We start from the raw sequence: 56,775 nt of genomic DNA, 5'->3' as shown, positions 1-56,775 counted from the left end.
TCTTGCAGAATATATGTATACTCTTCTTTCGTTGGCTTATATAAATCTAGCCAATACCATACAATATGGTCTTTCTTTGTTTCTTCTAGAGAAACATCATATAATACTTCATCTGTTTTTGTTACTGCACAAATTCTAATCATAATTTCACCCATTATTATTATAAACAAAAAATAGTAAAAAAAGCCAAGGAGAAATCTCCTCAGCTTTTTTTATTACTTCGTTACGATACCGTGTACTAAAGTTGGTGCATCTACGTGTTCTTTAGAGATCTTCATGTTCTCATAAATTTTCGCTTTTACATCTTCAACATTTTCGCGGTTTGCGTAAATTGTAACGAGAGATTCACCTTGCTTCACGCTATCGCCTACTTTTTTGCGCAGCATTAGACCAACTGCTAAATCAATTTCAGACTCTTTCGTTACACGTCCTGCTCCTAAAAGCATTGCTGCTGTTCCGATTTCGTCTGCAACGATTTCTGATACATATCCGTCTTCTTTCGCTTCCACTTCAATTTTAAATTGTGCTTGTGGCAATTTAGAAGGGTCATCAACAACAGATGCGTCGCCGCCTTGCGCTGATAAGAATGTTTTAAATGATTCTAGCGCTTTTCCGTTGTTCATTACTTCAATTAGCTTTTCACGTGCATCTTCTAAAGATGAAGCTTGTCCAGCAAGGTACACCATTTGACTTCCAAGTGTTAAACATAGCTCTTCTAAATCTTTCGGCCCTTTACCTTGTAATGTATCAATTGCTTCTTGTACTTCTAATGCGTTACCGATAGCTTCACCGAGTGGTTGACTCATATCAGAAATAACTGCCATCGTATTACGACCAACGTTATTACCGATGCGTACCATTGCTTCTGCTAAACGTTTTGCATCTTCATCCGTTTTCATAAATGCACCTGCTCCAGTTTTTACATCAAGAACAATTGCATCTGCACCAGCAGCAATTTTTTTACTCATAATCGAACTTGCAATAAGCGGAATTGAGTTTACTGTTGCTGTTACATCACGAAGTGCATATAACTTTTTATCAGCAGGTGTTAAGTTACCACTTTGGCCGATAACAGCGATTTTGTTTTCATTTACAAGACGCATGAATTCATCGTTTTCAATTTCCACATGGAATCCTGGAACTGCTTCTAATTTATCAATTGTACCACCAGTATGTCCTAAACCGCGTCCAGACATTTTCGCTACTGGTACATCTAAAGCAGCTACTAATGGACCTAATACAAGTGTCGTTGTATCACCAACACCACCTGTTGAATGCTTATCTACTTTTACACCTTCAATAGCCGATAAGTCGATTGTATCACCGCTATTTACCATTGCCATCGTTAAATCAGCACGCTCTTGATCGTTCATATCTTGGAAGAAAATTGCCATTGCAAGTGAACTTACTTGATAATCAGGAATATCACCATTCGTATATCCTTCAACAATAAAGTTAATTTCTTCTGTCGTTAATGCATGTCCGTCACGTTTTTTTGCAATTAGGTCCACCATTCTCATTGTGAAGTCACCCCTTCATTTGTTTTACGATTGCTTTTACTAATGCTAAGAAGTTAGCTTTAACACGTTCTGTCGTTTCAATTACTTCATCGTGGTGAAGTGGTTGATCTAAAATACCAGCTGCCATATTTGAAATACAAGAAATACCTAATACTTTCATACCAGCGTGACGCGCTACAATTACTTCAGGTACTGTTGACATACCAACTGCATCTCCGCCAAGTGTACGAAGCATACGAATTTCAGCAGGTGTTTCATATACAGGACCTGTCATTCCTACGTATACACCTTCTTGTACTTTAATATTTAAGTCTGCTGCAACTTGTTTCGCCATTTCGCGAAGTTCTACTGTATATGATGTAGACATATCAGGGAAACGTACGCCCATTTCAGAATCATTCGGTCCGATTAATGGATTCGTACCCATAAAGTTAATGTGGTCTGAAATTAACATAAGATCGCCTGGCTCAAATGATGTATTTACACCACCAGCTGCGTTTGTTACAACTACTGTTTCTACACCTAGTTCTTTCATAACACGAACTGGGAATGTTACTTTTTGCATGTCGTATCCTTCATAGAAGTGGAAACGTCCTTGCATTGCTACTACTGTTACACCTTGAAGTGTACCAAATACTAGTTGACCTGCATGGCCTTCTACAGTTGATACTGGGAATTCAGGGATTTCACTGTAAGGTACTGTTACTGCGTTCTCAATTTCGTCTGCTAATACACCTAGTCCTGATCCAAGGATTAGTCCTACTTGTGGTGTCTCTTGAAATTTCTCTTTTAAGTATGAAGCTGATTTTGTAATAAGTTCACGATTCATTTGTTTATCCCCCTATTTCTTTAGCTCGTTTAAGAAGCTTGTTCCGTATTCTGGCATTTTCACACCGAAGTTTTCTGCTACCGTTGCACCAATATCAGCAAATGTTTGACGAAGTGGTAACTCTTGTCCGCCTTCTTTCATGCTTGGGCTATATGCTAATAATGGTACATATTCACGTGTATGGTCAGTACCAGGGTGAATTGGATCATTACCGTGGTCTGCTGTAATTAATAATAGATCATCTTCTTTTAGTTTTGCGAATACTTCTGGAAGACGTGCATCATATTCTTGCAGAGCTTCTCCGTATCCTTGTGGATCACGGCGGTGGCCGAATAATGCATCAAAGTCAACTAAGTTTAAGAAGCTAAGACCTGTAAAGTCCATATTTAATGTATCTACAAGCTTATCCATTCCATCCATGTTAGACTTCGTACGAAGTGATTCAGTTACCCCTTCACCATCATAAATATCAGAGATTTTACCAATAGCAATTACATCGTAGTCACTATCTTTTAATTCGTTCATTACTGTACGGCCGAATGGTTTTAATGCATAGTCATGACGATTTGGTGTACGTGTAAAGTTTCCAGGTTCACCAACGAATGGACGAGCAATAACACGACCTACCATGTATTTCTCATCTAATGTTAATTCACGTGCAATTTTACAGATTTTATATAACTCATCAAGTGGCACTACTTCTTCGTGTGCTGCAATTTGCAATACGCTATCAGCAGAAGTATAAACGATTAAAGAGCCTGTTTCCATTTGCTCTTGACCAAGTTCATCAAGAATCTCAGTTCCAGAAGCTGGCTTATTACCGATAATTTTACGGCCTGTTTTTTCTTCTAATTCATCAAGTAATTCTTTCGGGAATCCTTCTGGGAACACTTGGAATGGTGTATCAATGTAAAGGCCCATGATTTCCCAGTGACCTGTCATTGTATCTTTACCAGTAGATTTCTCTTGCATTTTTGTGTAATATCCAAGTGGTTTCTCTACTTTAGAGATACCTTTCATTTCTCGAATGTTACCAAGACCTAATTTCACCATGTTAGGCATTTGTAATCCATTCATATGTTCAGCAATGTGACCAATTGTGTCAGATCCTAGATCACCAAATTGCTCAGCATCTGGTGCTTCACCGATTCCCACAGAGTCCATTACGACTAGGAATATACGTTTATATTTATTCATAACTGCGACCTCCTATAAGTTCAGTTCTACTTCTTGTAGTATGTTCAAAACGCTATAAAGTGAAACTGTTATCCAAAAGAATTCTCATTGTCAAACAGTACTTCTTTAAATCATTTTCTAACCTATTTCGTTTACTTGAAACGATTCAAAAACATTTCTAGTTTTTTCTAAGTCAGATGTCAGACATCTGATACTGATATCATAACATGTTTACGCTTTCTTTTTAATACATTTTCGTAGAATTTCTCATTTTCTTCACACTTCTATTGTAATCCATTCTGCAACGAAGTGCTAATTTTTTTATGATTTATTTCTTCATATTAAAAATAAAAAGTAGCTCTAAAGAGCTACTTTTTATTTTACTTCTATTGTTTCTTCTTTATGTTCATGCAATTCGCCTTTTCTTACATGTACTTTCACTTTGTAAGCACCGTTCTCTTTGAAAGTATGTTTCGTTTCATACTCTCCTTTATTCCCTTCTTTCGCTGGAATAAATTCGTGTTTTTCAACACCATCTTTCCAAATCTCTAGTTGTACTTCAGCACCAGTTAATGCTTCTTCTTTTTGCTTTAAATGAACTTTCATTGTAGATTCAGCATTTGCCTTTATGTCTCCAGCCATAAGATGGATCATTGTGTCACTTTTATGATCTCCATGTCCTGCACTGTGATCACTATTTTCTTTTTTCGCATCTTCTACTTTCGCATTTCCTACAGCAACTTTCACTTCTGGCATAACGTGCATTTCACGTGCATTTGTGTGAGCAATAATATGGTATACTCCATCCGTTTCGAATGTTTTCTCTACTGCATAAACACCTTTTCCTTTATGCTTACCATCTAACATCTCGTGCTTTTCGTCGCCATCTTTCCAAATTTCAAACTTTACATCATCGGCATCCGTTACTTTTTCTTTCCCTTGTGTAACAAGTGCTTGTACTTCTGTTTTTTCACCTGGTTTAATTTCTTTCGGATTTGTTTGGACTGCTACTTTTACAGCTTCAAGTTTCTGTTCTTTTTTCGGTTCTTCTTTGTTGGTATTACAGCCAGCCAACGCTAGCATCGCGATAAATAAAGTTATAATCAGTTTTTTCATCATCATTTCCTCCTTTATACTTTATTTAGTATAGAGGAAATACATTGTAATATTCCAGTCTTCTGCTGAAAACAATATACGAAATGTTTGTGAAGTTTCTGTGAAACGGTCTTCCCCTCTTAATCTATGAAAAAAAGAGCATAGTAACTATGCTCTCGGATGAAACTGTTTATATACATCTTTTAATCTAGTTTTTGAAACGTGCGTATAGATTTGCGTAGTTGAAATATCTGCATGTCCAAGCATTTCTTGTACAGCACGTAAATCTGCTCCATTTTCTAATAAGTGCGTAGCAAACGAGTGACGCAACGTATGAGGTGTAAGTTCTTTTTCAATATTTGCCTCTTTCGCTAATCGTTTTAATATTTTCCAAAATCCTTGTCTTGATAATCGATTACCATGATGGTTTAAAAAGAGTGCATCTACTACTTTTTTCCCCATTAATTCTCTTCTTCCTTTTTCAATATACTTTTGAATCGCTTCCGTTGCTAAACTTCCTAGTGGAATAATTCTTTCTTTATTCCCTTTCCCTATGCAACGAACAAATCCCATCGTTAAATGTACATCGTCTAAATTGAGTGCAATCAATTCTGAAACACGAAGTCCTGTCGCATACAGTAACTCTAGCATCGCCTTATCACGAATACCAAAAGCACTTGTCATTTTTGGTGTTTGAAGTAACGCCTCTACTTCATCAACTGATAATACCTTTGGTAATTTCCGTTCCCCTTGTGGCGTTTCAATATGTACGGATGGATCGTGTTCTACCGCTCGTTCACGAAGTAAAAATTGGTGGAACGAACGAATTGATGCGATATGACGCGCCAATGTTTTCGAAGATTTTCCGTTCTCTTTTAAATACTGCAAAAAGTTAACAATGTGTAAACGGGTCACTTCATGAAAAGTTTTCGTCTGTTCCACATTTTGCAAATACTTTACGTAGCTTTTTAAATCCCGTTCATAAGATACTACTGTATTCTTTGCTAATCCTTTTTCGACAACCATATAATGAATAAAATCTTTTAATTGATCTTCCACTCTACACTACTCCCCATTTTCATAGAAAAACATCATTCTATTTACGAAAGCATCCTTTGCCGGTTCTTCATTCCCTGATACTTTTTCTACAGTCTCTTCTTTAGGTTTTTCATAACGATGATAGCTTTCATATTCTTCATTTATCCATAGTATAGCGAAATAAAACAAAATCGTACAACTTGTAAATAATAAAAATACTTTTATTCCATCAAAAGTTAATTTTAAAGCTCGGCGCATTGTAAATTCCTCCAAAATATAAGTTATTACAACATATGCCAAGCTTTCACCAATTTATACCTTATTCAAATAAAAAACCTCTTCCTAGATAAATAGGAAAAGGTTATTTTTCATCCGTTTCATTTTCTTGACAATTTTTACAAATCCCATGGAATGTTAAACGATGATCTTTCACCTTAAAGCTCCAGTCTCGTTCTACTTTCCTTTCCACTTCACCAAGTAAATCTTCTTGTATTTCTTGTACAGCACCACATTGTGTACAAATCAAATGATGGTGGAAACGCTGCGCACCTTCTTGGCGTAAGTCATAGCGTGAAACACCGTCTCCGAAGTTAATCTTATCGACAACTTTTAACTCAGATAATAGTTCTAAAGTTCGATAGACGGTTGCTAATCCGATCTCTGGCGACTTTTCTTTTACAAGGAGGTAAACATCTTCTGCGCTTAAATGATCTTCTTCATTTTCTAGCAGCACACGAACTGTTGCTTCACGTTGCGGTGTTAATTTGTAGCTCGCTGCATGTAATTGCTTCTTAATTCGTTCAATTCTTTCTTCCATTCGGTACTACTCCCTCCTCGCCACTCTTACACCATTATATCAGAAGAAGGGCTTCTGTCAAAAGAAAAAACAATAAAAACAAATTGATAATTATTCTCAAAAAGTATTTATTTTTTATTAATAGCCTCAACGACTTCTTTCATTAAAACTGGTGATGCGTAAGCCTCCACACTAGAAGCAAGTGCTAACACCACTCCAATTACGAGAAAGAAGCATGTATAACGGATTAATAATGGTAATAGTGGCTCGGTTATTTTTCTAATAAATTGATGCCTAATCATCCGTAAAGAAAAACTTGCAGCAATGGTTGTCATAACGAGAAAGACTGGAATGATAATTAAATTTTGTGGCAAAACAGATACAAATGCTAATAATAGTCCATTCCATCCATGCTGACTTACTAAAAAACCAACTGTAAATCCAACGACAACTCCTTTTACAAATAATAAAATAAAAATAAGTGGTAATCCAATAATTGAAATTCCTAAAATCCAAATAAATCCGATGTATTTTAATTGCGAAAAGTAACTTTCTCGAAACATTTCGCCCGCAATGGCAAATTCTCCTTTAGAGACTTGTCCAAAAAAACGTTGTAAATAAAATGATAAATCTTGTTTTTGATTGATTTGTAAACTATTCACGAGAATGGCTCCGAATATTACTCCCATCAATAATAAAACAGCGTTAAATATATATAATGAAGAGTTTTCCTGTATGTGAGACATTACACGGTCTTGCCAATTTTTTCGCCACATTTTTCTTCCCTCCGTTCACACTCTTATTAAAAATGTATGAAAGAAAGAAAAAAGTATGACGAATTAACATTGAAATTCCGCTCTACTTTGCTAAACTAAAAAGTAGAGAATAGGAGGGATTTCTCTTGAAACCATTATTATTAGATTTTCCAACATTATTTCAAACTGAACGCTTGCAAGTTCGTAAACCATTTCCAGGTGATGGTGCAGAAGTATATGAAGCAATCCAAGCTTCTCTAGAAGACTTAGTACCGTGGATACCAATTAACGCTGAAACAGAAGAGAGTGCTGAAGAAATTGTTCGCGAAGCTCACGGACAGTTTTTACTTCGTGAAACACTTGATTTTCACTTATACGATAAAGTATCTGGTACATTCATCGGAGCAATTACACTAAAGCCTGAAAACTGGGATATTCCAAAGTTTTCACTTCACTTCTGGCTACATAGTGCCTATACAAAACAAGGCTATATGACCGAAGCTGTTAAAGGTGCAATTCAGTTCGCCTTTGATAAACTAGGCGCTAGAAGAATTGAAATTCGTACTGATGCAACAAATATAAATGCATGTAGCTTAGCAGAACGTCTAGAATTCATTCTAGAAGGGACAATGGAAAATGATTTCCTAGCACCAGATGGTAGCTTACGTGATGCACGTGTATATGCAAAAATCAATTAAAAAACACTCGCCTTTGGCGAGTGTTTATTTTTGTAGTTGTAAATATTGTACTGCAAACATCGTCTTCGCATCATGAATACGAAGATCTTTCATAAGAGTAATCGCTTCTTCTAACGATACTTCCATTAATTCCACAAACTCATCTTCATCTAACTCAGCTTTATTTTCTTTTCTTGTCAAACCTGTCGCTTTATATACATATAAAATTTCATCTGCGAATCCTGGAGATGTATAGAAAGAAGTAATGAGCTCCATATTTTCACATACATATCCTGTTTCCTCTTCTAATTCACGAACTGCTGTTACCTCAGGTTTTTCACCAGGTTCTAACTTGCCAGCCGGAATTTCTATAATCGCCTTTTCAAGTGCTTTACGATACTGCTCAACAAGCACAATTTTCCCCTCATCAGTAATAGCAATAATAGCAACTGCACCAGGGTGATTTACAATTTCACGTTTACTCATTGCTCCATTTGGTAATACTACATCATCAACACGAACTTTTATAACTCTACCATCAAAAATTGGCTCAGTTTTTACTGTTCTCTCTGCAAGATTACTCATACTACTTCATCTCCCTGTTCTATTTCCTATTCTTTCCTCATACATTTTACCACATTGAAAGGAGCGTGATAGAAATGAAAGTTTATATTTTACCAAATCGCGTCACTTTAGTCGGAAAAGCATGGCAAATTCGCCATAAGCTAAAGCAATATAGCAAAGAGTATACAACTGTACAAGAGTGGATTACAGCAAATAAAGTGAAACATTAATCATGCTTTTACGGGCAGTTAATGCGAAGCGGAAAGTAAACGTTTGTCAACCTCTTTTCCCTCTCGTACAATAAAGGTAAGGAGGTTGACCTATGAAAAAACGTCAATTAGGAAACTCAGATTTGTTTGTTACAGAAATGGGCCTTGGCTGTATGTCTCTCGGTACATCTGAAACAGAAGCTATGCATATTATCGATGAAGCGATCGATTTAGGAATTAATTTTTTTGATACAGCAGATTTATATGATTACGGATTAAATGAAGAATTTGTTGGAAAAGCCTTGAAGGGAAGAAGAGACCAAATTGTACTTACAACGAAGGTTGGAAATCGTTGGACAGAAGAAAAAAATGGCTGGTCTTGGGATCCTTCTAAAGCTTACATAAAGACTGAAGTAAAGGAAAGTTTACGTAGACTTCAAACTGATTATATTGACCTTTACCAACTTCATGGCGGAACAATTGAAGATCCAATAGATGAAACAATTGAAGCTTTTGAAGAATTGAAAAAGGAAGGTATTATTCGCCATTACGGTATTTCTTCTATACGCCCAAATGTCGTTCGTGAATATGCAAAACGCTCAAACATCGTTAGTGTACTAATGGAATATAACCTTTTAAATCGTCGTCCAGAAGAATGGTTCCCCCTTCTAAATGAACACCAAATTAGCGTCATTGCCCGCGGGCCACTTGCAAAAGGAATTTTAACTGACAATAATGCAAGAAAGATAGAAAGAGTAAAGGAAAAGGATTATCTCTCTTATTCTTACGATGAATTACATGCAACTCTAGCAAGTGTAAAAGAAATGATTGGAGAACGCTCTTTAACAGGAACAGCTATTCAATATTGCTTACATAATAAGACTGTTGCAGCTGTTATACCTGGTGCAAGCTCTCTTCAACAATTACAGGAAAATATACGAGCTAGTCAACAGTTACCTTTAACGAAAGAAGAATATATACAACTTCAAAAGATTGTTAAATATGACACATATGCTTTGCATCGTTAAAAATATCGAATTACCGATAAAACAGAAGACTGTCTCCAGTATTAGGAGACAGTCTTTTTTATAACGTATCATATTTATCAGGATTCGTTCCTACATGTAAATCACGATTCAACGTGTTAATTTGACGTATCTCTTCTTCAGTTAGTGCAAAATCAGAAATAGTAAAGTTTTCTTTAATACGAGATGGTGTAACAGATTTAGGAATTGTAACAATCCCGCTTTGAATATCCCACCTTAATATAACTTGTGCAGGTGTTTTTTCATATTTGTTAGCAATAGCCTGAATGATTGGATGCTGGAATACTTCTCCGCCCCTCATTAACGGACTCCATGCTTCCATTTGAATTTGCTCATCTTGACAATAATTTCGCAACTCAAATTGCGTCAACATCGGATGAAGTTCCACTTGGTTTACCATCGGCTTCACTTTGCAATTTGGTAATAATAGTTCTAAATGATGTTTATGAAAATTAGAAACACCAATCGCACGCACTTTACCTTCTTCATACAATTTCTCTAAAGCTCGGTACGTATCAACATACTTCCCTCTTACCGGCCAATGTATTAAATATAAATCTACATAGTCCATTTGTAATTTTTTCAAACTCTTTTCAAACGCCTCGAGTGTCTCCTCATATCCTTGATCGTCGTTCCATACTTTTGTTGTTATAAATATATCTTCTCTTGGAATTCCTGATTCACGTATCGCCTCTCCGACACCGCTTTCATTTTCATATACAGTTGCTGTATCAATCGAACGGTATCCAACTTCTAACGCTGTTTTTACTGCTTGCTTTACTTCGTCTCCTTCTTTCGCTTTATATACGCCTAGACCAATCATCGGCATTTTCACGCCATTATGAAGTGTAGTTGTTGGAATATGCACAGTCGTCTCCCTTTCATTGTTACATTTTTTATAAGCCACAATTTTATTTCAACAAGATTCATCCCAAAAGTCAAAACATACGTACAGTTTACATAACACTTTTATATAGCTAAAAAATAGCGTGAACTCATTCATTCACGTTATTTTTTCTCCATTCTTTCGCTTTTTCATCCACATTGCGCACAAACTCATTTTTTCCTTCCGTATATAACGCGCCATCATATGTATACTTTTCGGCTAATTCTTTCTTTAAGGTTGCATATGCCTCTGCTTCTTCACAATGAGCCATCATATAATCACGAAATGCTAAATGCCTTACTATCTCTGGATTTCCTTTTTCAAACACGTGTAAATGATACGAGCGTTTTTCTTCAGTTCCATGAATAAAATATCGGCGTCTTGAAATACCATTTTCCCCTTTTACGATGTAACCAAGCTCTATAAATCGTTCATTCCACCCATCTACTCTTTCGATATTTTCTACTTCCATGATCATATCAATAATAGGTTTAGCTGCCAGTCCGGGAACTGACGTACTTCCAATATGATAAATTTTTACCGTTTCTGGCATCGCTGATTTTAATCTTTTAGCCTCCATTTGAAATTTTTCACTCCAATGGTTTTCATGTGGAACAACGACAATTTTTCTCATTCTAACTCCCCTTTTCTTACAAGCTCGTCAAAAAATGATCAGTGGTATTTCACTGATCATTTTTTTATTATTTAAAGTCTTTCCAAGTAAGGTTACTTTCACTTAGCAGTTCTTCAAATGATTTATTCTTTTCACGTTCTTTTTGTTCTTGGCGCTTTCTTTCCAGTTCAGCTGCCTCTTTTTCCTCTTCCCTCACTTGCAACTCTTTCTTCTTACTCTTTAATTGTTGCATGAGTGAATCATTTAATTGATCGCCTAATGTAAGTGTTTCTTTCTTTGGTTGATTCACTTGTGATTGTCTTTGCATTTGTCTTTGTTTCTTTTTCTTCATGCTACTCACCTTTTACTTTTTTCTCCATTATAGTAGATACACAATGAAATCGACAATAAAAAAGGGTCTTTACTCTATTATTCACTTTTCGTAAATATGTTAATTTTTCGAAAAGACTAAATTTTTATGTAGCTATAATCCTATGAATCTATTAAAATTATGTCGTATGATGTCAGATTATAAAAAAGGAGAATTATATTATGTGGAAAAAAATTATTCCTGCCGTTGCTGTTTTAAGCACCATTACTTTTTCAAGCGTATTTGCCGCTCCCCCATCTCAGAATCCAGCTGAACAAAACCGCTACATAGACGTACAAATGCTTGGTATTAATGATCTCCATGGACAACTAGATACTGTTAAAAAAATCAATAATAAAGAAGCTGGTGGCGCTGATTACTTAGCTACTTATTTAAAAGAACATAAAAAACAAAACCCTAATACACTTCTCGTACATGCTGGTGATATCGTCGGAGCTAGTCCACCAGTTTCAGCATTATTACAAGATGAACCGACGATTGAATTTTTAAATGACTTAAAATTTGATGTCGGTACAATCGGGAACCATGAATTTGATGAAGGCATTGATGAAATGAAACGCCTCATTTACGGTGGATATCATGAAAAAACAGGAAATTTCAAAGGGGCTAACTTCCCCTATGTAGCTGCTAATTTCTATAACAAATCAACTGGCCGCTTATTTTTACCACCATTTACTGTAAAAATGGTAGATGGTGTTCCTGTAGGATTCATTGGGGTTGTTACAACTGATACACCAAATGTCGTTATGCCTACGATGCTTAACAATGTAAAAATTACTGATGAAGTAGAAGCAATTAATAAATCAACACAACAATTAAAACGCCTCGGCGTTAAATCTATCGTCGTTCTTGCTCATGTCGGTGGAACAACCGATGAGTCTGGGGTAACAAATGGCGATCTTACTCGAATTGCAAATGAAACAGACCCAGAAGTTGATGTTATTTTCGGTGGACATAGTCATACGTATGTAAATGGTACAGTAAATAATAAACTAATTGTCCAAGCAAATTCATACGGAATGGCTTTCTCAGACGTCGATGTAACAATTGATCGTAAAACAAAGGATATTGTAAAGAAAAAAGCTGAAGTTGTTACAACGTATCATGAAGGTGTAGAACCTGATAAACAAGTAAAGAAAAAACTAGATCAATATAAAGAAAAAATCGCACCACTTGTAAATGAAGTGGTCGGAAAATCTACAGCACCTATCGACCGTAAACAAAATGATGCTGGTGAGTCCACTCTTGGAAATTTAGTTGCCGATGCTCAGCGTCAAACGATGCAAACTCAAATCTCCCTCATGAATCCTGGTGGCATTCGTAATGACTTAGATGCTGGTGATATTACGTGGGGTGAGTTATACGGCATTCAACCTTTTGGAAATCAATTGATTAAAGTAGATTTAACAGGTCAAGACATTCGCGATATTTTAAATCAGCAATGGCAAAAAGGAACAACAAGAATGCTTCAAATTTCAGGTATTCAATATACGTGGGATGCAAATAAACCAAACGGTGAAAAAGTTACAAATATACGTTTAACAAACGGAGAAGAATTATCTCCATCTACAACGTATAGCGTAGTTGCAAATGCCTTCTTAGCTTCTGGCGGTGATGGATTCGTATCATTTAAAAATGGTAAAAATGCAGAAACTGGGCCAAACGACTTTGAAGCGTTAGTCAATTACGTAAAACAATTAAAAGAACCAATTCAGCCAGTTATTGATGGAAGAATTCAAAAAGTAAATTAAGTGTTTCTCTAATAATAAATTTCATTTTTCACGTATAAAGGATTTGTACTGATCCTCTATTTTATACGTAATATACATCATAAAAAGGATACTCGTTCTTCTAATGAACATAGTATCCTTTTCTTTAGTTATCAAAATGTGATGTTTTGTCAACTTCATATTGCTGTAAAAATTGTTGCAACGCCTCTTCTACAAGTTTAGATTTTTGAATTCCTTTCGATTCTGATATAAGGTCCAATCTTGCTAATATTTCTGTATTAATAGAAAAGGTTCGTCTCTTTTTCTCTGTACTTTTACTCACAATTGGTACAATTACTTCTTCTCTTTTTCTTAATAACTCATAAATGCTTTGTAATTGCTCATAAATTAATAATTGATAATCTGTTTTCTCATATTGAAGGGCGGTCGCTTCTTGGAGTTGTAAGTGACGTGGTTCTTCTCCATCTCCTACAAAAATACGTTTCTTCTGCTCTCCATCATATTCGTATCCAATCAATCTTAATTTCTTCGATAATGTATACGGGCTTATTTCAAGACGTTTTGCTATAATAGCGATGGATTCACGTCTATTTAAACCATCTATAATTTCTCCAATCGTCACAATTTCCCTCCTCCCGTGTTGAAATGACACTAGTATGGTATGTTACAATGATTTTCTAACAGTATATGCAAAATGAATAGCCTGTGCGATTCATACGATTTCACAAAAGGAGGTTTTCAATATGCTTTTTCGTAGCTACACCCCTCAGTTCTATAACGAAAACAAACAACTCATTCCTAATAGTATCGCTACGATAGAAAGCGTTATGATTAATAATCGAAAACAAACTCTCCTTATGCGTGGACAAAACGTAGAGCAACCTATTTTATTATGCTGTCACGGCGGACCTGGGATGGCACAAATCGGATTTATTCGCCATTTTCAAAAAGAATTAGAGAAGCAATTTATTGTTATTAATTGGGATCAGCGCGGAGCTGGTAAATCCTTTTCAATGAAAGATTTCGGAGCAAATTTCACAATCGAACAATTCGTTTCCGATGCAAAAGAAGTGATTCAATATGTACTTAAAAAGTTCAACAAACAAAAACTATTTCTCGCTGGTCATTCTTGGGGAAGTATTATTGGGCTTAACATAGCACATCAATATCCAAAGTATATCGAGGCTTACATCGGTATTGGGCAAATTGTACATATGAAACAAAATGAAGAATTGCTATATCAACATTTAATTCATTCTGCAAAAAAACATGATCATAAAAAAGCATTAGCTTCCCTTTTAAAATTAGGCAAACCACCATTTTTAGATACGAGACGTCTCATTATTCAAAGAAAGTGGCTTGGCACATTTGGAGGCGCAATCCAAAACGGATCTTCCTTTTCTTTCATACGAAAAGGTTTCTTTTCTCCCGAATATACGCTATTAGATTGGTTCAAGTTTCTCGCAGGAAATTTAAAATCTGGCATTTTATGGGAAGAAATGCTGACAATCGATTTCTTTTCTTCTATCTCAAGTTTATCTATTCCAGTTTATTTTTGTTCTGGTCGCTATGATTATCAAACTCCTTATGCACTCGTTCAGGAATATTGCGATATTATTGAAGCGCCTATAAAAAAGATGATTTGGTTCCCAAATTCAGCACATTCTCCTGATTTAGAAGAACCAGAATTATTCGCTAATTCTTTACAATCAATTAAACAAGAGCTAGCTTTTCAGCATTAGTAACAAAAGGCTCTTTTACATTTCATAGAAAACATTTTATAATAATATGTCGCAAGTATGTATAAACATAGCAAAATGTTTCACATTTACTTGTCTTAACAGAATAAAAATTTAGGGAGATTACATTTATTATGAACGCTGTACTCGTCGCAGTAGCAATTATGCTATTGCTTAGTTTGTTACGTGTCCAGGTCATTGTCGCCATCATTGTTGGAGCTTTAACAGGCGGACTTATCGGCGGACTCGGTATTTCAGAAACGATTAACACTTTTACAACTGGTCTTGGAAACAGTGCTCCAATCGCTTTAAGTTATGCAATGCTTGGTGGTTTCGCTATTTCCCTTTCCAAAACAGGACTTCCAGATGCTATGATTCAAACTGCATTAAAATGGATTGGCAATGAACAAGACACGAAAAAACAAGTTTATTCTAAAATACTTATTTTATTCATTATTTTAACGATGGCTTGTTTCTCACAAAATGTGATTCCTGTTCACATTGCTTTCATCCCCATCTTAATTCCAGCACTTTTAAAAGTATTAAATGAGCTGAAAGTGGATCGCAGACTTGTCACATGTATTATTACATTTGGATTGATTACTCCTTATATGTGGATCCCTGCAGGGTTCGGAAAAATTTATCATGACGTATTGCAAACCAACGCTGCGCAAAGCGGCCTTACATTTGATGTCACACTTATTCCAAAAGCAATGACTATTCCAGCAATCGGTATGATTATTGGATTATGTGTAGCGGTATTCATTACGTACCGAAAACCTCGTACGTATGAAACAGAACAAATTCATACTACCGAAAATGAAATCGTTCCCTATACAAAACGTAGCATTACTTTCGGGTTATTATCTATCATTGCTACATTAACTGTTCAATTAACAACAGAATCCATGATTTTCGGTGCTTTAGCAGGTATTATCGTCTTATCAGTTAGTGGCAGTCTACCACTTAAAGAAGCAGATGCGATATTAACAAGCGGAATGCGTATGATGTCCTTTATTGGCTTTGTTATGATTGCTGCCGCTGGATTCGGCGCTGTTCTTCGAAAAACAGGACATGTTGAATCTCTAGTGCAAACGAGTGCACATATAATCGGAAATAACAAACCACTCGCTGCATTTCTTATGCTCGTTATTGGACTTCTCGTTACGATGGGAATTGGTTCATCCTTTTCAACCATCCCTATCTTAACAACCATTTTTGTACCTCTTTGCATTCAGCTTGGATTTAGTCCAATGGCCACAATTGCAATTATCGGTACAGCCGGAGCACTAGGTGACGCAGGATCTCCAGCATCGGATAGTACCCTTGGACCAACATCCGGTTTAAATGCTGATGGTCAGCACCATCATATATGGGATACATGTGTACCCACTTTTCTACATTACAATATACCGTTACTTATATTTGGCTTTATTGCCGCAATTACATTATAAAAAGGTGCGTATAAAACGCACCTTTTACTTTTTTATTTTTCCTTTTAATTGTTGAAAAGCTACTTTTCCGTTATCTTTGACATAGCTTTCAATTGTCGGTAGTGATGAACCTATCCATTCACACTCTATACTCCCATTCGGTCCAACAATTTTTAATTTATCTGGTATATGTATATTTAGAAATCTCGCTGACCGAATTAACTCAATAGCAATCTGATCACTTGAGGCTACAATTCCATCTATATACGGATTGTTTTGCAATAATGTAATAAATTGTTTATTTGTATACCCTTGTACACATTCTTCTCGATAAGAGATTCCTTCATCCCAAACAGCGTCTAAAAACCCTGCTATATGATCTTCCATTTCTTCACTTTCTTCTCCCTCACCGAAATATGCAAGAAAGTGACACCCTTCCTCTTTTAATAAAGAAACAGCTCTCTGTCCACTTTCATAATAATTTCCATGTGATTGTTGCTCATCGATCACAACAAACGGAAATGGAATTTCTCCTACACTTTTAAAAACTGCTCTCGTCAAAATAACACCTGCAATGTTATTTTGCTTCAGCATATGTATGTATCTATCTTTATTCTCTATATTACAAATAATGATTTGATAGCCTTCTTTATATGCTATTTCCTCAATACAATGTAGCAAAGTGATGTTTGATTGGTTACATAAATTATCTACAAGTAATGCAATTATCGTTGAACTCTCTTTAAATAGTGGCTTCGCTGCACTGTTTGGCCTATAACGTAATTCTTCAATTGCTTCCTTTACTTGTTTTACTGTGTCCTCATGAACGTATCCTTTTTCATTAATAACTCGTGAAACGGTTGCGACTGAAACACCTGCCAATTTTGCAACATCACGTATAGTTGCCACATCGTCACCCCTTAATATGGTAATAGATTACAATTTTACGGTAACCTAAATTACACTATCCGTCAAGATTAATAACTCACATTTCTGAAAATTGTTACATCATTTCACTAAACGATACTCCAACTGAATTTCATGTAAAATTGGGATATTATCATATCCCATACGTGGAATTTCTTTCTTTATTTTTCGTGCCTCCTCTACCGCATTCACATATAAATTAGTCATTACAAAATTACGTTTTTGGTAAAATCGTAACGCATTCATATTATCATTTGTTGTAATAAGCCAAATCTGTCTGCACCGTTCTTCTTCTGCAACTTGTAATACACAATCCACAAGTTTCGTCCCTATTCCTTTTCTTTCTTCAAAGCTATCTAGCGATACAATTTCGCATATATTTCCGGTCACTTCATACGTTATAATTCCGATTATTCTGTCATCTGAGAGCGCAACAAATCCTGGCAACTCTTCTAACTGATGTCCCTTACCACGTGAAACCATCAATGAACTTCCCCAGTTCTCACACATGAACATTCGGATTGTTTCTTTCATCGCTGGCGTAATTTTTTGTATATGCAGCATTTCCTATTTCTCCCCTTTTATATCATTGTGATACAATATAAGTGTATCACATGTAACGGTATTTGGAGGATGAGGTAAAGTATGAAACGTTTTTTTGCAGCACTGTTTACTATACTAGGTGCAATAACTGCCCTTGGGATTTTCTTTACAAATAAAGTAATGTACTTAAAGAAAAAAACAGAGGAAGAAGTACTCGAAAGAGAAACGAAAAAACATTTTCGTATAGAGGATTTTGATGCTCTTCATAAAGAAGAAATTCATATCCCTTCACAATTCGGATACGACCTTCACGGATATTACATTCCTGCTGGTCATTCCACCAATAAGTTTATGGTTTTTTGCCACGGTGTAACTGTAAATAAAATAAACTCTGTAAAATATGCAAACTTATTCTTAAAAAGGGGATATAACGTCCTCATTTACGATCATCGTCGTCATGGTAAAACTGGCGGAAAAACAACAAGCTATGGATACTATGAAAAACATGATTTAAAATCCGTAGTTGACTGGCTAAAAAACCGTTTTGGCACCAATATTACACTTGGTATTCATGGTGAATCTATGGGAGCTGCAACACTTCTTCAATACGCAGGACTTGTAGAAGATGGTGCTGATTTCTATATTGCAGATTGTCCTTTCTCTGATTTTCACGGACAATTACAGCACCGTTTAAAGGTTGAATTCCATTTACCAAAATGGCCTTTATTACCTTTAGCAAACGCATTTTTGAAAGTTCGTGACGGTTATACAATTCGTGAAGTTTCACCAATCGACTGTATAAAAAACATTAACAATCCCGTTCTCTTTATTCATAGTAAAGATGACGACTATATTTTAGCTGATATGACAAAAGCGTTATATGAAGCGAAAGAAAATAATAAGCAGCTTTATATTGCAGAACACGGTGCACACGCTTGCTCTTATAACGAAAATAAAGAAGAGTACGAAGCAGCCGTCGATCAATTTTTAAACACATATGTGAAAGAAACAAAAAACAGGCTTGCATAAGCCTGTTTTTTATTGCGCTAAAACGTCTGTAACTTGTTCCATATTTTCAGAAATCCATTGCATTGCATCATCTAACGTTGGGAATTCTGTCGTTTGAAATGTTACTTCATCTTGAAGTAACCAAACATCCTTTGCCTCTTGCCCTACACCTGCAATGGACCAATGTAACAAACTATATGGATGATTATCATTCAAAAATGATGCCCACGTGCGCTCATTTGCAATGTTTCGTAATGTATGTAATTGTTTATCCATCTCTCGTCACCTTACTCTAGTCAGTTATGAAAACTATTATAACACTCTCTTCTTTCTCAAACAAAGTGCTCTTTTTATATTGTCAAGCACTTCCCTTGATTATATGATGAAATTAAGCGTTTGGGAAGGAGGGATAACGTTGGCAAAAGTACAAATTAAAGTAAATGATAATGGCTCTTTTCGCGTTACAGGGGACGTGGAATTAGTCGACTCACAAGGGAATGTATTCCCAGCAAAACCGGCATTTTCTTTATGCCGTTGTGGTTTATCAAAAAATATGCCTTATTGCGACGCTTCGCATAAAGGTAAATTCGAGTCTGTTGTTAGAGCACCAGAGGCAGAATAATTTTACATGTGACATGCACATTTTTTTGTGCATGTTTTTTCTTTTTAGCAACTCCGTTATATCCCTTCTCCTTACAACATTTCTAATACTTTTATTTCCATTCCAGCCTGCATATATTTTCACACAATTCTTCACATTCGAATATTTTTTACTAGCCTTTTATTTTTTTTGTGCTATAATTTGAGCAAACAGCATCCTTCGGGGTCGGGTGAAATTCCCAACCGGCGGTGATGAAGTGAAAACTTCTAAGTCCGTGACCCGTTTTCAACTCGAAAACGGTGGATCTAGTGAAACTCTAGGGCCGACAGTATAGTCTGGATGGGAGAAGGATATGTTTCTAGTTTTTTATATAGTGAATACACTTTTATTTCAGTATGCATATTTTTAAAGATTCATTTTGATTCTTTATATATGTTTAATTTTCTATACTTATTTTTTATACTGAAATAAAAAGAGACAACTAGCGTTTAAAAATTCGATATTTTGCTAGGTTTTTTCCTTATGCAGAAATATCAATTATCGTTAGGTTTCTTTCCTATGCTTTCGTATTCAAACTATATTTCTAGAAATCACGTCTCCCAAACCCCAAGGATATTAAATCCTTGGGGTTTTTTGATTTTTTTAGGAGAGGTGAAGAAAATGACAGATCAAGAATATATGAGGATTGCCCTGCAGTTAGCAGAAGGGACATCAGGACAAACAAGTCCAAATCCTATGGTTGGTGCTGTTGTTGTAAAAGATGGAAACATCGTTGGTATGGGGGCTCATTTACGAGCTGGTGAAGAACACGCAGAAGTTCATGCCCTTCAAATGGCTGGTCAGAACGCCAAAGACGCTACCGTTTATGTAACACTGGAACCGTGTAGCCACTTTGGAAAAACACCACCTTGTTGTGAATTGATCATCGAAAAAGGAGTTAAGCGTGTTGTAATTGCTACTCTCGATTGTAATCCGCTCGTTTCTGGTAACGGAAAAAGAAGATTAGAGGAAGCTAGAATTGAAGTAACGACCGGTGTTCTTGAAGCAGAAGCAGTTTTATTAAATCGCTACTTTTTTCACTACATGAAAACGAAGCGCCCTTTTGTAACAATCAAAACAGCGATGAGCTTAGATGGAAAAACAGCAACTGTAACTGGTGAAAGTAAGTGGATTACAGGTGAAGAAGCACGTGCTGATGTTCACCAATATCGCCATACACATGATGCAATTCTTGTTGGAGTGAATACAGTTATAGCTGATAATCCTCATTTAACAACAAGAATTCCAAATGGTGGGAAACATCCTATTCGCGTTGTTTTAGATACCCATTTACGAACGCCACCATCTTCTCATGTTATAACAGATGGTTTAGCACCGACATGGATTATTGTCGGTAAGGATGTAAAGGAAGAGAAGATATCTTCTTATGAATCTAAAAATATAGCTATATTCCAAATGGAAACGAAACATATAGAAATCGAGGACCTTCTTTCCTTTCTTGGAGAGAAACAAATTCTTTCTCTATTCGTTGAAGGTGGCCAATCGATTCATGCAAGTTTCTTAAAAACAAACAATTTTAATGAAATTGTAACCTATATAAGTCCGAAATTAATTGGTGGGAAAGATGCTCCTACTTTATTTGGAGGAAATGGTTTTTCAAAATTACAAAATGCGCTTTCCTTGAAAATTCAAGAGATGAAACAAATTGGTGATGATATAAAAATCGTTGCGAATGCCCGAAACGAGGTGACGAAATGTTTACAGGAATTGTAGAAGAATTAGGAACGATAGCAAACATGCAACAAAGCGGAGAAGCGATGAAATTAACGATTCATGCAAAAAAAATTTTATCAGATGTTCACTTAGGTGATAGTATCGCGGTTAACGGTATTTGCTTAACTGTAACAAGCTTTACAACTACTTCATTTACAGTTGATGCAATGCCTGAAACGATGCAGTCGACATCACTTCGCATGCTTAAACCGCACTCTAAAGTAAATTTAGAGCGAGCAATGACTGCAAACGGACGATTCGGTGGACATTTCGTTTCAGGACATATTGATGGAATCGGAACGATTTTAAATAAAAAACAACATTACAATGCCGTCTATTACAAAATAGCAATTTCTGATGAACTACTGCGCTATTGTTTGCAGAAAGGGTCCATTGCTGTTGATGGAACGAGTTTAACGATATTTGATATAGACGAATCTTCCATAACGATTTCACTCATCCCGCACACAGTAAGCGAATCTGTCATTGGAGCAAAAAATGCCGGAGATATCGTAAACATTGAGTGTGACATGATTGGTAAATATATTGAACGCTTTATTACTAAACCTACAAAACGAGTAGGTTCAATGACCGAAAGCTTTTTACAAGAAAACGGATTTCTATAAGGGGGAAGCACAATGTTTCATCGTATTGAAGAAGCTCTAGAAGATTTAAAAAAAGGTAAAGTCGTTATCGTATGTGATGATGAAAACCGAGAAAATGAAGGCGATTTTATTGCTTTAGCAGAGTACATTACACCAGAAACAATAAATTTTATGATTACACATGGCCGTGGTCTCGTTTGTGTACCGATTACGGAAGGGTACGCAGAACGTCTACAATTAGAACCAATGGTATCTCATAATACAGATTCACATCATACTGCGTTTACAGTGAGCATTGACCATGTCTCTACAACAACAGGGATTAGCGCTCACGAACGTGCAACTACGATACAAGAATTGTTAAACCCCGCATCAAAAGGTGCTGATTTCAATCGACCTGGACATATCTTTCCATTAATTGCGAAAGAAGGCGGTGTCCTGCGTCGTGCAGGTCATACAGAAGCTGCTGTTGATTTAGCAAAGCTATGCGGTGCCGAACCAGCTGGAGTTATTTGCGAGATTATAAATGAGGACGGCACGATGGCACGTGTACCTGATTTAATAGAATGCGCAAAACAATTTGATATAAAAATGATTACAATAGAAGATTTAATTGCTTACCGCCGCCATCATGAAACACTTGTGACGAGAGAAGTGGAAATTACATTACCTACAGATTTCGGTACTTTCCACGCAATTGGCTATTCTAACTCATTAGATACGAAAGAACATATCGCACTTGTAAAAGGTGATATTTCAACAGGTGAACCGGTACTTGTACGTGTTCATTCTGAATGCTTAACAGGAGATGTATTCGGTTCACATCGCTGCGATTGCGGACCACAACTCCATGTAGCACTTGCTCAAATTGAGCGTGAAGGAAAAGGTGTTCTTCTTTATATGAGGCAAGAAGGAAGAGGCATTGGGCTTCTTAATAAGCTTCGTGCTTATAAATTACAAGAAGAAGGATTCGATACTGTAGAAGCAAATGAAAAACTCGGCTTCCCTGCTGATCTTCGTGATTACGGTATCGGTGCTCAAATATTAAAAGATTTAGGTTTACAGAGTTTACGATTATTAACGAATAACCCAAGAAAAATTGCTGGCTTACAAGGTTACGATTTAGAAGTAGTCGAGCGTGTACCGTTGCAAATGCCAGCAAAAGAAGAGAATAAATCGTATTTACAAACGAAAGTAAACAAATTAGGACACTTACTAAACTTATAATTAAAGGAGAGATTTATTATGGTATTCGAAGGTCATTTAGTTGGTACAGGATTAAAAGTTGGAGTTGTTGTTGGACGTTTTAACGAATTTATTACAAGTAAGTTACTTGGCGGCGCTTTAGACGGATTAAAGCGTCACGGTGTAGAGGAAAATGATATTGATGTCGCTTGGGTTCCTGGTGCATTTGAAATTCCTTTAATCGCTAAAAAGATGGCTAGTAGCGGAAAGTATGATGCTGTTATTACATTAGGTACTGTAATCCGAGGTGCTACAACTCACTACGATTACGTTTGTAATGAAGTAGCAAAAGGTGTTGCGTCTTTATCACTACAAATGGACATCCCAGTTATTTTCGGCGTATTAACGACAGAAACAATTGAACAAGCGATTGAACGCGCAGGTACGAAAGCTGGTAATAAAGGATATGAATCAGCTGTTGCTGCAATTGAAATGGCTCACTTATCAAAACAATGGGCATAAAAAAAGAGGCTGCGGCCTCTTTTTATTTTTTCACCTTTTTTTGTACATCTTTTATTAATTCATTCATCGTTTTTCCTTCTGTTTTTATATGAAGAGCTTGTGCCGTTCTCCATACATTCTCTCTTTTTTTCGCTTCTTCTATAATAGTAATTTCTTTTCTAACTTCCTTTAAATCTTTTCCTTCCGTTTTCAATCCAAAATGTTCAGCTTTCGTTCGAAAGTGTTGTTCGATTCTTTGTTGCATTTCTTTTTGTTCAGGATTTTCAGCAGCCTTAACTGGATCAGAACTTATTGCTTTTATTAAAATTAAACAAGTCATAATCGCTAATATGTATTTGTACATGTAAAATCCTCCAACCCAATATAAATTACATATTTACTATGTACAACTAGGGCTTGGAAAATTCGTCCACAAAAATTCTTTTTTTCGCTTAAAAACCAATAATATCAAGCGTTCACAACTATTTATTACATTTTATTTACAAAAAAAGCAAACCCTTTTACAAGTTTGCTTTTTCATCTATCTTATAATGCACATTCTTCAATCTCAAATCCTAAATCTGCAATCATACCCCAGTCCGCAGTCGGCTCTTGTCCAGCTGTCGTTAAGTAGTCCCCGACAAAAATAGAATTTGCTGCAAATAAACCGATTGGCTGTACAGAACGTAAATTGATTTCACGTCCTCCTGAAATACGAATTTCTTTTGTTGGGTTTACAAAACGCATCATTGCCAGTACTTTTAAACATTCTACTGGAGTTAACTCTTTTTGTCCTTCAAGAGGTGTCCCCTTTACAGCAACAAGGAAATTACAAGGGATAGAATCTGCATCTATACGTTGTAATTCAAATGCAATTTCAGCACGCTCTTCAATTGTTTCTCCCATGCCAAAAATCGCTCCCGAGCATGGGGAAATGCCCGCTTGTTTTGCTTTTTGAACTGTATCAACACGATCATCATACGTATGAGTTGAACAAATACTATCGTAATTATTTGCATGTGTATTTAAGTTGTGGTTATAACGATGCACGCCTGCTTCCGCTAAACGTCCTGCTTGATCTTCATTTAAGAAACCTAAACAACAACAAATCTTCAAGTCTGTCGTTTCACGAATTTCCTTAACTGCTCCAATTACGTGATTTACCTCTTTATCCGTCGGACGACGACCAGACGCTACAATACAATATGTACCTGCTTTACGGCGTATTGCTTCATGTGCCCCTTCTACAATCTTCTCCTGCGTTAACCATGCATATTTATCAATCGGTGCTTCTGAAATAATAGACTGTGAGCAATATCCACAATCTTCAGGACATAATCCAGATTTCGTATTAATAATCATATTCAATTTTACTTTCTTACCAAAGTGATGATGGCGAATAATGTAAGCCGCATTCATAATTTCTAAAACTTCGGTATCATCAGCTTCTAATATCGCTATTGCATCTTCTTTCGTAATCATCTTCTCTTCCACTACGTCGTATGCAAGTTTTTTCCAATCCCTTTTTGTTTGTACTTGTTTCATTTCATCTCTTCCCCTCTTTTGTTATATGTATAAATAAAGCATGATACGTTGCCATTACCCCTTCATTTCCCGTGAAGTCTCTTTCGTATATGCGTAGCATCGCACGAAAGAGTGAGGGACTTTGACAATATGATCCTTCATTACTATTAGTTGCTCCTACTTTTCGAATAGAATGCAGAAACTCCTTAACTTCTGTAAAACTCTCTATGTAACATGTTTCAGAAACATGCACATCCCCTGTTTCTATCTTACATATATGAAGCAACTGATCTTTTGAATAAAAACGTTGACCAATCGATGTTTCATTTTTTATATTTCTTTCTTCTTTCGCACGTTGGAACGAAGCATGCAATTCTTGAAACGTTTCATGTCCAAACGTTGAAAAGAGTAATATCCCATCTATAGACAAATGTTGAAATAAATTTCTTAACACTTGTTGTAAATTATTTAACCATTGAAATGTAGCATTTGAAATAATGACATCATATGATTCTTCTAATCGTAATCGCTCAATATCTTCACAGTGAAACGTTACATTTTTTACATTTTGTCTAGTTTGCGCAATCGCAATCATACTTTCAGCAAAATCAACTGCTGTAATATGTGCTTTCGGAAATAACTTTGATAATTGCTCTGTTACATACCCCGTCCCGCATCCCAGTTCTAAAATACGTATTGATGCCGTTTCACTATATCGTTCCTTTAAGATTGAAAGTAATGAATGTGCCATCTTTTTTTGTACATTTGCATATCGATCGTAAGATACGGCTGCCCCATTAAACCGTTTTTGTAGTAACGTTTTGTTGATCATGTCGTATCCCCTCTACAAATTGAATTATCTCATTTGCGCAATATTCAAAATTCGTTACACATAATGCATGCCCTGCTTCACTTACTACTTTCAGCTCGCTGCTGCTATTTTCCGTCATACTACGTGCCGCAGACAATGGGCATATTACATCCTGTTCTCCGTGAATAAGTAGTATAGGTACTTTAATTTCTTTTAGTTCTTCTCTCATATCTGTTTCTATTAAATAATCCAAACCTAGTTGTAAAGACTGAATAGAATCACCTTTAAAACGGTCTACAATGTCTTCAAAGTTTTTATTCTCTTTTAGCTCATCTTTCGTAAACATATTTTCATAAAACCGCTTGAGCGTATCTTCTTTCCTTCTCGCCAAATTCCTTTTCAGCCGTTCTACATGCAAAGCATTCCATCCGTTACTGTAATCGCTCGTATTTGTAAATTTAGCAGTACCACCAATTAATACGATGCCTTTTGCCTGAATCTTTTTATAAGCTTCAACTGCTGCTAACGCTCCTAGTGACCAACCAACTAAAATTACGTTGTCGTTATGCGCTACATCTATAATTCGTTCCGCAAATTCACTTCGTTCGTTCACATTACGCCAATCTATGCATTGAACAGGATATCCTTTAAAATACGGAAGTACTAAATCCCAAATATTCTCTTCCATTCCCCATCCGGGGATAAAAATAATCTTTAGCTCGTTCATACGAAAATCTCCTCTTCTTTCGCAATGTGAATAATTCGGTCAATAGCCCATTTTAAATCAGCTATTGTATGTTGCGATGTAACTGCAAAGCGAATTCGAGAACTATGAACCGGCACAGTTGGCGGACGAATTGCAATGGCCGCAATCCCTGCCTCTTGCAACCTTTTACTAAACCGTAAAGCATGTTCATTTGAACCGACTACAATCGGTACAATATGAGTTGAACTATTCCCAATATCAAAACCAGCATCCCTTAATTTAGTTCTGAAGTATTCTCCGTTTGCTATAAGGTTCTCTCTTCTTTCGTTATCTTCTTTTACAATTTCAATTGCTTTTTGCACCGCTCCTAACGTACTTGGTGGTAAAGCTGTAGTAAAAATAAAGCTTCTCATCATATTTTGTAAATACTCTATATAAATTTCATCACCTGTCAAATACGCACCATAACACCCTAAAGCCTTGCTAAACGTCCCCATATGTATATCAATTTTTTGAGCAAGATTTTTTTCTATATGAGATAACCCAGCTCCGCCGATTCCATATATTCCACTCGCATGTGCTTCATCAACTATAATGATTGCCCCGTATTTCTCTTTCAGCTGTACTAAATCTCTCAAATACGCAGTATCACCATCCATACTAAAAACGGTATCTGTTACGATTAATTTCCTTTTTTCAGGCGAAGCCATTTTCAACAACTTCTCTAAATGATCCAAATCATTATGACGATACCTTTTATGCTCTGCCCCGCTTAATATGATTCCATCAACAATACTTGCGTGATTTAACTTATCACTAAAAACAATATCGTGCCGAGAGGCTAAAGAAGATATGGCACCTATATTTGCCGTATACCCACTATTTACAATTAAAGCTCTTTCAGTACCTTTCCAGTCACATATGCTTCTCTCAACCTCTTCATATAATGGATGATTTCCTACAACGAGACGAGAGGCAGTCGCTCCAGTTCCATATCTTTTTGTACAGGCAATAGCAGCTTCTTTTAACCTTTCATCTCCAGCTAACCCTAAATAATTATTTGACGCTAAATTTAACATCCTTTTTTTATCTCGAATAAGCCAAGTCTCTTCTGCCTTCTCTGTTACATGCAAATCACGATACTGCCCTTGCTCATGTAATTGTTGTAATTTAGATTGAAGGTGCGCCCGCCACGTTTGATTCATTTTGGATAAACTCCTCTAATTTTGAAATCATAATATGTTCTTTTGCAGATTCTAATACTTCTTCTTTCGTAAACTCACCTGCAAAGAATGGCAATAATCCTAAAACTGGTACCCCGCTCAGCTCTTCAATCATCTCTTTATTTTCTTGCACTCTTTCCATTTCACATTCTTTGCAACCTGATAAAATGACACCCGCTACGGTTAAACCATGCGCCTTTGCGTAAGCAATCGTTAACACTGTATGATTTACTGTTCCTAATGTAGGACGAGCTACTACAATAAGAGGCAACTGTAATTCTTTTGCAAAATCAATTACTAAAGCATCTTCTGTATATGGGACAGCAAGCCCACCTGCTCCTTCTACAAATAAGCTATTAAACTCTTTTAATAGTTCATTATAGTAATCAGTAATTTCTTTTAACTTTACTACTCTTCCAGCTCTTTTCATGGCAAGTCTCGGAGCAAGTGGTTCTTCAATAGAATAAGGGCAAATTTCATTTTCTGGTGTCGGTACACCTGATAATGCTTTTAACCTTGCCGCATCTCCCTCAGGGTTTGATGCAACATGCCCACTTTGCAACGGTTTATACACCCCTACGTTATATCCTAATTCTCTAAATACACCTGCTATAGCACCTGCAACTACTGTTTTTCCAACTTCAGTATCAGTTGCTGTTATGAAAAAACCACTCATTATTCTCCCTCCGTAACATCCGAGATTGCCTTATATAAAATGCGTAACATATCATCAATCTCTTCAAAAGTAGAAGCAAGTGGTGGCATAAATACAATCGTGTTACCTAGCGGTCGTAAAATCATACCCAGCTCTCTTGAGCGTTTACATACTTGAACACCGACTCTTTCTGTCCAGTCAAACGCTTCTTTCGTTTTCTTATTCTTCACAAGCTCAATACCAACCATTAATCCGCACTGACGAATATCACCTACATGTTTATACGCAAAGAGCTTTTCTAATTGCGCTGTCACATAATCCGTTTTACGTGCCACTTCTTCTATTAAATTTGTTTTTTCATATAGTTCTAGATTCGCGATTGCTACGGCACACCCTAACGGATTACCTGTGTAGCTATGTCCATGGAAAAATGTTTTTTGTTCTTCATATTCTCCTAAGAAGGCATTATATATTTCATCTGTCGTTACCGTAACTGCAATTGGTAAATATCCACCTGTTAATCCTTTCCCAGCAGTTAAAATGTCTGGCGTCACATTTTCATGTTCACACGCAAACATTTTCCCTGTACGCCCAAATCCAGTCGCTACCTCATCTGTAATAAATAATACATTGTACTTTGTACATAAATCGCGCAGTCCTTTTAAATATCCTTTTGGCATTGTAATCATTCCGCCAGCACCTTGCATTAATGGCTCTACCATGATGGCAGCTACTTCTTCATGCTTTTCTTTCAACAATTCTTCCATTTCTTCTAAATGGATTTTTACAATTTCCTCCTTATTATTTCCGTAAGGAGAACGATATGTATATGGATACGGCATTTTAATCGCATCAAATAAGAGCGAACTATACACTTGGTGAAACAAGTCTATTGCTCCTACTGAAACAGCTCCAATTGTATCACCGTGATATGCTTCTTTTAATGTAACGAATCTTTGTTTCTTTGGTTTCCCTTTATGCTGCCAATATTGGAAAGCCATCTTAATTGCAATTTCAACAGCGGTAGAACCTGAATCAGAATAGAATACCTTCTTCAATCCATCTGGTACAACCTCAATAATTTTTTCTGCTAATAAAATAGATGGAACGTTAGCAAGTCCTAACATAGTAGAATGAGCAATTTTATTTAATTGCTCACGAATTGCTTCATCTAATTCCGGTACTTGATGTCCGTGAACATTTAACCATATAGATGAAACACCATCCCAATATTCATTACCATTTACATCGTATAGTTTTCTTCCCTCTCCACGTTCAATAATGACAGGATCTTCTTCTAAATAATCTTTCATTTGTGTAAATGGGTGCCATACGTAAGCTTTATTTTTCTCTGCTAATTCTTCATATGTATAAGATGATTTTTCAATCGTTCTACTATTTATTGTCACAATTGTCACCCCTAATGTTAACTTGTTTATAAATATAGTTAACATTAAATCCGAATGACTGTCAATTATTTTAAAATCAAATAGTTCTTAAAAAAGAACAACTTATCCTACGATAAGTTGTTCTACTTTCCATGCTGTATCTTTCCAATTTCTAAAATAATTTCTTCATCTTTTTTCCCCTCTGTATCAATTCCAAGTTGCTTAGCGTGCTCCATTAATAAATCATGACGCTTCTCAAATCTAGCGGTATTTACTTCTTTCGTAACCTCTTCTTTTGTTTTCCCCTCAGTAGAAACTCCTAGTTTTTCTGCTGCTTTTTCCATTGATTTCTTCTCTTCTATTTCTTTTACTTTCTTCACTTCTGACTGTTGTATTTGCTTTTGTTTCAACTGCTCTGATTCAGCCGCAAAAACTGTGTAAATTCCAGCACTTCCTCCAATAACTAATAAAGTGGTAAAAAGAATTATTTTTTTCTTCACTCTTTCCTCCCCCTTTCAAATTCATTATAACGTACATTTTTACAGCGTTAAAAACAATTATCCTTTATTTCCCTAAAAAAACATTTAATATTTTTATTGACATGTAAGATGAAAATATGATAAAAATTTAACTAACATCATATGAATCGGCGTTGATAGGATTTAGTAGTATTTCGATTTCTGATTTCAGAGAGCTGGTGGTCGGTGCGAACCAGTACAGAGCGAATTATGAATTACCCCCTGGAGCTTCTTTTACGAAACGTGAGGAGTAGTGAAAGACGGTTATAGACCGTTATGTCTAAAGAGTGGTGAAACGACACTGTTTCACAATTTAGGGTGGTACCGCGAATTTTTCGTCCCTGCATATATTGCAGGGGCGTTTTTTATTTTATAAGCGCATATCATATGACCCTTTATTTTGTGACGCATTCATTTCACAAGCTAGGGTGGTACCGCGATTTCTTCGTCCCTGCATAATTATATGCAGGGACGTTTTTTTTATCCAATCATTTCCGTATCATATAGAAGGACTAACAATTACCGGTAATTTGTCACAAAATTCTAAATTTTAGAAGGAAATATACAATATTGGCGAATTTTATATAAAAAAGAGCTATTTTACATTACTTAGGAGGGGAAAACAATGGTTTCAAAAATTGAGTCTGTTCTTTTAACAATTTTTATCTTTTTCTGTATTGGTTTTAGTGTTATTCAATTAGAAGTTTCACCACACATTCCAATTTTATTTGGTATCGTTCTTTTATTAGCATTTGGATTCCTGAAGAGAATCTCTTGGTCTACTATGGAGAAAGGGATGATTAGTAGTATTTCAGCTGGTATTCCATCTATATTTATTTTCTTACTTGTAGGCGTATTAATTAGCGTTTGGATCGCAGCTGGAACTATTCCCACTTTAATGGTATACGGCTTCCAACTTGTATCTCCAAAAATTTTCGTTCCAACTGTTTTTGTTGTTTGTGCAATTGTTGGAACGAGTATCGGTAGTGCTTTTACAACTGCTGCAACTGTAGGACTTGCCTTTATGGGAATGGGTACTGCCCTTGGATACGATCCAGCTCTTATTGCTGGTGCAATTATTTCTGGTGCATTCTTCGGAGATAAAATGTCTCCTTTATCTGATACAACAAACTTAGCGCCTGCTGTAACAGGTGTAGATTTATTTGAACATATTCGTAACATGCTTTGGACAACAGTGCCAGCTTTCATTATTGCTTTTATCGCATTTTTCATTTTAGGAAGCGGATCTGGTGGAAACGTTGATTTCTCAGCATTTATTAACACACTAGAAAAAAATGCAACGATTTCTATCGTTACACTGATTCCTATTTTATTACTGTTCCTATTCGCATTTAAAAAGGTACCCGCAGTTCCAACATTACTTGCAGGAATTGTGGTAGGGATTATTATTCTCTTTATTTTTAAACCTAGCACTTCTTTAGCTGATTTAATAAAAATTATGCAAGACGGTTACGTTTCTAAAACTGGTATCAAAGACATTGACAGCTTATTATCTCGCGGTGGCCTGCAAAGTATGATGATGTCAATTGCTCTTATTTTCCTAGCTCTTTGTATGGGAGGATTATTACAAGGAATGGGTATTATAGCGCAGCTGATGAATATTATCTCTAGCTTCGTAAAAACTAGTACACGCTTAATTATTTCTACTGCTTCAACTGCAATTGGTGTAAACTTCTTACTTGGTGAGCAGTACTTATCCATCGTTTTAACAGGACAAGCATTTGCTAATAAATACGATGAAGTCGGTTTAGAACGTCGTAATTTATCACGAGTATTAGAAGATGCTGGTACAGTAATTAATCCACTCGTACCATGGGGTGTAAGTGGTGTATTCTTAACAAACGTTCTTAGCGTTCCAACATTCGATTACCTGCCATACGCAATCTTCTGTTTAGCATGTCCAGTCGTAACCATTATTGTCGGTTTTACTGGATTCGGTCTTTCATGGAAAAAAGAAAAAGCAGTACCAGTTTCATAATATAACAAAAAGGATTACCAAATCGGTAATCCTTTTTATATTTCTTGACTATCTATTCGCTTTCTTTCTTCTAAATAACAGAAGTAATCCCGCTCCAACAAACGCAAGACCAGCTCCAATTGTAGAAGCAATACTTGCACCTGTTTTCGGTAAATCACGTTCATCTTTTTCAGCTTCTTTATTTTCACTTACAGTTGTTGTTTCTTTTGTATTTTGATCATCTGTTGTAGTTTGTCCAGATCCAGTATTGTTTCCATCTTGCTTTGGTTCATTACCATTATTACCTTCTTCTGTTGGCGGTGTTGTTGGGTTTTCTCCATCACCTTTTGGTGGTGTCGTCGGATTTTCTCCACCACCTGTTGGCGGTGTTGTTGGGTTTCCTTCACCAGTTTCTTTATCATCATTTTTCTTCGTTATATCAATTGCATATTTCGCAAATTCATTTTCAGATGGTCCAACATATGAAATCTTTCCATCTTTCTTTATATACTTTTGTGCATTTGGTGAAGAATCAAATGTTGTATTTAATTTATCTGCAACAATCGGTTTAAATGTCCAATTTTGATCAGCTGCTGGATCAATATCTTTTATTTTTTGCATATACTTCACAATGATTTGACGTGTTTCATCTTGTGATTGGTATACAACTTCCCCTTTACTTACACCTGGGAACGTTTGGCTACTTCCACGATAGTTATTTGTAGCGACGATGAACTCTTGCTTGTCAGCTACTGGCTTACCTTCATATGTCATATTTACAATACGATTAGCATTTGCATTTACAACTTTTCCATCTTTATCGTATTTCGCCGGTTGTGTTACATCAATTTCGTATTTTAAGCCATCTAAAATATCGAAGTTATATGTAGGATAGCCTATATTTACTAACGGCTGTTCTTCTGTTTTCTTTGGATCAATTTGATTAAACTGACCTGCAGACATTTCAAGCCATTCTTTCACTTGTGCCCCATTTACTTTTACAGCATATAACGTATTTGGATACACATATAAATCTGCAACGTTTTTAATTGCTAACGTTCCAGCTGGAATATCCGTATAATATGTAGCACCGTTTCGGCCACCTGCTTTAAATGGTGCTCCTGCAGATAAAACTGGAATATCTTTAATCTTTTCGTATTCTGTTTTTTTAAGTTCTTGTTCTACATACCATTTTTGCGCATTTGTCACAATTTGTACGGAAGGATCATCTTGTACTAATGAAAAATAACTATTAATTGGTGCTTTCGTTTTACCTACATGTGTATTTACATATTCGATTGTCTTTTCATGTTCATCTTTAATTTCATTAACTAATTTTTGATCAGATTCTACTAACGGATTACCTTTACTATCAGCAATCGGACGAAGTTGCGGCTTAGACTGATCTTTTTGCACTTCCCATTTTCCGTTTACCTTTTTCAATTGCATATCAATAATACCTAAGTTACTACCAAAAACACCGGGCATTACAACTGGAACACCATTAAATACATCCTTCACTTCAGTATGTGAATGTCCCATTAATACTGCATTTACGCCAGGAACTTCTGTCGCTAAATAAAACGATGAATTTTCCATTCCTTCGTTGTATCCACTCTTATCAACACCTGAATGCGCTAGTGCAACTATAATATCCGCACCTTGCGCCTTCATTTCCGGAACTAATTTTTTCGCTGTTTGCACAATATCTTTTGCTTTTACTTTTCCTTCTAAATTCGCTTTATCCCAATTCATAATTTGTGGTGGAACAAATCCCATTACACCAATTTTCACTATTTGTTTTTGGCCTGCTTCATCCACTACTTCTTTCTCTAAAATATGATATGGTCTATCAAAGTAATGCTCGTCATTCTCATCATTACCATCATGGTCATCTCTGTAGACATTCGAGTTAATAACCGGAATTTTTGTTTTACTAGTCACTTCCTTTAAATAATCTAAACCGTAGTTAAATTCATGATTCCCAAGAGAGATGACGTCATACTTCATTAAATTCATTACACGATATAATGGATGTGTATAACTAGGATCCACACGATTCTTCGGATCTTTTATTTTATTCGCTACATAATCTCCAAGCGGTGTCCCTTGTAATGCATCCCCATCATCAAATAGGACAGAGTTTTTCACTTCTTCACGTGCTTTATTAACGAGTGTGGCCGTTTGTACGAGACCTACTTTATTATCTGTTTTCGTTTGATAATAATCGTAATTCATTAAGTTAACGTGAATATCTGATGTTTCTAGAATTCGTAAGTTAACTGTACTCTCCCCAGTGTTCTCATCTGCATGAGCTGTTGCTGGCATTACTTGCGGTGCCATTACACCAATCGCAAGAGTTGCTCCAGCTAGCATTTTTTTTGACTTTTTCACAAAAAATCCCCCTTATACAATTACCAGAAATAATGAAATGAATCCCTATCTGTCTCTAACCACATACCTTTTTTCTTCTATTAGAGACACAATTTTCATTTCACCCTGCGCTAACGAGTAGTCCCCTTAAACGCTCGATTGATGAAGACTAACAATTAATAGGAAATAAAGCTCCCACTAATTAAAATTTCACCTTATCTGACATTATCATATATAAAGTTCTTTCCTATCGTCAATATTTTTTGACAAACTTCAACAAATTTTCTGTAAAGTTATTATAAACTTTTCATAAACATATAATATGCCCTTACATTGCTAATACTGCTGAATATGATACAATTACCAATTACAAGGAGGATGAATTTATGAAAAAAGTCATCTTAACAATTGTTTGTCTCCTCCTTCTGATCATTTCTTATTCTTATTTTGAAAAGAACGACGAGACAAAACAAAATGAACCCGAAGAAAAAACAGAAAAAACATCTACTCCAAGTTGGATTGATAAGCAAACAAACGATTCCTTTTATCATCTCGTACTAGGTGATTCGCTCGCCAAAGGATATGGATCAACACAAGGTGGATTTGCTGAATTAGCCTCTAAACAAATAGAAGCACAAATTCATAAACCAATTACAGTAGAAAACCTCGGGATAAACGGTCTTACAACAGATCGTCTCGCTAAAAAAGTTCAATCAGAAGATGTAAAGCAAAAAATTAGAGCAGCAAATATCATTACAATTAATATTGGGGGAAATAATTTATTTCGCTTAAATCGTGATGTCGGTGTTATAGACGGTATTAAAATGTTAAATACAGAAAAAGCTCATTTTGAAGCGGATGTAAAAAATATTGTAAAGACAGTCCGAGATCAAAATCCGGATGCTTTACTCATTCTTTCTGAACTCTATAACCCGTTACAACTCGATGACTCCATCGCAAGTTATGCAGATATGTTTTTAGACGGCTGGAATGAATCCGTTTATTCCATTGCAAAAGTGAATCAACCATCTATCGTTTTGCCAATTCGTAAATTAATATCGAATGATAAAAAAGAATTGCTCTTTGACCAAGTACACCCAAATGATAAAGGCTATACGATTATTGCCGATTCATTTACAAAAAAAGTATTGGCCTACAAATATTAAAATTCCCATGAAACAATTCTATTTTTATAACATGTCTTTTTTGTTACAATGAGAGTGGAAGGGGGCCTTTATATGGAATCACGCGAGTGGGAACGTATTGTTGATCATCTTCTTTCGCTAGTGCCTCTTTTTTATCGCAAATTTATGCTTCCTGGAGAATTTTCTTCTCAAAGACATATGCCGCCATCACATACACAAGTATTACTGCTTTTGCATGAAAACGGCACATTAGCAGTTTCCGAAATCGGCAAGCGGCTAGCGATTTCACGGCCTAACATGACACCTCTATTAAACAAACTTATTCAAGAAGAACTAATAGAGCGTCATTATAGCGAAAAAGATCGACGGGTCATTTTAATTTCCCTAACAGCTGAAGGGAAATTATTAGTAAATCAGTATCAGCAATTCATTTTAGACAAACTAAAAGAAAATTTCCAAACATTATCTGAGGAAGAGCGCGAAAAGCTCATTCATTCTCTTCAAACCATTCAAAATTTAATTTTGAAAACAAACGTATAAAGCTGCTTCTAAATAGAAGCAGCTTTATGATTCGTAATAGTTACCATAGTACACATTGGAATATGGCCATGTTGTTAAATATGGTTTTTTTTCCTGTGTAGGCTGTTGTTGTGGTAATTGTGGTATTTGTGATAATTGCTGTAATTGTTGTTGCCGATATAATTCGTATTGTCTACTCGTATCATAAACCGGATAATAATTTACATATGGATATACTTGAGGTACGTAATAATAATACATTATCCTCTCCTCCTTTTTCTTAAACATATTCAAAGGAGAAAATGGATGTGACATTGTTTATAATTGTACAAGTGGTTCTCTCACTCGTTTCTTCCTTTTCTTCAAGCGTAACTTACGGTTCTTTTCGTATAAATAATGCACAACGAAATACGAAATGAGACCAAACACAACTCCTAAAATCGTCATTCCAATTAATACATACACTTCACTTTGTAATAAGCTCTTTAATATCGTAAAAATGTGACTTGAAAACAAGTCCGATATCGTAAATGGTTCATGATGAATTTTCTGTACATGAAATGGATAAATCATTTTTCCTAGCGCATACGCAAGCGGAAATAAAAATACTGGGAGAAACGATATTTTCCCAATAATATTGCCAATAACTGCCGCAGGAAAAGATCCCTTTGCTAACCTGACGATTGGATAAAATATTACATATACGAGCGATGCCGTATAAATGACTAACATTTCTAAGCCGAATCCTATAGCAAACCCTAACGATACTTTCTTTGCGCCTTCTGGCGATCGAAGCAACTTATAATATTGAAACTTTAATATTCTCCACATCCGCTGAAAAAACGAATATGTTTTCTTAGTTGTTTTCACCCTCATCATCTCTTTAACTATATTTTTATATGTAGTATGTCCTTACACACTCTGAAAAACAAATTTAGTTTTCTCTTTTATTATAAATGATATCGAAATGGTTAACTAAATATACATATGACATTTTAATATAAAAAAACCTCCCTTTTAGGAAGGCTCTTCTATATTTTTAAATAAACTCACTAATAACGCTTTTTGAGCATGCAATCGATTACCAGCTTGCTCAAAGACGATAGACTGCGGTCCATCTATAATTTCTCCTGTTACTTCTTCTTCACGATGGGCAGGTAAACAGTGTAAGAAACGATATGTTTGCTTCGCATGCTTAACAAGTTCGTTATTGATTTGGTAAGGTTGAAATAAAGTATATTTCTCTTCTTCGCCCTCTTGCCCCATGCTCATCCAAACGTCAGTATAAATGAAATCTGCTTCATTCACCGCTAATTCAGGATTATGCAAAACTTCAATCTCAGCTCCTGTTTCCTTGGCAATCGCTAACGCTTTTTTTACAATCTCTTCATTCGGTTCATATCCTACAGGCGTTGCAACAGTCATATGCATTCCGACTTTTGCACTCGCTAGCAACAATGAATGACATACATTATTTCCGTCACCTACGTAAGCCAATTTTATTCCTTTAAATGTATTTGTTTCTTCATATATTGTCATGAGGTCTGCCAATGCTTGACAAGGATGATGATCATCCGTTAAACCGTTAATAACAGGAATACTCGATTCTTTTGCAAGCTCTTCTACATCCGCGTGCGAGAATGTACGTATCATAATCCCGTCAATATACTGCGATAATACTTTCGCAGTATCTGAAACAGTTTCTCCTCTTCCCATTTGCATCTCTTTTCCACTTAAAAACATACCATGTCCCCCGAGTTGTACCATTCCCGCTTCAAAAGATACACGAGTACGAGTTGAATGCTTATCAAAAATAAGCCCTAATATTTTGCCTTGTAATAAAGGCTCTTGCTTATTCTTTTTTAAATATATAGCGAACTCAATTAAAGAAATAATTTCTTCTTTCGTTAATTCTTCTAGTGTTAAAAGATCTTTCGTATTTAATTTCGGTACTTGTACAGTTGACATGAAACTTCCCCCTTATATGATTGATACGTTTTTTGTACAAACTACTTTTTTTATTATATATACTGCCTGTTCTAACTCTTCATTCGTGACAATGAGTGGCGGTAATAGTCTTATAACATTAGGGCCTGCTTGTAATACGAGAAGCCCTTCGTTTTCTAGTTGTTCTATAAAACTTGCAACTTCATGCTTACACTCAATCCCAATCATAAGCCCCTTACCACGTATATTTTGAATACATTCGACATGCTGTAATTCCTCTTGCAACTTCTCTAATACGTACTCGCCCTTTTCTTGTACTTCTTTTAAAAACGATGGTTTTTTACTCACTTGCAATACTTCTTTCGCTGCAGCCATCGCGATGTAATTCCCGCCAAAAGTTGAACCGTGTGATCCTGCAGTAAACGACGTTCCGAGCTCTTTCCGGCCAATCATCGCTCCGACAGGAACCCCATTCCCAAGTGCCTTTGCAACGGTAACGATATCAGGCTCTATTCGCACTTGTTCATAAGCGAATAGTGTTCCAGTTCTTCCTATCCCCGTTTGTACTTCGTCTATAATAAATAAGGAACCGAACTTATTACATAATGTTTCAATCTCTTTCAAAAAAGATAGATCGGCAGGTATTACTCCTCCCTCTCCTTGAACAACTTCTACCATTACCGCCGCAACTTCTTCATTCATTACTTCCTCTAATGCTTTAATATCATTAAAAGGGATATGTAAAAAAGATGGAAGTAATGGACCAAATCCTTCTTTTACCTTATCTTGGCCTGTTGCACTCATCGTTCCAAATGTTCTACCGTGAAAAGACTGCTGGCATGTTACGACGAGAGATTTTCCAGTATGCTTACGTGCTAACTTTAAAGCCGCTTCATTTGCCTCTGCCCCACTATTACAGAAAAACACATAATCTAATGCTCTATTTTCTGTTAATAATGACGCAACTTCTTCTTGTAAGCTGTTTGTAAACAGGTTAGATATATGCCATATATCATCAAGTTGCTCTTGTACACCTTTGAGAACAGTAGGGTGACAATGTCCTAAATTACATACGCCAATTCCTGATGTGAAATCTAAATATTCCTTACCGTTATTATCAATAACTTTCGTTCCAGTTCCCTTTACAAACTCAATAGTTCTTCTGCCATACGTTTGAAAAAGATGACTCGTCATGCAATACTCACGCCTTTCGTTACCGTCGTTCCAATACACTCTCCCGTAACCTCAGTAAAATCTTTTGTACCATTCACAATACTTATCTTTTGCACTCCCATTTTTAATGATGCTAGTGCCGCCTGTACTTTCGGAATCATCCCACCTGTAATAACACCTGTTTCTATAAAAGTAGCAATTTCAGATTCATCCGTTTCCTTTACCAAATTCCCTTCATGTAATATTCCATCTACATCCGTAATAAAAATCAGCTCTTTTGCCCCTAACGCGGCCGCAATCCCAGCTGCAGCATTGTCCGCATTTATGTTATAAATTTCATTACTATTTACCCCGATTGGAGCAATAACAGGAATATACCCCATATTTATTAATCCTTTTAATAAGGCTGTTTCTACATAACTTACTTCTCCCACATATCCTATCTCCTCGCTGACAGGTTGAACTTGAAGTAAATTGCCGTCACACCCTGAACAACCTACAGCAAGTAAATTATGCTTTTGTAAATTCATTACGAATTTTTTATTCGTACTTCCGCATAGCACCATTTGAACAACATCCATAACTTCTTTTGGTGTTATCCGTAATCCATCTCTTTTTTCTACGTTGATGTTACAATCTTTTAATTTGGCATCAATTTCTGGTCCACCACCATGAACAATCACTACTTTATACTTCTGTTTCAATTTCTTTATACATTCAAAAAACACATCATTTAATTGATTCAACATACTACCGCCGCATTTCACTACAATATAATCGCTCATCTTCTCTCTCCTTATGTACGATAACAAGCATTTATTTTCACATATTCATAGCTTAAGTCACAGCCCCAAGCTGATCCTGTCTCTTCACCTAAGTGTAAGTACACATTAATGACTATTTCATCTTCTTGTAATCTCTCTTTCATTTCTTCTTCAGAAAATATTTGAGGCTCACTATTTTTTAATACCGATATAGATTGAAGAGTAATGTCAATTGTGTTCGGATTAATAACTACTTCACTTTGTCCAATACTGCTAATAATTCGCCCCCAGTTTGGGTCTTCACCATGTATTGCTGTTTTCACAAGACTCGAACCGACTATTTGCTTTGCAATTTTTTTTGCCTCTTCATTCGTTTGAGCTCCTAGCACATTTACTTCTATTAACTTCGTAGCGCCTTCACCATCTTGCGCAATTTTTTTTGCTAAATCTTCACATACCTTCTGTAAAGTACATACGAAAGTTTCCCAATCTGTATGTTCCATATTTATCGGGCTTGTTTCTGATAATCCACTTGCCATAACGATGACCATATCATTCGTAGAAGTATCTCCATCTACCGTAATTTGATTAAATGTATGATTCGTAATTTGGGATAATGCTGTTTGCAATACGTCACGCTCTATATGAGCATCTGTCGTAATAAAACTAAGCATCGTTGCCATATTCGGATGAATCATCCCTGAACCCTTTGCAACACCCGCAATCGCCACTTTCTTCCCATCAATAATCATTTCATAGCAAGTTTCTTTCGTGATAAGATCCGTCGTTAAAATTGCTTCAGAAAAAGAATATGCTTCACTTTCTTCCTTCGTCGGTATAAGAGTTGCAATCCCCTTTCGGATTATATCCATCGGCAGTGGAACACCAATTACACCTGTTGAAGCTACTGCAACGTAATTTTCTTTCACTCCAAAATGTTCCGCCCCTAACGCGCGCATCTCGTATGCGTCTTGTAATCCTTGCATTCCAGTACAAGCATTTGCATTTCCACTATTAACGATAATTGCTTGTAACTTCCCTTCTGCCGTTATACTATCCTTCGTTACTTGCAAAGGGGCTGCTTGTATTTGATTCGTTGTATACACAGCGGCACATGATGCTGGTACGTCACAAACGATTGCCCCTAAATCCTTTTTCTCCTTTTTCAGACCATTTACAGTACCAATTGCCGAAAAGCCTTTAGGCGTTACAATTGAACCATTTTCTAATTTTGTAATAGACGCTACTTTAATCATCATGTCCCCCTCATAGATAAAGCGGCATATGTTGTAAACCTGTTGTCTCTTCTAGTCCCGCTATTATGTTTGCATTTTGAATCGCTTGCCCAGCCGCGCCTTTCGTCATATTGTCTATAACAGAAACGACCGTAACTCTTTCAGTTCTTTCATCGTAAGCTATGCCAATATCACAATAATTTGAGCCTCTCACTTCTTTTGGACTTGGAAATTTCCCTTGCGTACAAATTCGGATGAAAGGCGATTGTTCATACGTTTCTTCATACAATTTTTGAAGTTGCTTTATTTCCATCTTTTGTTTTACTTTTGCATAAAGTGTAATCATAATTCCTCGTGATATCGGTATTAAATGTGTGCTAAATGTAATTGGCTGTGATTCACTATTCCATTCTGTAAGCATTTGCTCAATCTCTGGAACGTGCTGATGCTGGTTTACTTTATAGATATGTAAGTTATCGTATAGCTCAGGAAAATGAGTCATTGTTGTTGGTGTTTTTCCTGCTCCTGATACCCCTGATTTCGCATCAATAATAATCGAATCTTCTTCAATCATGCTACTACGTATTAACGGCGCTATCGCTAGCAATGTGGCTGTAGCAAAACATCCTGGGTTTGCAATTAAATTTGCTTTTTGAATCTCAGTCCTTTTCCATTCACTTAACCCATACACTGCTTTTCTAAGAATTTCTTCTTTCGCTGCTGGCCTTTTATACCACAGTTCATATGACGAAGGATCTATCATACGAAAGTCTCCAGATAGGTCAATTACTTTTAAACCTTCTGCTACTAACTTGGGCGTTAACTCCGCCGATATTCCTGCTGGGGTTGCTAGAAATACGATTTCTGCTTCTTTCCCTATTGTCTTCACATCAATTTCTTGTAACGTATGAACGAGAACATTTCGAAGATGCGGATATACATTTGTTATACACTCACCAACTTGCGAAAAAGAATGAAGAGATGCTATCGAAAAATATGGATGTTGTTCTAATAAACGAATTAATTCAATGCCCCCATATCCAGTGGCTCCAATAATTGCGACTTTCATAAGTTCCTCCTCAAATCGATTCTTTAAATTAAGTATGATTATAATATTGTATATTTATAGAGTCAATTAAATATTTATAAATTTTTAAATCTAAAAAAACTTAATTTTATTAGAAAAATAATATACTCAACCGAATTTTTATACAAAAATAGTGCATAGTAGTTTTTTTATTTCACTTCAAGTACAATAAAACAATACATACGTACATACAGGCGGGAAAAAATATGAACGAAAAATTAATTGAGAAAATGATTATAAAAAGTTTTCAGCAATATCAATGCAGTCCAATATCAAAAGAAGATCAGGAAATGCTAGTGAAACATATTCAAACGGTGACTCATTCAAATATTGAAATTGATTTATACGAGGAGATTGAGGATATTGTTTATGATTATGTGACTGGAAAACAATAAAAAATAGGAGATTTCCATGTGGAAATCTCCTATTTTTTACTTAATGATTTACCTGCTACACGTTCAAATAAACCTGGGAATAAAGCATAAAGTTTTGGACCAATTCCCATCCACTTCGGTAAGTTTACTTCACGTTTTTTCATGTGCATCGACTTTACGATTTGTTCTGCTACGTATGTTGGTTTTAACATGTAACGTCCCATATTCTTTACATATGTACCAGATTGATCCGCTATTTCAAAAAAGTTTGTATCTATCGGACCTGGATTAATTGCTGTAACATAAATATCTGTATTCGCTAATTCCATGCGTAAACTATTCGTAAATCCTAATACAGCATGTTTCGTTGCTGCATACGCACTTGATTTCGGAGTTGCAATTTTTCCGGCAAGTGAAGCAATATTAATAATATGTCCTTCGTTCTTGTTTACCATATAAGGTAGTACCGCTTTCGTACATGCTACTAATCCAAATACATTTACTTGGAACATATCTTTTACTTCACCCATTGACGCATCTTCAAACGTTTTAAAAATACCAAATCCCGCATTGTTTACTAATATATCAATACGTCCCACTTCTTGTAATACCTTTGAAAAAACAGACTGTACTTCCATCTCTTCACTTACATCTAATACATAATAATAGCAAGGCGTATTATAAGTTTCTTTAATTTTGTCTACTAACACTTGTAGTTTCTCTTCTGTTCGAGCCATTAATACCGGCGTCGCTCCCTGTGCTGCAACTTGCATTGCAACTTGCTCACCAATCCCACTAGAAGCACCTGTAATGACGATTACTTTATTTTGTAAACGTCCTGTCATTGCTGTCACCTACTTTGCATAATAAATCAATTGTTGCGATGACTCATCAATCATCACTTGTTGATTATATGCTAAATAGTCCAATTGTCCAACCGTTTCTGAAATAGTAAGTGGTAATTGTTCTTTATATAATACCGGAAATAGTTTTACACATACTTCAAATGCTGTCATTGGTTTTTCCTTTAATAACTCAAGCACTTTAAAAGCACGTGTTTCTTGCTTTTGTAATCTCGTTTCAATAAGTTGTTTCACATTTAGAACATCTTCCCCATGCCCTGATAAAATGCGTGAAATATTCATTTCGCTTAAACGCTGTAATGTTTGATTATATTGTAGTAATGGGCGTGCCCGCTCTGTTTGCCCTTCATATGGCGGTTCTAGTATTGGATTCGAAGAAATATGACTAATGAGAGCATCTCCACCAATTAATATTCCATCAGATTCTCTATATAAAGAAATATGAGTAGAAGCATGACCTGGTGTTTCAAGTACTGTAAATCCAGGCAAAGAATCAATACGATCTCCTTCTCTCACAGTATGCGTTAACGATCTATTACAAGAATATTTAAGTGTCCTCGTCGTCAATAACGACTCGTCTTTCAAAAATGCTGCTGGCACACCAAACTGTAAGGCCGTCTCTCTAAAAAATTCATGATACCGCTTTAAAAATTCTGGATTTTGTGTAATCCAAGGCTCATTCCAAGGATGTCCAATAATATTCGTCTTCTCAGAAAATATATTTAAAAGTCCACAATGATCTGCATGATGATGCGTAATGACTACTGTTTCAATATCTTCTATCGTATGTCCTAATGCACCTAATTGACTTTCTAACGCATTCCTTGCCTCTTCTGTATTCGTCCCTGTATCAATTAATGTTAATGTCTCCCCCTCAACTAAAAACACATTCACAGTTTCCACTGCAAATGGTACAGGAATCTCCATTCGGTGAATCGCCGTCATGCTTAGCCCCCCTGTCTCTTTCCGGTTCAAAAATGAATACTTCTTCAGTTTACAACTTCTATATATATTTGTCATTATTTTCAGATAAAAAGAGGTGTTTCCTATAAAAAAACGAATGTATGTACATTTATAAGAATTTCTAACCAAAATTAAAGGAGGAACATCATGTCTATTCAAAACATTTCCTTTCTCGGTGCAGGCTCTATTGCCGAAGCTATTATTGGTGGCTTGTTACATGCAAATGTCGTTAAAGGTGAACAAATTACTGTAAGTAATCGTTCTAACGAGACAAGATTACAAGAGCTACATAAAAAATACGGTGTCAAAGGTACTCATAATAAAAAAGAATTACTTACTGATGCAAATATTCTTTTTCTAGCAATGAAACCAAAGGATGTTGCAGAGGCGCTTACCCCTTTTAAAGAATACATAAATAATAACGTGCTTATTATTTCATTACTAGCAGGTGTTTCTACTGACTCAATTAGAAAACTACTTCAAAAAGACGTTCCAATTATTCGTGCAATGCCAAATACATCCGCAGCCATTTTAAAATCAGCTACCGCTATCTCCCCTTCAAAACATGCAACAGCGGAGCATATTCGCACTGCAACATCTTTATTTGAAACGATTGGTCTCGTCTCTGTTGTAGAGGAAGAAGATATGCATGCTGTCACTGCATTATCCGGAAGTGGACCTGCTTATATTTATTACGTAGTGGAAGCTATGGAAGAAGCTGCAAAAAAAATCGGTTTAAAAGAAGATGTTGCAAAATCACTTATTCTTCAAACGATGATTGGTGCTGCTGAAATGCTAAAAGCAAGTGACAAACACCCTTCTATTTTGAGAAAGGAAATTACTTCTCCTGGTGGAACTACCGAAGCAGGTATTGAAGTATTACAAGAACATAAATTTCAACAAGCACTTATTTCTTGTATTACACAGGCAACGAAACGATCACATAATCTTGGAAAAACATTAGAACAACTAACAAAAGAAAAATAGAAAAAGGAGCTCAAGTTTATTTGAGCTCCTTTTTCTATAATTACACTTAGTTATTGTTCTTCCCAAAAATCTCTTCTTGCAGGCGACGACCAGTCGGCGTTGCTGCAAGTCCACCTTCTGCTGTTTCACGAAGTGCTACTGGCATCGTTTGTCCGATTCTAAACATTGCCTCAATTACTTCATCACATGGAATTGTACTCGTTACACCAGCTAATGCTAAATCTGCTGAAATCATCGCATTCGCAGCTCCTGCTGCATTACGTTTTACACAAGGTACTTCTACAAGTCCTGCAACAGGATCACACACTAAACCAAGCATGTTCTTTAATGAAATTGCCATCGCTGTAGCTGCTTGATCTTGTGTTCCACCAGCCATCTCAACTGCGGCTGCAGCCGCCATTCCACTTGCTGAACCAACTTCAGCTTGGCATCCTCCCGCTGCACCAGAAATACAAGCGTTATTCGCAACAACCATACCGAAAGCTCCTGCTGTAAATAAGAATTCAATCATTTCTTCACGTGTAGGCTGCAATTTTTCTCTTAGTGCAAATAGTACACCTGGCACTGTTCCAGCAGAACCTGCTGTTGGTGTTGCACAAATAATTCCCATCGCTGCGTTTACTTCATTTGTTGCAACAGCTTTGCTTACTGCATCCAAAATCGTATCTCCAGATAAGCCTTTTCCGCTCTTCATATACGCTTGAACTTTTACAGCATCTCCACCAGTTAAACCAGTTGGTGATTTCACGCCGCGAATACCACGTTCTACTGCTTGCTCCATCACGACTAAGTTCTTTTCCATACCAGCAATTACTTCTTCACGTGAAATACTTCTTGTTTCCATTTCACATTGAATCATAATTTCTGCGATTTTTACATTTTGTTCTTTAGCTTGCGCCACTAGTTCCGCTGCGTTCCGAAACATGGTGTGTCCCCCCTGCAATTATTCCATAATAGTTACTTGACAAATATTTTGTTGCGCTTTTATTTCTTCAATTACTTCATCTGCTAATAATTCATCTGTTTCAATGACCATAAGCGCTCTTCTTCCTTTTTCTTTACGAGAAACACTCATTGTACTAATGTTAATCTCATGTTTCGCAAGGATTGAAGCTACCGCTGCAATAGCACCGAAGCGATCGTTATTTACAATAAGTAGTGCTGGGCTCGTGCCTGATAATTGAAGATCGAATCCGTTTAATTCTACAACTTCAATTTTACCGCCACCAATTGAGCAAGCAACAACTTCAATTTCATCTTCACCTTTATACAAACGAATTCTCGCTGTATTTGGATGAGGTGCATTGGCATCTTCTTCAATGAATTCCACTTCAATTTCGCGCTCTTTTGCTATTTCTAGCGCCTCTGGAATACGTAAGTCATCTGTTTCAAATCCTAATATTCCACCGATTAGTGCTACATCCGTACCATGCCCTCGATACGTCTTTGCAAATGATCCATATAACGAAATGCTTACTCTTTCTGGTTCATGACGAAACAGCTGGCGAGCAACTTGCCCCATTCTTGCCGCGCCTGCTGTATGTGAACTTGATGGTCCAATCATAACTGGACCGATAATATCAAATACTGAGCGATACTTCATCATAACTCCCCCTAAACCTCTATGAAAAAATTTATTCTACTATTCTATTAAGTTGCTACATCTGTCGCTTTTCCAGTTGTACCACGAATTTGTTCTGCTGTACGAATTGGATAGTTTTTGAATAAAAGTAATCCAATATAACCTGAAATAATACCAGTTATCATACTACATAAGAATCTTAGCATTATTTTCATTTAAAAATGATACAAGATGATCCAGAATAAAGTCTGGTAGCAATCCAAAGTTTAACACAGAAGCCATTGCAAGCATAGCATAAACAAGTGATATAACCATTGCTAATGCAACTAAATTTGCACCCGCTATTCCGCCTAGACTACCTGCTGATGTTCTGAACTCTTTTAAAGAGTGGTGTACCAATTAAATCTCCACCACCTTATTAATAAAAAGCTTCTACTAAGGAACTCGCAATAGCTACACTTGCTAATCATATCGTTTAGCTAAAAAGTGAAAAAGACTTATGACAAATAATAGTAATATCTTTCCTATTATAATTCTCGTGTTACTCTCTCATGATTTAGTCAACTTCACTTGTTACGATAATGACTAAAATACATGCGACTTATCATAAATTATAATCTGCCCTCATTATAGCTTGTTTTTTATAAAACGCTTACTTTTGTTGAATTTTAAAAGTTCTGAATAACAGTCCATTTCTGCTATTTGTATCACTTGTATGTCATCTGACTTATATAACAGTTTTTCTAAATAATCATTATTTCGTATTTTTATCGTATATATTCAAACCATTCTAATTTTCTGTACCATCCAAGTATAAGTATAAAATAATAACAGTTTTATTTTTAAATTTTTTTAGACATAAAAAAATGGTAACCCGCCGTTACCATTTTTTACAAAATTATTATTTTTCTACTGGGAATGATTTCAAATCTGTCGCTATTTCTGTATTAGAAAACAACTCTCTAGCCTCTTTCAATAATTCCTTATATGTATCTCCTTGATAACGAGAACTAATGTGAGTTAATATTAGTCGCTTCGCATTTGCCTGAAGTGCAATGCTCGCAGCTTGCTTAGATGTAGAATGAAAATAATCATACGCTTGTTGCTCATCTTCTGCTGCGAAAGTCGCTTCATGGACAAGTACATCTGCATCTTGCGCAAGCTCCCTACTCGCTTCGCAATATCGCGTATCACCTAAGATAGTAATAATTCTTCCTTTTTGAGGTGGGCCGATAAACTCATTTCCATTTAATATCGTGCCATCCTCTAATTCAACTACTTCACCATCTTTTAAACGTTTAAAGATTGGACCTGGTTTCACACCCATCTCAAGCAACTTATCAACTAAAAGAGCACCTTGTATATCTTTCTCTACAATACGATATCCAAAGCATTCTATACCGTGTGACAATCTTTTCGTTTCTACATAAAATTCATTATCTTCAAATACGGTACCTTCTTCTGTTATCTCCACAACTTCAAGTGGATATTTCACATGTGTCGTACTTACCGATAATGCCACTTCAATAAATTGTTTAATTCCTTTCGGTCCATACACCGTTAAAGGCGTAGTTCCTCCTTGAAATGAACGGCTACCTAATAAACCAGGCAATCCAAAAATATGATCGCCATGTAAATGCGTAATAAATATTTTTTCAATGCGGCGCGGACGTACAGATGTATGTAATATTTGATGTTGCGTGGCCTCGCCACAATCAAATAACCAAGTTTGTCCTCGTTCTTCTAACAATTGTAAAGCAATTGCTGAAACGTTCCTTCCTTTTGAAGGAACACCTGCACCAGTTCCTAAAAATACAAATTCCACTTTCTTTCCTCCAGCTCTAAATATACTCTATCTCTCATCTTACGGAATGTTATTTCAAATGGCAAATTGAATTTACATAACCAATCATCTAGACAACTATATAACACGAACATTATACTTAAAAAATTTATCAATCGTTCGTGTTTTGTGTTAAAATAATTATACTACATTTTAAGGGAGCGTTTTATTATGAAAGAAGTATTTCGTTTACAAACTGATTTTTCATCTTCATTTGATCGCTGGGTAAGTTCTTTCGTGTCTGATCACCCAGCACAATTAGAATGGACAACTTTAAAGGAATTAATCCATGAATATACAACATCACATACAAATGATACGTTACCAGCATATATTTCTTCAGCTTTAACATATTACGCCCAACGCGTTTCAACTACAAACAGTTCAGAGATTGTTATTTTTGAAAACCCTACAATCTCGTAATCTATAATAAAAAAGCACTGGTTACAGTGCTTTTTTATTTATACTTATTTAGCAAATGATTATATTCCATCCAAAAGTCTGTATACATACTTTGATCAAACTCATCTAAAATTATCTTTTCACTTGATTTATTGAATAATTCTTTTGCTTGTAGCGCAAAAGAAACAATTTGTTTTCTATTTTTGATTCTCAATATTTATAATAAAATTTTGTGGTACCATTACAAATTCCCCTTTTATAAAAATATTTATTTTCCATATTATTCATAATCAATATCATACATTTCATCCCATATATCTATTATAAATCCATTTAATATTTTAAAAACACAGATAAAAAGATATTGACACTATGATTTTACAGTGCTAACATTCAACATGTAATTGAATATGGTCTCTGTTAGGTGAGGCTCCTGTATAGAGAAACGCTGCTGCCCAAAAATGTCGAGAGACGCCAATGGGTCAACAGGAAAGGTCGGAATGAAGGCCTTTTTTAATGTAGCTGGTTTCAGTACCTATGCTATACAGTGCTAAAACTCAACGAGGGAGAGGTGCATGTATTTTGTCATACACAAAAACTGTTTTTATTTATGTCTACTAACAGTCTTTGTTGTGGACTCTTTTAGCTGCGAATTCAGACCTTTACTCGTTTTGAGTAAAGGTCTTTTTACGTCTATATGCACCTTACTATGAAACAAACATAGCATATTCAGAAACTACTAAATTGTACGGAGGTGAGGAACAGTTGGCAATTGATGATTCGGCCCAGATACCCATACGTTTTACATTCATATTTCATCATGTAGGTAGGAAAGAAACTGTTCCTCACCATTTCAAATAGTTAGATAACAGATTGTTTCCTCCTTCATGACAGAGGAGGAACTACCGATGTTTAATTTACAAAGACAAGAAACAAAGCATGCTTATGAGCAAGATAGCATGAAAACAAATAACGAATTATTAGTGGAGGTTGCAACACAAGATGTAAGCTCTGCGTTAAAACTTTTAGAAACAACACAAGATGGATTATCTAAACAAGAAGCGTCTCGTAGACTTTCTTTATATGGTCCGAACGAAATAGCTCATAATAAAATGGCGCCGTGGTACATTCAATTTCTGTTGGCATTTAAAAATCCATTTATTTTCGTTTTATTAGCTCTTGGAGCACTCTCCTTTTTCACGGATGATATGCAAGGAACAATTGTCGTATCTGCAATGGTACTACTTAGTGCAACAATTCGGTTTTCCCAAGAATTTCGTTCTCAAAAAGCTGCCGATAAGTTAAAAGCTATGGTTCGAACAACTGCAAGCGTATTTAGAATAAATGGATTTGTACATGAAACAAAAAATGTAACGAATTTAAATCGAAATTACACAACAGAAATTCCAATTGAGGAACTTGTACCTGGCAATATCATTTCCCTTTCAGCCGGTGATATCGTTCCAGCTGATGTGCGTATTGTATCCGCTAAAGATTTATTTGTTAATCAATCTTCTTTAACAGGGGAAGCACTTCCTGTAGAAAAATACGAACACTGCTACCATACAGAAAATAAGCATATCTTACCGACAAACATGAAAAAAAATTACAATCCACTCGATATGGAAAACCTTTGTTTCATGGGAACAAATATTGTAAGTGGTAGCGCAAAAGCTGTTGTCATCTCAACAAGTACCGATACGTATTTCGGCTCTTTAGCCAATAAGGTAATTGGAAAGCGTGTAGAAACAAGCTTTGATAAAGGTGTAAACAAAGTAAGCTGGCTCTTAATTACATTCATGCTTATTATAGCAATCGGGATTTATATTCCATTCTCACCACTTGGTGCAGCCGTTGGTTTACAAGCATTGCCACTTAACTATTTCCCTTGGTTAGTAGGAATACTATTAGGCTACGCTTTTTTAACACAATTCCTGAAAAAGCTTTATATTAAAAAGTTTCATAGCTGGTTGTAAAAATAAGAATGAGTGGGTATCCCCCGCTCATTCTAAAAAACATAACACATATTATATATGGAGGTGACCATGATGGTATGGTACGACATTGTATTCAGGTTAGTTATAGCAATTATTGTAGGAGCTTGCATTGGAATGGAAAGACAATGGAGACACCGAATGGCTGGGTTACGGACAAATGCTCTCGTATCACTTGGTGCCTGTATATTTGTTTTATTATCCGTCATGCTTGATCATGATGCTAGCCCATCCCGCATTGCTGCTCAAGTCGTTAGTGGTATTGGATTTTTAGGGGGTGGCGTTATTATCCGCGATGGTTTTAGTATTAGAGGGCTAAATACAGCAGCTACTTTATGGTGTGCAGCTGCTGTCGGTACTCTTACAGGCGCCGGTTTCCTCGTTGCAGCTATATTAGGTGCAGCCGGCGTGTTACTAGCAAATATACTTCTTCGCCCAATTGCTCTTTTTATGAATAAAAAATCAAAAGAAGAATCACCAGAACAAACGAACTACTTACTTTCCCTTACTTGTTCAGAAGAAAATGAAGCACATATTCGTTTTTTACTTATGCATATGGTAAGTACAGAAGGAATCGGTTTAAAAGAGTTGTATAGTGAAGACGTAGATTCTAATCAAAAGGTGTGTATACAGGCTACATTACATTGCAAGACAAATGCGGCTATCTTAATTGAAAAAATAGTAAGTAGAATGCTATTAGAATCTGACGTTACTGGAGCTGGATGGAAGACTTCTTTAAATTTAGAAGCGAGTTAACTAGGAAAGGTGTCATGATTTTACTACTTCATGACACCTTCTACATAAACTTATTTTCTAACTTTTGTTGAAACGACTTCTCTTGCTTACGTAGTAGTTGACTACCTCGTTGTAAAATCGGTGTTCCATACTTATCGTTAATTTGATCAATGACAGCAAGTAGTGGTTCTTTTTTCGCATCCTCTTCAAATGAAAATAAATCTAATTGTTTCACCGATTCTGTCTTCCACTCTATTTCAGTAGCTGTAACACCTAGTAAACGAACGGAATCACCATCCCAATGTTGCTTCCATAAACGGGATGCTGCTTGAAAAATATCGCGTTCTTCCCAAATTGCATTTTTCAATTGCTTACTCCGTGTTACTGTTCGCCTATCATGGTATTTAATCATAATTTGAATATTATAGCTGACAAGGGTTCGCTTTTGTAATCTTTTACTCACTGATTTTGATAACCGTTCTAACATATCAAGTAATTCTTTCTCTTCATCCATATCCTTTGAAAAAGTCATCGAGTTACCGACACTTTTATGTTGGCCCATTTGACTCGGATCCACTTCCCTATCATCCGTACCTTTTGCACGCTTTTGTAAATCAATACCGTGCTTGCCAATTTTAGCGCGAATGATATGCTCGTCTCCCTTCGCTAACTGTTCAATTGTATGTATATGAATTTCATTTAATTTTTCAGCTGTTTTTTCTCCAATCCCATGCATTGCTTCAACTGAAAGTGGCCAAATCATTTCTGGAATATCACGTTTTCGAAGTACGGTAATACCGAGAGGTTTTTTCATATCAGAAGCTGTTTTTGCTAGGAAAAGATTTGGAGCGATTCCGATACTACACGGAAGCTGCAACTCTGTTAATAGTGCTTGTTGAATCATCTTTGCTATTTCAAGAGGCGAACCAAGTGCGTAGCAATCTGTAATATCTAAATATCCTTCATCTATTGAGACTGGTTGTATCTTTTCTGTAAAACGAGAAAGAACTTGAAACATTTGAAATGAAGCTTCGCGATATAATGTGAAATTAGGACGCCTTACAACTAATTGCGGGCATAACCTTTTCGCTTCCCAAAGGGGCATCGTCGTACGTATTCCGTATTCTCTCGCCTCATAACTACATGTTATAATAATTCCTTTTCTCTCTTTTTCATTTCCAGCAACCGCTAATGGCTTTCCTTGTAATGATGGATCATGAGCAATTTCAACAGATGCGAAAAAGCAATTCATATCTACATGTAAAATAACACGACCATTTTTCGGATACATTTCTCGCATAGTACTCACTCCCTAATCAGAACGTTCGTTCTTTTATTATATCAAATTTTGCACAATAGTTATAATAATTACTTGTTCTTTTTTATAATCGATATAAATCGAAACTTTAATCAACTCTCACTAATCGGACTTTTACGGGCAGCAGGGCCCCCACCTAACTTCTTTACTTTCGCTGAATTTTGAGGTAGGGGTCTTACTGTCCGGCAAATAGCGGGATAAACTCAACTATACATTCCTTGTAGTTATATTAATCATTGCAATTAATTATTTACTACTTCCGATTTTCAATATGAATACGTTAAGGTTATTCCCTCGTCTAGTACATGTAGCAACAACGTATATACTTCCATAGTTTTTCTTATATTCGCTTATACGTCTTGTCAAAGCAATCGAATCAAAATAAAAAGCGTGTAAATCATAATTGATTTACACGCTTTTTCTATTCCATTACTTCGCTACTTCTTCAATAATTGCAACAACTAATTCTGCTGTTTTTGCTAATTCTTCAACAGGAATCTTCTCGTTTGTTGTATGAATTTCTTCATAACCAACCGCTAAGTTAACTGTTGGGATACCATGTCCTGCAATTACGTTTGCATCACTTCCGCCACCACTTTGGTGAAGAGAAGGTGTACGACCAATTTTTTCAGCTGCACGTTTTGCAACTTCTACAACGTGATCGCCATCAGCAAATTTAAATCCTGGGTACATAACGTTTACTTCAACGTCTGCATGACCGCCCATTTCTTTTGCAGTTGTTTCAAATGCTTCTTTCATTTTCGCAACTTGTGCTTCCATTTTCTCATTAATTAAAGAACGAGCTTCTGCAAAGATTTGTACATGATCGCAAACGATATTCGTTTGTGTACCACCTTCAAAACGTCCAATATTTGCAGTCGTTTCAGAGTCAATGCGACCAAGTGGCATCTTCGCAATTGCTTTCGCTGCGATAGTAATTGCAGATACACCTTTCTCCGGCGCTACACCAGCGTGAGCTGTTTTCCCGCGAATAATTGCGTTCACTTTCGCTTGTGTTGGAGCTGCAACAACGATTTCACCAACTTTTCCATCGCTATCTAATGCGTAGCCATATTTCGCTGTAATACGCTCACGGTCTAATGCTTTTGCACCAACAAGACCTGATTCTTCTCCGACTGTAATAATAAATTCTATTTTACCATGAGGGATATTTTTCTCTTTTAAAACACGGATTGCTTCGAACATTGATGCTAATCCAGCTTTATCATCCGCACCTAAAATTGTTGTACCATCTGATACGATATATCCATCTTTAATAGAAGGCTTAATTCCATTACCAGGAACTACTGTATCCATATGAGAAGTAAAGTAAATTGTATCAACACCATCTTTTGTTGCTGGTAAAGTACAAATTAAGTTACCTGCACCATGACCAGTTACAGCCATTGTGTCATCTTCAAATACTTCTACACCTAAATCTGTAAATTTCTTCGTTAATACTTTGCAGATTTCTGCTTCAAATTTCGTTTCAGAATCTACTTGTACTAATTCCATAAATTCATTTACTAAACGTTCTTGATTAATCATAAGACTGCGCCTCCTGCACTACCATTATGTATGTAACACTATTAATTATAACAGAATTTCGCAAAAGTTTCGAAATACAAGACAAAAAACAGATGGTTTACATGTCTAGATAACCATCTGCTTTCTATTACTCATTTAACAATACCCAGCGCATATGATCTTCCCACACGCCATTTACCATTAACATCTTCCTAGACACGCCTTCATATTGAAAACCTATCTTCGTTACTACTTGTATAGATGCTAAATTACGAGGCATAATCGGAGCTTCTATACGATGTAACTGAAATTCCCCAAAAGCAACTTGAATTGCTTTTCTAAGCGCTTCTGTCGTATACCCTTTGTTTAACTCTGCTTTATCTAATTTATAACTGAGTACACAAGATTGATAAATGCCACGAACGATTAAATTAAATGAAATACACCCAATTATTTTCGTATCATCACCCTTTTTAAAAATCCATAGTCTGATGATTTTCCCTTCTTCGAACTCTTTTCTATCCTTTTGCAACTTTTTCTTTTGATAATCTAGCGTAAAAAAATCATCCGGTCTATACTCTTCCCAAGCTTTTAAAAATTCACGATTTCTGTCGTAATATTGAAGAACTGTTTCAGCATACGACTCATCAATTTCCCTTAAGTATAAACGATCTGTTTCGTATATTTTCATCATCGTATCTCCATTCTTCAGCTTGCCCAACTAAAAATTAACAATATACCCTTTTACTATATTCTCTATACACACTCAAATTTCCTGTTATATTTTGCAATCCCCTCCCGAATTTTGTCCTCACTCTCCCCTTGTCCATAATTTCATTTCTCGTTACAATGAAATTGTACTGATTTGCAAGGAGGTATAACGATGCATAAAAAAGCTCAAAAAGTTATGGTTTATGTGATGCTGATTTCTATGCTTGTAACAACATTACTTGCTGGCGCGAGTATGTTTTGGTAAAAAGGGCGATGTGTTCGTCCTTTTTTTACTTTTTACACATGACAAAATAAACCATCTCGACATCGAGATGGTTTATTTTATATAAAAAACAATCGCTACAATACTAAAGGAAAATGACATTACAAGTGCTATTACAAAACTTGTATATTGTTTCTGCTGAAATGCTCCAATAACAAAAGTTAGATTAAGTAATGCCATACATACAATCGCTACAAGATAAGAACATATATTAAAAGTTGCCAATATGAATGTAATAACAAATAGAAATCCCATAAAAAACTGCATATACGAAAGTTTTGGATTCAAGTACATATGAGCAACCCCTTTATCTAATTTTATCTTTCTATATTCTCATTAACGCACGGTTATGTACACATGTCAAGACAACTTATTATAATAGAAAAAGCCAACCTTTTTGAACTGCACCCCAATTGTTAGACACAGTCTAACAATTGGAGGTGCAGTTTTTTGTATGACAAAATTTACGAAGGATTTAAGGTTAACGCTCGTTCAAGGATTTAATCC

At 36.0% G+C, this 56,775-nt stretch carries 64 protein-coding genes, 1 pseudogene, 2 riboswitches and 1 other annotated feature (1 of these 68 only partly in view); of the genes and pseudogenes, 21 read left to right on the top strand and 44 right to left on the bottom strand.

Translation table 11 applies throughout. The annotated features are described in order from the left end of the window. From corA to spoIIM, 9 genes are all read right to left on the bottom strand, one after another. Positions 1–155: the 5' end (the start) of a magnesium/cobalt transporter CorA gene (gene corA / locus ACTFSL_RS24295; RefSeq protein ID WP_002000765.1), read on the bottom strand. Its footprint begins 808 nt before the window's first position; 155 of the gene's 963 nt are visible here — the first part of the coding sequence; it begins with the start codon at positions 153–155; its stop codon lies off the left edge, out of view. 60 nt (positions 156–215) lie between these two features. Next, positions 216–1,520 (bottom strand): pyrimidine-nucleoside phosphorylase, encoded by a 1,305-nt coding sequence (locus tag ACTFSL_RS24290; protein ID WP_097999108.1) that lies wholly within the window; start codon positions 1,518–1,520, stop codon positions 216–218. Between the two features lie 7 nt (positions 1,521–1,527). Next, positions 1,528–2,349, bottom strand: coding sequence for a purine-nucleoside phosphorylase (locus ACTFSL_RS24285; protein ID WP_001078446.1), 822 nt, complete (start codon positions 2,347–2,349; stop codon positions 1,528–1,530). A 12-nt stretch (positions 2,350–2,361) separates the two neighbouring features. After that, the gene (deoB, locus tag ACTFSL_RS24280; RefSeq protein WP_001046079.1) at positions 2,362–3,546 is read right to left on the bottom strand and encodes a phosphopentomutase; all 1,185 of its coding nucleotides are present in this window, start codon (positions 3,544–3,546) and stop codon (positions 2,362–2,364) included. 354 nt (positions 3,547–3,900) lie between these two features. After that, a complete protein-coding gene (locus ACTFSL_RS24275; RefSeq protein WP_000733456.1) occupies positions 3,901–4,641 on the bottom strand; it encodes a FixH family protein in 741 nt (246 codons plus the stop codon). Between the two features lie 147 nt (positions 4,642–4,788). Beyond that, a complete protein-coding gene (gene xerD / locus ACTFSL_RS24270; protein ID WP_440042535.1) occupies positions 4,789–5,679 on the bottom strand; it encodes a site-specific tyrosine recombinase XerD in 891 nt (296 codons plus the stop codon). 6 nt (positions 5,680–5,685) lie between these two features. Further along, positions 5,686–5,916, bottom strand: a complete 231-nt coding sequence (locus tag ACTFSL_RS24265; protein WP_001250432.1) for a YqzK family protein — start codon at positions 5,914–5,916, stop codon at positions 5,686–5,688. A gap of 103 nt (positions 5,917–6,019) precedes the next feature. Then, positions 6,020–6,475, bottom strand: coding sequence for a ferric iron uptake transcriptional regulator (gene fur / locus ACTFSL_RS24260; protein ID WP_000392657.1), 456 nt, complete (start codon positions 6,473–6,475; stop codon positions 6,020–6,022). 107 nt (positions 6,476–6,582) lie between these two features. After that, a complete protein-coding gene (spoIIM, locus tag ACTFSL_RS24255; RefSeq protein WP_013142149.1) occupies positions 6,583–7,200 on the bottom strand; it encodes a stage II sporulation protein M in 618 nt (205 codons plus the stop codon). Between the two features lie 155 nt (positions 7,201–7,355). Between spoIIM and ACTFSL_RS24250 the strand changes: the two genes are divergently transcribed. Next, positions 7,356–7,907 (top strand): GNAT family N-acetyltransferase, encoded by a 552-nt coding sequence (locus tag ACTFSL_RS24250; RefSeq protein ID WP_000803479.1) that lies wholly within the window; start codon positions 7,356–7,358, stop codon positions 7,905–7,907. Between the two features lie 24 nt (positions 7,908–7,931). Here the strand turns inward: ACTFSL_RS24250 and ACTFSL_RS24245 are convergent, their stop codons facing one another. Beyond that, entirely contained in the window at positions 7,932–8,471 is a 540-nt protein-coding gene (locus ACTFSL_RS24245; RefSeq protein WP_000067042.1) for an NUDIX hydrolase, read from the bottom strand. Between the two features lie 74 nt (positions 8,472–8,545). Here ACTFSL_RS24245 and mciZ point away from each other — a divergent pair, with 74 nt between their 5' ends. Next, a complete protein-coding gene (mciZ, locus tag ACTFSL_RS24240) occupies positions 8,546–8,680 on the top strand; it encodes a Z-ring formation inhibitor MciZ (protein WP_000870302.1) in 135 nt (44 codons plus the stop codon). A gap of 92 nt (positions 8,681–8,772) precedes the next feature. Beyond that, entirely contained in the window at positions 8,773–9,687 is a 915-nt protein-coding gene (locus tag ACTFSL_RS24235) for an aldo/keto reductase (protein WP_000747210.1), read from the top strand. A gap of 58 nt (positions 9,688–9,745) precedes the next feature. Here ACTFSL_RS24235 and ACTFSL_RS24230 read toward each other — a convergent pair whose 3' ends face one another. From ACTFSL_RS24230 to ACTFSL_RS24220, 3 genes are all read right to left on the bottom strand, one after another. After that, positions 9,746–10,573, bottom strand: a complete 828-nt coding sequence (locus ACTFSL_RS24230) for an aldo/keto reductase (protein WP_000547993.1) — start codon at positions 10,571–10,573, stop codon at positions 9,746–9,748. Between the two features lie 127 nt (positions 10,574–10,700). Beyond that, positions 10,701–11,225 (bottom strand): GrpB family protein, encoded by a 525-nt coding sequence (locus ACTFSL_RS24225; RefSeq protein ID WP_001227190.1) that lies wholly within the window; start codon positions 11,223–11,225, stop codon positions 10,701–10,703. Between the two features lie 67 nt (positions 11,226–11,292). After that, entirely contained in the window at positions 11,293–11,556 is a 264-nt protein-coding gene (locus ACTFSL_RS24220) for a YqkE family protein (protein WP_000727561.1), read from the bottom strand. Between the two features lie 200 nt (positions 11,557–11,756). Between ACTFSL_RS24220 and ACTFSL_RS24215 the strand changes: the two genes are divergently transcribed. After that, entirely contained in the window at positions 11,757–13,346 is a 1,590-nt protein-coding gene (locus tag ACTFSL_RS24215) for a bifunctional metallophosphatase/5'-nucleotidase (protein WP_440042533.1), read from the top strand. Positions 13,347–13,470: 124 nt separating this feature from the next. Here the strand turns inward: ACTFSL_RS24215 and ACTFSL_RS24210 are convergent, their stop codons facing one another. After that, the gene (locus ACTFSL_RS24210) at positions 13,471–13,947 is read right to left on the bottom strand and encodes a ribbon-helix-helix domain-containing protein (protein WP_098963112.1); all 477 of its coding nucleotides are present in this window, start codon (positions 13,945–13,947) and stop codon (positions 13,471–13,473) included. A gap of 121 nt (positions 13,948–14,068) precedes the next feature. Between ACTFSL_RS24210 and ACTFSL_RS24205 the strand changes: the two genes are divergently transcribed. Continuing rightward, positions 14,069–15,067: an alpha/beta fold hydrolase gene (locus ACTFSL_RS24205; protein WP_000898969.1), complete on the top strand. Its 999-nt coding sequence runs from the start codon at positions 14,069–14,071 to the stop codon at positions 15,065–15,067. 131 nt (positions 15,068–15,198) lie between these two features. Beyond that, positions 15,199–16,518, top strand: coding sequence for a Na+/H+ antiporter family protein (locus tag ACTFSL_RS24200; protein WP_000994816.1), 1,320 nt, complete (start codon positions 15,199–15,201; stop codon positions 16,516–16,518). A 24-nt stretch (positions 16,519–16,542) separates the two neighbouring features. Here ACTFSL_RS24200 and ACTFSL_RS24195 read toward each other — a convergent pair whose 3' ends face one another. Together ACTFSL_RS24195 and ACTFSL_RS24190 are read right to left on the bottom strand one after the other, a co-directional pair. Continuing rightward, positions 16,543–17,406, bottom strand: a complete 864-nt coding sequence (locus tag ACTFSL_RS24195; protein WP_119683892.1) for a LacI family DNA-binding transcriptional regulator — start codon at positions 17,404–17,406, stop codon at positions 16,543–16,545. 99 nt (positions 17,407–17,505) lie between these two features. After that, a complete protein-coding gene (locus ACTFSL_RS24190) occupies positions 17,506–17,988 on the bottom strand; it encodes a GNAT family N-acetyltransferase (RefSeq protein ID WP_440042531.1) in 483 nt (160 codons plus the stop codon). Between the two features lie 81 nt (positions 17,989–18,069). Between ACTFSL_RS24190 and ACTFSL_RS24185 the strand changes: the two genes are divergently transcribed. Next, positions 18,070–18,996, top strand: a complete 927-nt coding sequence (locus ACTFSL_RS24185) for an alpha/beta hydrolase (RefSeq protein WP_000819234.1) — start codon at positions 18,070–18,072, stop codon at positions 18,994–18,996. 9 nt (positions 18,997–19,005) lie between these two features. Here the strand turns inward: ACTFSL_RS24185 and ACTFSL_RS24180 are convergent, their stop codons facing one another. After that, positions 19,006–19,251, bottom strand: a complete 246-nt coding sequence (locus tag ACTFSL_RS24180; protein ID WP_000360793.1) for a DUF2552 family protein — start codon at positions 19,249–19,251, stop codon at positions 19,006–19,008. A 139-nt stretch (positions 19,252–19,390) separates the two neighbouring features. On the opposite strand from ACTFSL_RS24180, the gene ACTFSL_RS24175 reads away from it, so the two are divergent. The 5 genes from ACTFSL_RS24175 (at position 19,391) to ribH (ending at position 23,661) form a co-directional block, all read left to right on the top strand. Further along, positions 19,391–19,597 carry a CDGSH iron-sulfur domain-containing protein gene (locus tag ACTFSL_RS24175; protein WP_001151582.1) on the top strand — a complete coding sequence of 69 codons (207 nt, stop codon included), beginning with the start codon at positions 19,391–19,393 and terminating at the stop codon, positions 19,595–19,597. Positions 19,598–19,787: 190 nt separating this feature from the next. Then, positions 19,788–19,931: riboswitch (FMN riboswitch) on the top strand. Positions 19,932–20,236: 305 nt separating this feature from the next. Then, positions 20,237–21,349: a bifunctional diaminohydroxyphosphoribosylaminopyrimidine deaminase/5-amino-6-(5-phosphoribosylamino)uracil reductase RibD gene (gene ribD, locus ACTFSL_RS24170; RefSeq protein ID WP_440042529.1), complete on the top strand. Its 1,113-nt coding sequence runs from the start codon at positions 20,237–20,239 to the stop codon at positions 21,347–21,349. Next, a complete protein-coding gene (ribE, locus tag ACTFSL_RS24165) occupies positions 21,331–21,975 on the top strand; it encodes a riboflavin synthase subunit alpha (RefSeq protein WP_440042528.1) in 645 nt (214 codons plus the stop codon). The genes ribD and ribE overlap by 19 nt, the downstream gene beginning before the upstream one ends. A 12-nt stretch (positions 21,976–21,987) precedes the next feature. Continuing rightward, entirely contained in the window at positions 21,988–23,181 is a 1,194-nt protein-coding gene (ribBA, locus tag ACTFSL_RS24160; RefSeq protein ID WP_440042527.1) for a bifunctional 3,4-dihydroxy-2-butanone 4-phosphate synthase/GTP cyclohydrolase II, read from the top strand. 18 nt (positions 23,182–23,199) lie between these two features. Beyond that, complete coding sequence (gene ribH, locus ACTFSL_RS24155) at positions 23,200–23,661, top strand: 6,7-dimethyl-8-ribityllumazine synthase (RefSeq protein ID WP_000230895.1); 462 nt, start codon at positions 23,200–23,202, stop codon at positions 23,659–23,661. A gap of 22 nt (positions 23,662–23,683) precedes the next feature. Here ribH and ACTFSL_RS24150 read toward each other — a convergent pair whose 3' ends face one another. The 8 genes from ACTFSL_RS24150 to ACTFSL_RS24115 form a co-directional block, all read right to left on the bottom strand. Beyond that, the gene (locus ACTFSL_RS24150) at positions 23,684–24,004 is read right to left on the bottom strand and encodes a hypothetical protein (RefSeq protein WP_000280032.1); all 321 of its coding nucleotides are present in this window, start codon (positions 24,002–24,004) and stop codon (positions 23,684–23,686) included. A gap of 182 nt (positions 24,005–24,186) precedes the next feature. Continuing rightward, positions 24,187–25,185 (bottom strand): biotin synthase, encoded by a 999-nt coding sequence (gene bioB, locus ACTFSL_RS24145; RefSeq protein ID WP_000815856.1) that lies wholly within the window; start codon positions 25,183–25,185, stop codon positions 24,187–24,189. Position 25,186: 1 nt separating this feature from the next. After that, positions 25,187–25,996: a malonyl-ACP O-methyltransferase BioC gene (gene bioC, locus ACTFSL_RS24140; protein ID WP_440042526.1), complete on the bottom strand. Its 810-nt coding sequence runs from the start codon at positions 25,994–25,996 to the stop codon at positions 25,187–25,189. Further along, complete coding sequence (locus ACTFSL_RS24135) at positions 25,962–26,702, bottom strand: alpha/beta fold hydrolase (RefSeq protein WP_440042525.1); 741 nt, start codon at positions 26,700–26,702, stop codon at positions 25,962–25,964. Before ACTFSL_RS24135 ends, bioC begins: the two co-directional genes overlap by 35 nt. Beyond that, entirely contained in the window at positions 26,699–27,886 is a 1,188-nt protein-coding gene (gene bioF, locus ACTFSL_RS24130) for an 8-amino-7-oxononanoate synthase (protein WP_050844488.1), read from the bottom strand. The genes ACTFSL_RS24135 and bioF overlap by 4 nt, the downstream gene beginning before the upstream one ends. Continuing rightward, complete coding sequence (gene bioD, locus ACTFSL_RS24125; protein ID WP_000012470.1) at positions 27,852–28,580, bottom strand: dethiobiotin synthase; 729 nt, start codon at positions 28,578–28,580, stop codon at positions 27,852–27,854. Before bioD ends, bioF begins: the two co-directional genes overlap by 35 nt. After that, positions 28,580–30,013 (bottom strand): adenosylmethionine--8-amino-7-oxononanoate transaminase, encoded by a 1,434-nt coding sequence (bioA, locus tag ACTFSL_RS24120; RefSeq protein WP_440042524.1) that lies wholly within the window; start codon positions 30,011–30,013, stop codon positions 28,580–28,582. Before bioA ends, bioD begins: the two co-directional genes overlap by 1 nt. A gap of 77 nt (positions 30,014–30,090) precedes the next feature. Continuing rightward, positions 30,091–30,447: a hypothetical protein gene (locus ACTFSL_RS24115; protein ID WP_440042522.1), complete on the bottom strand. Its 357-nt coding sequence runs from the start codon at positions 30,445–30,447 to the stop codon at positions 30,091–30,093. 143 nt (positions 30,448–30,590) lie between these two features. Continuing rightward, positions 30,591–30,811 (top strand) — a binding site (T-box leader). A gap of 279 nt (positions 30,812–31,090) precedes the next feature. Here ACTFSL_RS24115 and nhaC point away from each other — a divergent pair. Further along, positions 31,091–32,464, top strand: a complete 1,374-nt coding sequence (nhaC, locus tag ACTFSL_RS24110; protein ID WP_000253736.1) for a Na+/H+ antiporter NhaC — start codon at positions 31,091–31,093, stop codon at positions 32,462–32,464. A 48-nt stretch (positions 32,465–32,512) separates the two neighbouring features. Here nhaC and cpdB read toward each other — a convergent pair whose 3' ends face one another. Beyond that, positions 32,513–34,837 carry a bifunctional 2',3'-cyclic-nucleotide 2'-phosphodiesterase/3'-nucleotidase gene (gene cpdB / locus ACTFSL_RS24105; protein ID WP_440042521.1) on the bottom strand — a complete coding sequence of 775 codons (2,325 nt, stop codon included), beginning with the start codon at positions 34,835–34,837 and terminating at the stop codon, positions 32,513–32,515. A gap of 365 nt (positions 34,838–35,202) precedes the next feature. On the opposite strand from cpdB, the gene ACTFSL_RS24100 reads away from it, so the two are divergent. Both ACTFSL_RS24100 and ACTFSL_RS24095 read left to right on the top strand, forming a co-directional pair. Further along, positions 35,203–35,982, top strand: coding sequence for a GDSL-type esterase/lipase family protein (locus ACTFSL_RS24100; protein ID WP_119683901.1), 780 nt, complete (start codon positions 35,203–35,205; stop codon positions 35,980–35,982). 72 nt (positions 35,983–36,054) lie between these two features. Continuing rightward, positions 36,055–36,501, top strand: a complete 447-nt coding sequence (locus tag ACTFSL_RS24095) for a MarR family winged helix-turn-helix transcriptional regulator (protein ID WP_000445819.1) — start codon at positions 36,055–36,057, stop codon at positions 36,499–36,501. A 24-nt stretch (positions 36,502–36,525) separates the two neighbouring features. On the opposite strand, the gene ACTFSL_RS24090 is transcribed toward ACTFSL_RS24095, so the two are convergent. The 7 genes from ACTFSL_RS24090 to argC form a co-directional block, all read right to left on the bottom strand. Then, complete coding sequence (locus tag ACTFSL_RS24090; protein WP_000291956.1) at positions 36,526–36,741, bottom strand: hypothetical protein; 216 nt, start codon at positions 36,739–36,741, stop codon at positions 36,526–36,528. Between the two features lie 57 nt (positions 36,742–36,798). Next, complete coding sequence (locus ACTFSL_RS24085) at positions 36,799–37,359, bottom strand: DUF2062 domain-containing protein (protein WP_002005691.1); 561 nt, start codon at positions 37,357–37,359, stop codon at positions 36,799–36,801. A 138-nt stretch (positions 37,360–37,497) separates the two neighbouring features. Continuing rightward, positions 37,498–38,448, bottom strand: a complete 951-nt coding sequence (gene argF / locus ACTFSL_RS24080; protein WP_119683904.1) for an ornithine carbamoyltransferase — start codon at positions 38,446–38,448, stop codon at positions 37,498–37,500. 12 nt (positions 38,449–38,460) lie between these two features. After that, positions 38,461–39,621, bottom strand: coding sequence for an acetylornithine transaminase (locus ACTFSL_RS24075; protein ID WP_065211843.1), 1,161 nt, complete (start codon positions 39,619–39,621; stop codon positions 38,461–38,463). Then, the gene (argB, locus tag ACTFSL_RS24070; RefSeq protein WP_135277457.1) at positions 39,618–40,385 is read right to left on the bottom strand and encodes an acetylglutamate kinase; all 768 of its coding nucleotides are present in this window, start codon (positions 40,383–40,385) and stop codon (positions 39,618–39,620) included. The genes ACTFSL_RS24075 and argB overlap by 4 nt, the downstream gene beginning before the upstream one ends. 11 nt (positions 40,386–40,396) lie before the next feature. After that, positions 40,397–41,620, bottom strand: a complete 1,224-nt coding sequence (gene argJ / locus ACTFSL_RS24065; RefSeq protein ID WP_000598396.1) for a bifunctional glutamate N-acetyltransferase/amino-acid acetyltransferase ArgJ — start codon at positions 41,618–41,620, stop codon at positions 40,397–40,399. A 10-nt stretch (positions 41,621–41,630) separates the two neighbouring features. Beyond that, a complete protein-coding gene (argC, locus tag ACTFSL_RS24060; protein WP_440042518.1) occupies positions 41,631–42,668 on the bottom strand; it encodes an N-acetyl-gamma-glutamyl-phosphate reductase in 1,038 nt (345 codons plus the stop codon). Between the two features lie 224 nt (positions 42,669–42,892). Between argC and ACTFSL_RS24055 the strand changes: the two genes are divergently transcribed. Continuing rightward, a complete protein-coding gene (locus ACTFSL_RS24055; protein WP_001003222.1) occupies positions 42,893–43,081 on the top strand; it encodes a YqzH family protein in 189 nt (62 codons plus the stop codon). A 29-nt stretch (positions 43,082–43,110) separates the two neighbouring features. Here ACTFSL_RS24055 and ACTFSL_RS24050 read toward each other — a convergent pair whose 3' ends face one another. Continuing rightward, entirely contained in the window at positions 43,111–43,905 is a 795-nt protein-coding gene (locus ACTFSL_RS24050) for an SDR family NAD(P)-dependent oxidoreductase (RefSeq protein ID WP_440042516.1), read from the bottom strand. A gap of 9 nt (positions 43,906–43,914) precedes the next feature. After that, entirely contained in the window at positions 43,915–44,868 is a 954-nt protein-coding gene (locus ACTFSL_RS24045; protein ID WP_000125119.1) for an MBL fold metallo-hydrolase, read from the bottom strand. A 165-nt stretch (positions 44,869–45,033) separates the two neighbouring features. On the opposite strand from ACTFSL_RS24045, the gene proI reads away from it, so the two are divergent. After that, positions 45,034–45,873 carry a pyrroline-5-carboxylate reductase ProI gene (gene proI / locus ACTFSL_RS24040; protein WP_000027249.1) on the top strand — a complete coding sequence of 280 codons (840 nt, stop codon included), beginning with the start codon at positions 45,034–45,036 and terminating at the stop codon, positions 45,871–45,873. A 46-nt stretch (positions 45,874–45,919) separates the two neighbouring features. Here proI and sdaAA read toward each other — a convergent pair whose 3' ends face one another. The 4 genes from sdaAA to rnz all read right to left on the bottom strand — a co-directional run bounded on the left by sdaAA (position 45,920) and on the right by rnz (position 49,280). Then, positions 45,920–46,798: an L-serine ammonia-lyase, iron-sulfur-dependent, subunit alpha gene (sdaAA, locus tag ACTFSL_RS24035; RefSeq protein WP_000489461.1), complete on the bottom strand. Its 879-nt coding sequence runs from the start codon at positions 46,796–46,798 to the stop codon at positions 45,920–45,922. Positions 46,799–46,816: 18 nt separating this feature from the next. Next, complete coding sequence (sdaAB, locus tag ACTFSL_RS24030; protein ID WP_000877445.1) at positions 46,817–47,476, bottom strand: L-serine ammonia-lyase, iron-sulfur-dependent subunit beta; 660 nt, start codon at positions 47,474–47,476, stop codon at positions 46,817–46,819. Between the two features lie 165 nt (positions 47,477–47,641). After that, positions 47,642–47,854 carry a hypothetical protein gene (locus tag ACTFSL_RS24025; RefSeq protein ID WP_000233385.1) on the bottom strand — a complete coding sequence of 71 codons (213 nt, stop codon included), beginning with the start codon at positions 47,852–47,854 and terminating at the stop codon, positions 47,642–47,644. A gap of 502 nt (positions 47,855–48,356) precedes the next feature. Continuing rightward, on the bottom strand, positions 48,357–49,280 hold the full coding sequence (gene rnz, locus ACTFSL_RS24020; protein WP_000397455.1) for a ribonuclease Z: 924 nt from the start codon (positions 49,278–49,280) through the stop codon (positions 48,357–48,359). Between the two features lie 189 nt (positions 49,281–49,469). Here rnz and ACTFSL_RS24015 point away from each other — a divergent pair, with 189 nt between their 5' ends. Then, positions 49,470–49,721 (top strand): DUF3932 family protein, encoded by a 252-nt coding sequence (locus tag ACTFSL_RS24015; RefSeq protein ID WP_000665709.1) that lies wholly within the window; start codon positions 49,470–49,472, stop codon positions 49,719–49,721. 34 nt (positions 49,722–49,755) lie between these two features. Here ACTFSL_RS24015 and ACTFSL_RS24010 read toward each other — a convergent pair. Further along, positions 49,756–49,899 (bottom strand): annotated as a pseudogene (locus ACTFSL_RS24010) (DNA polymerase IV); the annotation flags it as partial. A gap of 210 nt (positions 49,900–50,109) precedes the next feature. Beyond that, positions 50,110–50,277, top strand: a riboswitch (M-box (ykoK) riboswitch). Between the two features lie 331 nt (positions 50,278–50,608). On the opposite strand from ACTFSL_RS24010, the gene ACTFSL_RS24005 reads away from it, so the two are divergent. Together ACTFSL_RS24005 and ACTFSL_RS24000 are read left to right on the top strand one after the other, a co-directional pair. Further along, complete coding sequence (locus ACTFSL_RS24005) at positions 50,609–51,676, top strand: P-type ATPase (protein WP_440042514.1); 1,068 nt, start codon at positions 50,609–50,611, stop codon at positions 51,674–51,676. A gap of 72 nt (positions 51,677–51,748) precedes the next feature. Next, entirely contained in the window at positions 51,749–52,450 is a 702-nt protein-coding gene (locus ACTFSL_RS24000; protein ID WP_440042513.1) for an MgtC/SapB family protein, read from the top strand. A gap of 40 nt (positions 52,451–52,490) precedes the next feature. Here the strand turns inward: ACTFSL_RS24000 and ACTFSL_RS23995 are convergent, their stop codons facing one another. From ACTFSL_RS23995 to ACTFSL_RS23985, 3 genes are all read right to left on the bottom strand, one after another. Next, positions 52,491–53,729, bottom strand: a complete 1,239-nt coding sequence (locus ACTFSL_RS23995) for a DNA polymerase IV (protein WP_001208858.1) — start codon at positions 53,727–53,729, stop codon at positions 52,491–52,493. Positions 53,730–54,176: 447 nt separating this feature from the next. After that, positions 54,177–55,295: a tripeptidase T gene (locus ACTFSL_RS23990; protein ID WP_000609803.1), complete on the bottom strand. Its 1,119-nt coding sequence runs from the start codon at positions 55,293–55,295 to the stop codon at positions 54,177–54,179. A gap of 127 nt (positions 55,296–55,422) precedes the next feature. Then, the gene (locus ACTFSL_RS23985; RefSeq protein WP_001987197.1) at positions 55,423–55,968 is read right to left on the bottom strand and encodes a GNAT family N-acetyltransferase; all 546 of its coding nucleotides are present in this window, start codon (positions 55,966–55,968) and stop codon (positions 55,423–55,425) included. 189 nt (positions 55,969–56,157) lie between these two features. Here ACTFSL_RS23985 and prli42 point away from each other — a divergent pair, with 189 nt between their 5' ends. Beyond that, a complete protein-coding gene (gene prli42, locus ACTFSL_RS23980; RefSeq protein WP_000549040.1) occupies positions 56,158–56,250 on the top strand; it encodes a stressosome-associated protein Prli42 in 93 nt (30 codons plus the stop codon). Positions 56,251–56,322: 72 nt separating this feature from the next. On the opposite strand, the gene ACTFSL_RS23975 is transcribed toward prli42, so the two are convergent. After that, positions 56,323–56,562, bottom strand: a complete 240-nt coding sequence (locus ACTFSL_RS23975) for a DUF3894 domain-containing protein (RefSeq protein ID WP_000281167.1) — start codon at positions 56,560–56,562, stop codon at positions 56,323–56,325. Between the last annotated feature and the right edge of the window lie 213 nt (positions 56,563–56,775).

This window comes from Bacillus cereus group sp. MYBK108-1 (assembly GCF_051917185.1).
Taxonomy (GTDB): domain Bacteria; phylum Bacillota; class Bacilli; order Bacillales; family Bacillaceae_G; genus Bacillus_A; species Bacillus_A cereus.
This window is presented reverse-complemented; position numbering and strand designations above follow the sequence as displayed.

Bases quoted from the DNA above. Each gene is read 5' to 3' on its own strand.
- sdaAB (WP_000877445.1), bottom strand. From the start codon at position 47,476: ATGAAGTATCGCTCAGTATTTGATATTATCGGTCCAGTTATGATTGGA.
- ACTFSL_RS24220 (WP_000727561.1), bottom strand. From the start codon at position 11,556: ATGAAGAAAAAGAAACAAAGACAAATGCAAAGACAATCACAAGTGAAT.
- argC (WP_440042518.1), bottom strand. From the start codon at position 42,668: ATGAAAGTCGCAATTATTGGAGCCACTGGATATGGGGGCATTGAATTA.
- ACTFSL_RS24245 (WP_000067042.1), bottom strand. From the start codon at position 8,471: ATGAGTAATCTTGCAGAGAGAACAGTAAAAACTGAGCCAATTTTTGAT.
- ACTFSL_RS24050 (WP_440042516.1), bottom strand. From the start codon at position 43,905: ATGACAGGACGTTTACAAAATAAAGTAATCGTCATTACAGGTGCTTCT.
- ACTFSL_RS24190 (WP_440042531.1), bottom strand. From the start codon at position 17,988: ATGCTGCATATACAAAAAATTACGCCAGCGATGAAAGAAACAATCCGA.
- ACTFSL_RS24285 (WP_001078446.1), bottom strand. From the start codon at position 2,349: ATGAATCGTGAACTTATTACAAAATCAGCTTCATACTTAAAAGAGAAA.
- spoIIM (WP_013142149.1), bottom strand. From the start codon at position 7,200: ATGTCTCACATACAGGAAAACTCTTCATTATATATATTTAACGCTGTT.
- argF (WP_119683904.1), bottom strand. From the start codon at position 38,448: ATGTCAACTGTACAAGTACCGAAATTAAATACGAAAGATCTTTTAACA.
- ACTFSL_RS24150 (WP_000280032.1), bottom strand. From the start codon at position 24,004: ATGTACAAATACATATTAGCGATTATGACTTGTTTAATTTTAATAAAA.
- ACTFSL_RS24275 (WP_000733456.1), bottom strand. From the start codon at position 4,641: ATGAAAAAACTGATTATAACTTTATTTATCGCGATGCTAGCGTTGGCT.
- ribBA (WP_440042527.1), top strand. From the start codon at position 21,988: ATGTTTCATCGTATTGAAGAAGCTCTAGAAGATTTAAAAAAAGGTAAA.
- sdaAA (WP_000489461.1), bottom strand. From the start codon at position 46,798: ATGTTTCGGAACGCAGCGGAACTAGTGGCGCAAGCTAAAGAACAAAAT.
- ACTFSL_RS24290 (WP_097999108.1), bottom strand. From the start codon at position 1,520: ATGAGAATGGTGGACCTAATTGCAAAAAAACGTGACGGACATGCATTA.
- ACTFSL_RS24215 (WP_440042533.1), top strand. From the start codon at position 11,757: ATGTGGAAAAAAATTATTCCTGCCGTTGCTGTTTTAAGCACCATTACT.
- ACTFSL_RS24185 (WP_000819234.1), top strand. From the start codon at position 18,070: ATGAAACGTTTTTTTGCAGCACTGTTTACTATACTAGGTGCAATAACT.
- bioA (WP_440042524.1), bottom strand. From the start codon at position 30,013: ATGTTAACTATATTTATAAACAAGTTAACATTAGGGGTGACAATTGTG.
- deoB (WP_001046079.1), bottom strand. From the start codon at position 3,546: ATGAATAAATATAAACGTATATTCCTAGTCGTAATGGACTCTGTGGGA.
- ACTFSL_RS24200 (WP_000994816.1), top strand. From the start codon at position 15,199: ATGAACGCTGTACTCGTCGCAGTAGCAATTATGCTATTGCTTAGTTTG.
- ACTFSL_RS24225 (WP_001227190.1), bottom strand. From the start codon at position 11,225: ATGAGAAAAATTGTCGTTGTTCCACATGAAAACCATTGGAGTGAAAAA.
- ACTFSL_RS24180 (WP_000360793.1), bottom strand. From the start codon at position 19,251: ATGGATAAACAATTACATACATTACGAAACATTGCAAATGAGCGCACG.
- ACTFSL_RS24015 (WP_000665709.1), top strand. From the start codon at position 49,470: ATGAAAGAAGTATTTCGTTTACAAACTGATTTTTCATCTTCATTTGAT.
- ACTFSL_RS24045 (WP_000125119.1), bottom strand. From the start codon at position 44,868: ATGACGGCGATTCACCGAATGGAGATTCCTGTACCATTTGCAGTGGAA.
- ACTFSL_RS24055 (WP_001003222.1), top strand. From the start codon at position 42,893: ATGAACGAAAAATTAATTGAGAAAATGATTATAAAAAGTTTTCAGCAA.
- ACTFSL_RS24100 (WP_119683901.1), top strand. From the start codon at position 35,203: ATGAAAAAAGTCATCTTAACAATTGTTTGTCTCCTCCTTCTGATCATT.
- fur (WP_000392657.1), bottom strand. From the start codon at position 6,475: ATGGAAGAAAGAATTGAACGAATTAAGAAGCAATTACATGCAGCGAGC.
- argJ (WP_000598396.1), bottom strand. From the start codon at position 41,620: ATGATTAAAGTAGCGTCTATTACAAAATTAGAAAATGGTTCAATTGTA.
- ACTFSL_RS24135 (WP_440042525.1), bottom strand. From the start codon at position 26,702: ATGAACGAGCTAAAGATTATTTTTATCCCCGGATGGGGAATGGAAGAG.
- bioC (WP_440042526.1), bottom strand. From the start codon at position 25,996: ATGATCAACAAAACGTTACTACAAAAACGGTTTAATGGGGCAGCCGTA.
- ACTFSL_RS23975 (WP_000281167.1), bottom strand. From the start codon at position 56,562: ATGTACTTGAATCCAAAACTTTCGTATATGCAGTTTTTTATGGGATTT.
- ACTFSL_RS24265 (WP_001250432.1), bottom strand. From the start codon at position 5,916: ATGCGCCGAGCTTTAAAATTAACTTTTGATGGAATAAAAGTATTTTTA.
- ACTFSL_RS23995 (WP_001208858.1), bottom strand. From the start codon at position 53,729: ATGCGAGAAATGTATCCGAAAAATGGTCGTGTTATTTTACATGTAGAT.
- bioB (WP_000815856.1), bottom strand. From the start codon at position 25,185: ATGAAACAAGTACAAACAAAAAGGGATTGGAAAAAACTTGCATACGAC.
- bioD (WP_000012470.1), bottom strand. From the start codon at position 28,580: ATGAGTGGTTTTTTCATAACAGCAACTGATACTGAAGTTGGAAAAACA.
- ACTFSL_RS24005 (WP_440042514.1), top strand. From the start codon at position 50,609: ATGTTTAATTTACAAAGACAAGAAACAAAGCATGCTTATGAGCAAGAT.
- nhaC (WP_000253736.1), top strand. From the start codon at position 31,091: ATGGTTTCAAAAATTGAGTCTGTTCTTTTAACAATTTTTATCTTTTTC.
- ribD (WP_440042529.1), top strand. From the start codon at position 20,237: ATGACAGATCAAGAATATATGAGGATTGCCCTGCAGTTAGCAGAAGGG.
- bioF (WP_050844488.1), bottom strand. From the start codon at position 27,886: ATGAATCAAACGTGGCGGGCGCACCTTCAATCTAAATTACAACAATTA.
- ACTFSL_RS24095 (WP_000445819.1), top strand. From the start codon at position 36,055: ATGGAATCACGCGAGTGGGAACGTATTGTTGATCATCTTCTTTCGCTA.
- ACTFSL_RS24085 (WP_002005691.1), bottom strand. From the start codon at position 37,359: ATGATGAGGGTGAAAACAACTAAGAAAACATATTCGTTTTTTCAGCGG.
- ACTFSL_RS24090 (WP_000291956.1), bottom strand. From the start codon at position 36,741: ATGTATTATTATTACGTACCTCAAGTATATCCATATGTAAATTATTAT.
- mciZ (WP_000870302.1), top strand. From the start codon at position 8,546: ATGAAAGTTTATATTTTACCAAATCGCGTCACTTTAGTCGGAAAAGCA.
- ACTFSL_RS24000 (WP_440042513.1), top strand. From the start codon at position 51,749: ATGGTATGGTACGACATTGTATTCAGGTTAGTTATAGCAATTATTGTA.
- ribE (WP_440042528.1), top strand. From the start codon at position 21,331: ATGTTTACAGGAATTGTAGAAGAATTAGGAACGATAGCAAACATGCAA.
- ribH (WP_000230895.1), top strand. From the start codon at position 23,200: ATGGTATTCGAAGGTCATTTAGTTGGTACAGGATTAAAAGTTGGAGTT.
- ACTFSL_RS23985 (WP_001987197.1), bottom strand. From the start codon at position 55,968: ATGATGAAAATATACGAAACAGATCGTTTATACTTAAGGGAAATTGAT.
- ACTFSL_RS24075 (WP_065211843.1), bottom strand. From the start codon at position 39,621: ATGACGAGTCATCTTTTTCAAACGTATGGCAGAAGAACTATTGAGTTT.
- ACTFSL_RS23990 (WP_000609803.1), bottom strand. From the start codon at position 55,295: ATGATTAATCAAGAACGTTTAGTAAATGAATTTATGGAATTAGTACAA.
- prli42 (WP_000549040.1), top strand. From the start codon at position 56,158: ATGCATAAAAAAGCTCAAAAAGTTATGGTTTATGTGATGCTGATTTCT.
- ACTFSL_RS24235 (WP_000747210.1), top strand. From the start codon at position 8,773: ATGAAAAAACGTCAATTAGGAAACTCAGATTTGTTTGTTACAGAAATG.
- argB (WP_135277457.1), bottom strand. From the start codon at position 40,385: ATGAGCGATTATATTGTAGTGAAATGCGGCGGTAGTATGTTGAATCAA.
- ACTFSL_RS24205 (WP_000898969.1), top strand. From the start codon at position 14,069: ATGCTTTTTCGTAGCTACACCCCTCAGTTCTATAACGAAAACAAACAA.
- proI (WP_000027249.1), top strand. From the start codon at position 45,034: ATGTCTATTCAAAACATTTCCTTTCTCGGTGCAGGCTCTATTGCCGAA.